The sequence below is a fragment of the Agrobacterium sp. GD03872 genome, assembly GCF_029840625.1.
Taxonomy (GTDB): Bacteria; Pseudomonadota; Alphaproteobacteria; order Rhizobiales; family Rhizobiaceae; genus Agrobacterium; species Agrobacterium fabrum_A.
Genome location: NZ_JAOCCY010000010.1, coordinates 1 through 57039 on the forward strand (window position 1 = coordinate 1; position 57039 = coordinate 57039).

The following is a 57039-nucleotide window of genomic DNA, read 5'->3' on the forward strand; positions in this document are numbered from 1 at the left end:
TGGACAGCAGAAGGCTGGCTGTATGTCGCGGCCGTCATTGACCTGTTCTCACGCCGTGTCGTCGGCTGGTCGATGAATGCCAACATGACGGCCCAGCTTGTCACAGATGCGCTGATCATGGCGATCTGGCGTCGAGGAAAACCAGACGCGCTACTGCATCATTCTGATCAGGGAAGCCAATATACGAGCGAGCAGTTCCAGCGCCTCATGAGCGACCACGGCATCACCTGCTCCATGAGCCGCTCTGGAAATGTCTGGGACAACGCTGCAATGGAAAGCTTCTTCTCATCCCTGAAAACGGAGAGAACAGCACGCAGGGTTTATCGCACGAGGAATGACGCCAGAGCGGATGTGTTCGATTACATAGAGCGCTTCTACAATCCGAAGCGTCGCCACTCGACACTGGGCTATCTCAGCCCCAATGACTTTGAAACCAAGGTGGGATTAGCTTAACTCGGTGTCCGAAAACCGGCAGCAGGCCAAAGGCCGCAAATCTCAAAGGCTCGTCAATCACGTTCTAGTTGAGCTCCTCAAACAGCTGTTCTTCATCGATTTAAAGGATCAGCCCGGCTGCGCCCCCTTGGCAGCCTTGTCGCAATCCGTGCGCTAAAAGCCATTTAGCCGGCCGCCGAGACCGTGGCTTGGAATTGTAAGCCTGTAGTGGCCCGAATAAATGTCCCAGCCCGCCCGTACGGCGCCAACCCCAATTTGCACGGGTCCCCATCCGCCGGTCTCGATGTTATTCGGCTCAACGAGCGCGGCCAGCAGAGACTTTATAGACTGACTCCTCATTTATGGGCTCCGGGTGCGTTAGTTCATGCGTGTTTGTCGTTCCATGGAACGCCAACATTGGAAACAACTATCTCGTCCCTCACCGTTTAGAGAGAACGGCGCGGACACGAGGTCCGCGCCTGAACTTCACTCGACCGGAGGCGAGGCTTTGCCGAGCTTAAGAGCAGGTTCCCGGCCCCACACCCGCAACTTCCCAAGTTCGGATACAAAAGCGGCAACCCCCCCTTCACCGGGAAGTGCGATCGTGCCTTCGTCGAGATCGTCGGTGATTCCAGCCTTGACGAGAAGCGGGAAAGCGCTCTCGTCGTAGCCGATGAACTTGCAGTGCTGGAATGCGTCCGCCACGAAGTCCCGTGCTGTCGCCTCCTTCACCAAATCCTCAACTGCGCCCGGAGCCGCGAGGACGGCGACGGCGTCGAACAGCACCGAGGGGCCACCGTCGATCATGTGCTGCGCCTCTATCCAGGTCCCATCGGACGCGGTCACGCCTCCGATCTTCGGCGCAATCAGCTCAACCAAAGCCTTCTCCTTCTCGATCACCATCATCAGCTTCTTGAGGAGCTTTGCATCGACGCCATCCGTTACAAGCACGCCGAGTTTGCGGCCCTCAAACCGCTTCGGTCCGCCTTGCACGATGCTAAGCGCGGGAGACGGCTCCAGATCCTGACGTGTGGGCATGGCAGCGTCGGCGGGCTTAGGCATTGTCTGGATTCCGAGCTTCTGGGCAACGGTGGTGGCGAGCGTCTCGTCGATGTTCAGCAGGTGCGAGATCATCCGTTCGCGGATAGCGACGGTCTCGACCTTGCTTAGCTCGAACGTGAGTGCCATCGCGATGTGCCGCTGCTCGGGCGGCGTCTGACTGAGGAAAAACTGGCGGGCCTGGCTATAGTGGTCGCCGAAGCTTTCCGGACGCAGCCGCACTTTCTGGCCGTTCTCCTCGGCCAGAAAGTGGCGGTATCCTCGGGACGGGGCCTGCCGGGGACCTTCCCCGAACGAGTTCGGCTGGTAGTTTACCCTGCCGACCGGGTTGCGCATCGCCATGTGCCCGTCCTGCTGGAAGTTGTGGAAGGGACACTTTGGTGCGTTGATGGGAAGGTGCGTGAAATTCGGTCCGCCAAGCCGCTTGAGCTGCGTGTCGAGGTAGGAAAAGTTTCTGCCCTGAAGAAGAGGGTCGTTGCTGAAGTCGATCCCCGGCGGAACGTTGTGCGTCATGAACGCGACCTGCTCGGTCTCCGCGAAGAAGTTGTCCGGCATGCGGTCGAGCACGAGACGGCCGATTGGTTTTACCGGCAACAACTCTTCCGGAATAATCTTCGTCGGATCGAGGACGTCGAAGTCCCAGTTGTCGGCAAACTCTTGATCAAAGAGCTGCACAGAGAGTTCCCATTCCGGAAAGTTGCCGGATTGGATCGCCTGCCAGAGATCGCGACGATGGAAGTCGGGGTCGGCGCCGTTGATCTTGACTGCCTCGTTCCACGCAACCGACTGGAGGCCGAGCTTTGGCTTCCAGTGGAACTTGACGAACGTGGACTCGTCTTTGTCATTGACGAAACGGAAGGTGTGTACACCGAACCCCTCCATGAAACGGAAGGATCGTGGGATGGTGCGGTCGGACATGATCCACATGACCATGTGCATGCTTTCCGGCGTAAGGCTGATGAAATCCCAGAAGTTGTCGTGGGCGGTCTGCGCCTGGGGGAAGGCCCGGTCCGGCTCCTGCTTTGCGGCATGTACTAAGTCCGGAAACTTGATTGCGTCCTGAATGAAGAAGACAGGGATGTTGTTGCCGACGAGATCCCAGTTGCCTTCCTGCGTATAGAACTTCACGGCGAAACCGCGGACATCGCGGGCGAGGTCGGCAGAACCTTTGTTGCCGGCGACAGTAGAAAAGCGGACAAAGACAGGCGTTTTCTCGCCTGCGCGCTGAAAGATGTCGGCGCGGGTGACGTCGGACAAGGATTCATAGGTTTCGAAGAAGCCGTGGGCGCCATAGCCACGTGCGTGAACCACGCGTTCCGGAATTCGCTCGTGGTCGAAGTGGAAGATTTTCTCGCGGAAATGGAAGTCGTCCATCAGCAGCGGACCGCGGGCGCCGATCCGAAGAGAGTTCTGGTCGTCGGCGATTGGTCCGCCTTGCGACGTGGTCAACACGTCGGCACCGTCCTCAGCGATCTGGTGGAGTTCGCCGCCCGCGCCTCGGTGAAGCTGCTGATCATGGATGGTGACAGTGTCCGTGGAAGAGGTCGAGCGGGTCGCCCGTTTTGTACGCTTTGCCATGGTTATCCCCTTTGGTGATGGCTGGATACAAAAAGGCCGCCCCTGTGGGACGGCCTTGAATAATGCACTGGGACCTCAGGAAGCATTGCTTTTGCCCTTGGCGTTCGCAGAGGCCTTTGTGAGCTGCGTGAGCTTCTCGTCTGTCGCTTTCTCCTCGGCGAGGTTCGCCTCCAGCAGGGGTACGGCGTCCTTCAGACCAAGCTGTTTGGCCCACTCGATCAACGTGCCGTAACGGGCGATCTCGTAGTGCTCGACTGCCTGGGCGGATGAGATGAGCCCTGCATCCAGAGCCGGAGACTCCTTGAACTCTTCGATGATCTCTTCGCCTTCGGCAATAATGCCCTGTATGGCTTCGCAGGTCTTGCCGCGCGCCGCCTTTCCGAGCAGTTCGAAGACCTCTTCCAAGCGTTCGATCTGGCCCTGGGTCTCGTCGCGGTGCTGCAGGAAGCTTGCCTTCCCTTCTTCCGAATTGGCGGCGCGGGCCATCTTCGGAAGGGCCTTCAGGATCTTTTTCTCTGCGAAGTAGATGTCTTTGAGAGTGTCGAGGAACAAGTCGTCGAGTGTCTTGGTGGCTGCCATTTCAATTCTCCCTTGTGGTTCAAGATCAGGTCTAAGAGTTTGGTTCAGTCAAGCAGGTCGGCGGGGACTTTTCCTCCGTTTTCCGACAGCTTCTTCATGAGAGCCTTGTGAAGAAACGTGTTCATTTTCGCGCTGCCATCGGCGTCGCCGGTGTAGCCTAGTTCCTGCGCCAACTCCTTGCGCTCCTCAAGGCTGGCGTCCATGCCGAGAGCCTTCATCAGGTCAACAATTGAGCGCCGCCAGTCGAGCTTTTGGCCAGACTTCTTCGCCGCTTCGTTGAGTATGGATTCGACGTCGATTGGAGCCCGAGAATTTGAGCCGGAAGAAACGCCTCCGTCTAATTGCGGCGCAGGGTTCGCAGTCTGTGCTGCGGGCGGGGCGGGCTGGCTTATAGCCGGGTTGGCCGCAGTCTCTGACAGTGCGGGTGGTTGAGTGGTAGGCGCGGCTGAAGATGACGGTGCCAAAGAGGCCGTGCTTGACGCTTGCGGGGCGGGCGCGGCATTTGCTTCGCCAAAAATTGCGTCCTTGATGCGGTCGAAGATGCTCATTCATTCCTCCTGCTATGAGCTGGTCAGGGCGCTCGATCCACTCGTAAGCTGCAGCACGCATATGTACCCGGCCGTCGCGAAAAGTTGATGTGCTGTCGCCCCGCCGATTAACGCAGCGAACAAATCGCAGTTCCTTGTGCCCCAGGCTTGGGAGCAAATATTCTTTCGCGTTGGTCGCCCAGCGCGAGGCGGCCCGGTTCGAAGGGCGAGGTGGGCAGCCGCGGTGCACGCTGCTTAGTGCGCGGTGGTCCGCTTGTTCTTTCACGGATTCTTTTTCCGGGATAAGCAACCTTTGTATCGGTGTGATGCCTAATAGAATGCGTGGATCCATGAGCAATTCGGGTCCCGCCGCGTTGGCGTCATTAAGTGGGGCTCTGTGGTCATTTCTACATTAATACACGCTAAGGGCATTTTGCAGGTGACGGGAAACACATGATTTCCGCTCACCGTGATCGCGGGGCAAACTGGCCACGCAATAGGGCCATTTTTTGCGCGACAAACCCTGTCGGAATGTTAGGCTGTGCGGCAACACCTGATTTGAGGTTTGTCGCACATGTTGATCGGTTACATGCGGGTATCGAGTAGTGACGAGCGCCAGTCGGTTGCCTTGCAGCGCGATGCCCTGCTCGCGGCCGGGGTCGATGAGCGCCATCTCCATCAGGATCGCGCTTCCGGAGCGCGTGATGACCGGCCGGGTCTGAAGGCATGCCTCGGCGAATTGCGCGAAGGCGATGTCCTGGTCGTCTGGAAGATAGATCGGTTAGGCCGGTCACTCTCCCACTTGATCCGCATCGTCGAGGATTTGAAGGAACGTGGTGTCGCCTTCCGATCTCTCACGGAGGCGATCGACACCACGAATTCGCACGGCGCGTTTCTGTTCAACCTGTTCGGCTCGCTTGCAGAATACGAGAGAGTGCTGATCACCGAGCGGGTCAATGCCGGCCTGGCGGCGGCTCGCCGACGTGGCCGTAAGGGCGGGAGACCTCCAACGATCGATGCGGAAAAGGTCGAGCAGGTTCTAGCTGCTTTGGAAGCTGGCGCCAGCAAGGCGTCCGTGTGCCGGACGTTCAAGGTGGCGCGCTCGACCTTGATCGACACGTTGAAGCGGACTGGATGGACAGGCCCCGGCAAGACCGGCACGCCCGAAACCGTAGTTTGACGAGTGACCGTGGCTGATGGCGTTTCTCGATGAGCAATCGCGTGCCGTTTTATTCGAACCACCCGAAGCTTATGAAGATGCGCAAGCGCGCTATGCACTGACTTCCGAGGATATTGTCTTCGTCAAGGAACATCGCCGGTCGCATAATCGGCTTGGCTTTGCGATCCAACTCGCACTGGTGCGTGATCTGGGCCGTCTGCTGCGAATAGGCGAAGTTCCACCTCAGGCGGTTGTCTCTGTTGTCGCCGACCAGCTGGGCATCGACCCTGCAGTGTTCGAGTTCTACGCCCAGCGCGACGAAACGCGCCGGGAACACGCGCGCGAGATCGTCTCTGCACTGGAGCTTCAGCCTGTCCGGACGAGTGACTATCGCGAGTTGATAACGGCGGCGGCACGCGAGGCGGCGGCCACTGAACAAGGTGCGCCGATCGCCAAGGCCGTGATCGAAGCCTTGAAGGAACGAAAGTTGCTCGTTCCTATGCCGGAGCTGCTGATCCGTCTGGCACTGGCCGGCCGGGCGGCGGCGCGTCGACAAGCCTATCGCGAATTGATCCGGGATCTGGAGCAGCCTTCGATCGAGGCGCTTGATCAGCTCCTCGCTGAGCGGGCCGGCGATCGGAGCCACCTTGGCTGGATTGCGGAAGCACCTGAAGGGGCGAAGCTGAAGAACCTCAAAGACTTGATCGCCCGCCTCGAGGTATTGCGCTCAGCCGCCATTCCCGACGACCGTCGCAAGACGATCCATGCCAATCGCTACGGCATCATCGCCAGGGATGCACGCATTCTGCATGCCCGGGAGATACGACGCCTGACATCCGAACGTCGCTACGCCACGCTGGCCGCCTTCGTCATCGAGAGACAGGCGTCGATCACCGACCTGACGATCGACATGTTCTGCAAAATGATTGGGAGCAACCGCCGCAAGGCCGAGATCAGCCGCACGGAACGCCGGCTAAAAGAGGCCGAGGTTCTTGATGGGGTGGCGCTTGAGCATCTCAAGCTCGGCGAGGCGCTTCTGGCCGCTCGTGCGAGCAAAACCGATCTTGCATCGGCGATCGCAGCCTCCCTCGGCTGGGACGGATTGGTCGCCAGCATGGCGGCAGCCAGATCTGTCGTCCACCCTGATCGCAGTAACGAATTCGACGAGCTCATCAAGCGGCACAAATCGTTGCGCAAGCTGGGCAGACTGATGTTCCGCACGTTCTCGTTCCGGTCGTTTCGTGCTGATGATCCGATCCTTGTAGCAGTGGACCATCTGCGCGCGCTCTATGGCGGCCGGAAATTGCCGGCGCAGGTGCCGCTCGCCTTTCTGACCCGCAAATGGCGACGCTGCGTGCGCCCGAACAGTGCCGATATCGACCTGCGCGCCTGGGAAGTGGCGGTCCTCGTTCACCTGCGAGAGCGTCTGAGGGCCGGTGACATCTGGGTCGAAGGCAGCCGGGCATGGCGCAGTTTCGAGGATTATCTTCTGCCTCGGCCGATCTTCGAGCTGATGCGCGCCGAGGGGCGGCTCGGGCTCGCACTCCCCGACAGCTTTGCCGAATGGCGAGCAGAACGGACCGCCACGCTCGATGAGAAGCTGAAAGAGCTGGCAAAGGCGGCGGCTGCCAATGCTATTCCGGATGCAGCGATTTCCGACAAGGGCCTGTCGATCTCGCCGATCCGCGAGGAGGAGCGCGACAGCATCGTCGCGCTCAGCCGCCGACTATATGTTCTGGTGCCACGGATCAGGATCACCAGCCTGCTTGCCGAGGTGCAAAGCTGGACCAAATTCCTCGACAGCTTCACGCATTATCGTACCGGTGAGACGGCAAACGACGAGGCAGCGCTGATGGCAGCGATCCTTGCCGACGCCACCAATGCCGGAGCCGAACGTATGGCGGAAAGCTCACGCGGCGTCACGATCCACCAGATGATGCTGATGGTGGACAGGCATATGCGATCGGAAACCTACGCCACGGCGACCGCCGTGCTGGTCGATGCGCAGCAGGCCCATCCCTTTGCCGCGATCTGGGGTGACGGCCATATCTCCTCCTCGGACGGACAGTTCTTTCCGGCTGGCGGGCGTGGCGAAGCCAGCCTCGACTACAATGCAAAATACGGCAAGCGACCGGGGGCGTCGATCTATGGCTTCCTGTCCAACCGTTTTGCTTCCTTCTTCTCCCGCATGATCCAGGCATCCGAGGGCGAAGCCCCCTACGTTCTCGACGGCCTCCTTCACAACGAAAGCTCCGTCGAAATCTATGAGCACGCAACCGATACCGCTGGCGCCACCGAAACGACGTTCTCCATGTTCCACGCCTTTGGCTACAGGCTCATTCCCCGTATCCGCAATCTCGGCAATCGCAGGCTCTTTGTCATTGATCGCGATCCGGCTTACGAACCGCTCGACGCGCTGATCGCTGGAACCGTTAACATGGATGTCGTCGAGCACCACTGGGATGAGGTCTTGCGGCTGAAGGCTTCGATCGCTGCAGGTTTGGTGCCGCCTTCCGTCATCCTCAAGAAGCTGGCAGCGTCGCCGCGACAAAACCGGCTGAACCAGGCCCTGCGCGAAATGGGCCGGATAGAACGCTCGATCTTCATCTGCGACTGGCTGCTCGATACGAAACTGCGCCGCAGATCGCATGCGATCCTCAACAAGGGTGAAAGCCGTCATGCTCTCGCACGCGCCATCTTCCTCCACCAGCTCGGCGAATTGCGCAACCGCGTCGCCGAAACCATGGCTTACCGCGCGTCCGGTCTTAACCTCGTCGTCAACGCCATCATCCTGTGGAACACTGTCTATCTCAGCCGTGCTGTCGATTATATCAGCAGTCAGGGTATTATCATTCCGGACGAGCTGCTCTCCCAGGTCGCACCACTACCATGGGCGCATATCGCGCTCACCGGCGACTACCTCTGGAACGAAATTGACCGACCCCTCGAACGCTTCAGGCCAATCCGGGCTAACCGCTTCAATCCAAACAACTTCAAATTCCCTTAGCGTGTATTAATGTAGAAATGCCCACGGAGCCCCTATCATGCGGTTCGCTCGCGTCCTTCGCAGGGACATCGATGCCGTCAACAACGCCATCGAGCTGCCCTGGAGCAACGGGCAGGCCGAAGGCCAGATCAACCGCCTCAAGACCCTCAAGCGAGCAATGTACGGTCGGGCAGGCCCTGAATTGCTGAAGGCACGAATGCTGCCGCGGCTCCACACAAAGTGAGGAAGAACCTAATTAAATGGAAAGCGACACGAGGATCGGCCTCGAGCCACGATGGTATATCGGTGGTTACGCCGTAGTTCTCGATCATCTGATCCAAACGACGATCCTGGAGAAACAAACGCGCCATTTTTTCAAAGGCAAGGAACGGACACGCGATCTTGCCAAGGCACTTGGCAGCCTCGTGAAGGCGGTGCTTCTCGATATGGACCTCGCCATATCCGTCTACATCGAGGAAGCAGAACGGGCGAAACAGATCGCTCAGGCTGAAGCGATAGCGGCGGAGCGCACGCTCGTCACGCGCCTCTTCGGAGAAGCCATGGCGCGCGTAGCGCAAAAGGATCTCTCAGTGGCCATTACGGGAGAGCTGCCGGAAGCATACGAGGCTTTGCGCAACAACTTCAACAATGCACTGTCCCAACTGGCCGGAACCCTCAATTCGATCAGCGCGGCGGCTGATCAAATTCAGGCCAGCGCACAAGAGCTCCAAACTTCGTCTGAAGACCTGGCCCGACGCACAGAAAGGCAAGCGGCTTCCGTGGAAGAAACCGCCGCTGCGTTGGAGGAGATTACAACGACTGTTTCGGAGAGCAGTCGTCGAACGCGGGAAGCAGGCGAACTGATTCGAAAGACGAAGGCCCGTGCGGAACGTTCAGGGGAGGTCGTCAGTGAGACCGTCAATGCGATGACTGCTATTGAAAACTCATCCTCCGAGATCAGCAACATCATTGGCGTCATTGACGAGATCGCGTTCCAGACCAATCTGCTGGCTCTTAACGCCGGTGTGGAAGCAGCGCGCGCCGGCGAGGCCGGAAAGGGTTTTGCGGTCGTCGCCCAGGAAGTCCGTGAACTTGCGCAACGATCCGCACGCGCCGCCAAAGAGATCAAGCAATTGATCGGAAGTTCCGCAGAGCACGTGAAGGCGGGCGTAAATCTTGTGACCGAAACCGGTGGCATCCTCACGGAGATTTCTCAGGAAGTCCCGGAAATAGACCAGCATGTCGTCGCAATTGCCGACTCGTCTCGGGAACAGGCCATTGCCCTTCGCGAGATCAGCGCCGCAGTCAACGCATCGGATCAAAACACACAGCAGAATGCGGCCATGGTTGAGGAAACAACCGCGGCCACGCATGCCCTCGTTGGAGAGGTCAGCAGAATTTCGCAGATGCTTGCGGAATTTAAGACCGCAAGTCGTATCTCGGCAGCTGACGAGGATCAGCCTCCGTTTTCCGGCAATGTGCACGTTTTCCGACGCGCTTAGTTTTCCGCGACGGTTTTTGCAGTGTCTTTGTCCAAGGGCTGTTTTCGGCGGGGGACCATCCGGCAAAACCAGACGAGAGGCGCCCTCGCCCCGCCTCTCGTGCTCACCATCCCTCCCGCTATACTCCTCCAATGCTCTCGTACAGCTGGCTGAACTGCTGGAATCTTGCTACAAAGTCTGCAATAAGCCGCATTTTTCGAAGAAAATGCGTTTGGGGTAGGTGAAACTATTACCCTACGGTGGGCTATCGATCCGACCCAGGTGGGGATCAAAACATGACCACTAAGTAGCGTAATGAAGCAGCGCTATGGGCCAGGTAGACGAAACATGAGTAGGCAGGTGCGGTAGAATTCTGGCCTACCTGCTTCAGGACTGCCTATTGAAGCCGCGGCCGTCTTCCCTCACATTCTCGCTACATTCACCGTTTGCGAGAATTCCAATGACCAATCAAGACAGTACTGTCGTCGCCTTTCCGACGAAATCCGCCGAGCCTGCTCCCAGTAGTTTCGACAAGATCTGGGGCAAGAAGGTGAAGAGCCATGGCTATGCCGCCATCCCCACGATCCTCATCCGCTCCCAGCATCGGCTTGGCATCAACAGCACGCAGTTCTGTCTGCTGATGCACCTGCTCGATCTCTTCTGGTCGCCGGATCGCCCTCCTTTCCCGACCAAGCAGCAGCTCGCCGACCGGATCGGTATCAAGCCTTCCTCCATCAAGCCCAACATGAAGGCCCTGGAGAAGGCAGGTCTGATCCAGAGGGTGCAGCACAAGACCTCGGCAGGCGACTGGGGTGCCAACACCTATCACCTCGATGGGCTCATCCAGCGTATAAAGGACCTGGAGCCAGACTTCGATATGGAGAAGAAGAAGAGGCTGGCAGAGAGAAAGCGGGTGGAGACACCCAAGGGGAAGCGGCCCAAGGACCAGTAGGCCAGGTCCTAGATACAGATTACCCCGGCCGCATGCCTAGGGCAGAGACGGTACCGGGGTTTACGCAGACAGATATACATAGAGGTGGGGCATAAATCAACCCCATAACCACCATGAGCATAGACGAGACCATACCCTACCCAGGCATCGAGGACACCCTGTCGGCTGACAGGTTCGGCACCTACCTGGCATGGGCAGACGCCGACCGCAACAAGGCTTTAGCCCTCTATACCCTCAATGCCCTGCTGTGCGAGAGCCTGCAGATCCCCCTTCACATGCTAGAGGTGGCTTTGAGGAACCGTATCCACCAGGTCATGAGCGCTGCCCATGGAGACAACTGGTTCGACATGCCCGAACATCAGGTCAATCCCACCCAGGCCGACATGCTCGTCAGAGCCCGCCAGGACCTCGCCGAGAAGGGTAAGGCTGACACCCCTGCCCGGATCGTCGCTGCCCTTACCTTCGGTTTCTGGACCGCCATGCTCGGCAGGGAATACGAGAACCTTTGGCAGAAGACCCTGAAGGACATCGCCCGGCGTGAGGACGGCAAGGGCCTTCGCCGCAAGGATTTCACGAAATCACTCGGCGCCATCCGCACGCTCCGAAATCGCCTCGCTCATCATGAGACCGTGCTCTATTGGGATCTGCGCAAGCACTACGCCAATATCTTGCAACTGATCATCTGGCTTTCTCCGGTCGCGGCCGATTGGTGCCGTGCCTATTGCAGATTCGAAAGCCTGTATCCCGTCGAAGGCATATTTCTCGCCACTATCGAGAAACAGGAGGCGCACCAAGGGTAGCTGTTTTTGCCTCCGGGGATATCCTGCCCTAAACTTGGATGGTAGCCTGGTCTCAAAGCGCCGCCACTCGCGTCTCCTCTCGAATGCCGGATCGTGCTTTTCGAGTACGAGAGTGAGTCGATCCTTTCAATATGGGCTGTACGAACATGGGCACGCTAATCTCTCAGGCCGCGTAGGCACTGACACTGTCGCTCCGGAACATCCGCGCCAGATTCAAGAAGCAGATCATCCCGCTTTCATGCGTGATGATGCCATCCGAAAAACTGCCATTGAAGGTGGAGGCCACATCCGGGATTGGCTGAATCTGTGAGCCCTTGATTGTCAGGATGTCGGAAACCTGGTCCACCAGCAGGCCGACCACCATGGTGTGGATCTCCGTGACCACGATCGCGCTACGCTCGCTCGGCGTGGTCGGCGCCATTCCAAGCTTGCTGGCAAGATCGATGATCGGGATGACGATGCCACGCAGGTTCATCACGCCCAGCACCTCATACGGCGATTGCGGGACCGGCGTGCAGGGCGACCAGCCGCGGATCTCGCGAATGGTCTTGGTCATGACGCAGAATTCCTGCCCCTGCAGGCGAAACGCGATGATCTCGATCTGATCGTTTTCAAGTCCGATGAAAGGTTCTTCTCGTGACATCAGAATTCCTCCCATGCGTCACCGCTCTTGAGGGTAGCATTGCCATTGAAAGCTTGCGCGACCTTTGCCGTCATCTGACGCGCCGGCGATGGCACCGGCCGAGACGCAGAATGAGAGGCAGCGGGTGCCGAACGCTGGCTTACCGTGCCGGTTCCGACATTGAATTGCCCGAGCAATTCGAAGAGTTTTTCCGCCTCACGCGCCAGACTGTGAGCTGCCGCACTGGTTTCCTCGACCATCGCCGCGTTCTGCTGCGTGCCTTGGTCCATCGTGTTGACCGCCGTATTGATTTCCTTCAGCCCGGTCGATTGCTCCTTGGAGGCTTCGACGATCGCGCCAACGTTGCTGTCCACCTGGACGACCTGGCTCACGATCTCCTGAAGCGCCTTGCCGGTATTGCCGACGAGATCGACGCCGCTCTTCACGTGTCCGTTGGAGGTGTTGATCAGGTCCTTGATTTCCTTCGCGGCCTTGGCCGAACGCTGCGCCAGCTCTCGAACCTCCTGGGCGACGACGGCAAAGCCTTTGCCGGCTTCGCCCGCCCGGGCGGCCTCCACGCCGGCGTTGAGCGCCAGCAGGTTTGTCTGGAACGCAATCTCGTCGATGACGCCGATGACACCGTTGCACAATTTCAGATTGTTTGGTTGGTTGCTGCCTGGACGTGGCATACCGCGGTTGCGCTGAGCAGCAAAACCCTATTCAGTTCCGTCCTTGACCAGTAAAGCCGCCCGTTGTGGAAATTGCTCAGTGCAACGGGCGCCACAAGCCGTTTTCGACATGTTCGACTTTCATTCTCGCTATGATCAAAACATGTCATTCATAGTCAAGTTTTATAAACCGCTTATCACATTGCCTGCGCCAACCAGTCGACTACTATTGCGGCGCAGACCGAAAGGCTCTTTCGAAGCCGATTGGCAATGAAAGCGTTGCGTCCGACCTCAATCTCGAAGCAGCTCAATCCCGCTTTTTTGATGGCGTCCTGAACCGGGTCCGGATCTCCGACGATCAACCCATTGAGGGTCCGCTAGCAAGCTGCGGCCGCTTGGCTTCGCCTGCGCGGTGACCGCGACCGTTCCCGGTTCCTTGAGGACCCATCAGCGGGAATTGACCCGCTTCCAGATGGAGGTTCTCAAATGGCACACGATCTTTCACTCGCTCAATCGCACGCTTACGCGCTCTCTCGCACTCTTATGGTGCCGGTCACTCTTTTCAAATCCGGCGACGAGTTCGGCGTCCTTCCGAGCGACGAACTCGATGATGACGACGATCTTGAGATCGTCAACGAATATGAGCCCTTCTAGATTATGCTCAGGCCGCAACCAGCCACCCGAACAAGCGGGTGGCTGCCGGCTCACAAGCTGCACATAATCAAAGCGATTGCAGGAAGTGCATCAGCTTATCGGGCGGCCGGTACCTAACACCTACGGCGTTGACCGGCTGAAGCCGGCTGAGCGCGTCTTCCTTCATCGCAAGATCGGCCTCCATGTACACATGGGTCGTGCTTATATCCTCGTGTCCGAGCCAAAGCGCGATCACCGTTAGATCGACGCCGGACTGCAGCAGGTGCATCGCCGTCGAGTGCCGGAAGGTATGCGGCGATATCGACTTTGACCTGATTGATGCAACGACGACGCCGGCAACATCGACGGCGAGGTCGAGGCGTTGCCTGACACTGGATCGGGATAGGCGCCCACCCGAACTGTTGGGAAAGAGGTAAGCATCCGCGCTACGATCATTAAGATCCTGCATCCATTGCTTCAGCGTTCGTGCTGTTTCCTTCCAGAGCGGCACGCTCCGGCGCTTTCGCCCCTTCCCATGCAGGTGGACCACCGGTGCTGTCTCCAAAATGACGCTCCCGACCTGAAGATCGATAGCTTCTGACACACGCGCGCCGGTATTGTAGAGGAACGCAAACAGGGCTCGGTCACGCCTGCCGGCCCAGGTTTTCGGATCGGGCGCATTGATGACCGCTTCCACTTCGGGCCGGGTCAGGTATCCGAGCACTTGCTTGTCATGCCGTTTCTGCGGGACAGCGAGGCTGCGTTCAATGACCGCGAGTGCAGACAGATCCTCATGCGCGGCATATTTAAGGAACACCCGGATTGCCGAAAGCCGTGCGTTTCGGCTCCTGACGCTATTGGCGCGATCACGCTCGAGGTGATCGAGGAAAGCCAGAATCAGGTCGGCGTTGAGGTCGAGCAAGGTCAGGTTCGTAGGGGATTTGCCGATCCGCTTCTCCGTGAACCCAAGCAGGAGTTTGAACGTGTCCCGATAGGCCGCGACTGTGCAAGGGCTCACCGCCCTTTGGTGGCGCAGATGATCAACGAAGAATCGTTGCAGCAGTGTTGGAAAGGAAGGTGTGGTATCAGTCATCGAAGTCGCCTCCAACGAGAGCGGCACCTTCGAAGCGACTGCCGGCAATTGCCATGAGTTCGGGCACGCTCTCGATATACCAGTAGGTATCGAGCAGATTGGCGTGGCCGACATAGGTAGACAGCATCATCATCGCCGCGTCGATCTCCGTTCCGCTTTGCTGCCAGAGGATCAGGCGGCGGCATATGAAGCTGTGTCGAAGATCATGGATGCGCACGAAAGGGTGGCCCCCGCGCGGCTGGATACCTAGCCTCTGGGTTATCCGGAACCAGGCGTGCCAAGCATTCGAGTAGTTGAGCTTTTCGCCGGACAGCTCGCTCATGAAGACGAAGGCGGCGGGCGTCGATGGGAATAATACGTCTCGTCGCTCGAGGAAGGTCCCGATCGCAGCAACGGTCGTCGGATGGAGGGCAACAAGGCGCTGGCGGCCATATTTGGCTTCCCGCACCAGGATCTGCGCGGCCTCGAGGTCCAGATCCCGGATCTGTAGACCCAGCGCTTCAGATATCCGCATTCCGGTGGAGGCCAGCAGGCCGATTAGGGCGGGCATCATAAGCGTTCCAGCAGCCTGAACTCGACGAATATGGTGCGCCTCTTCGACGATCGCCTTGATCTCCTCCATCGTGAAGATGTGCGGTGCGAGCCGACGCTTTGTGCGACCGAACGGATTGGTAGCCGGGAACGTGGTTCCGCCGTCCTCTGCCGCGAGAAAGGCCGCGAATGGCCTCAACACCTCTAGGCGTTTTGCCCAGGTGAAGGGGTCGGCAACTGTCGCACCGGCCTTCGCCCAGCGAAGCGCGATATCAGACGAGAGCGCCCCTTCGTGTCCTATGTCGTCGGCATATCGGGCAAAGGAGGTGATCTGTCTCCCCGAGATTCTGAGCTTGAAGCCAAGGCTTCGGCGATAGGCGAGGTAGGCCTCGGCGCGAGACAACATCGTAGCGGACCAGGTCATGCGCTCGCTCCCGGCCAAGGCAGAGCCACGGCCGCCAGCCTGTTTTGATCGACGCGGGCGTAGCCCGCAGTCGTCACCACACTCCTGTGCCGCATGATGTCCGCAACCTGCTTCAGGGGCACAGCGCCGTTAACAAGTCGGCTCGCAATCGTATGGCGAAAGATATGGATCCGGGTGCATTCCCAGCCCAATCGGTCATAGACCGCATACACTGATCGCTGCACAGCGCGCGGCGTGATTGGCTCTCCCAGCGGCGCCACATGCCGGACGAAGACCTCTCGGCGCTGGGTGGCCTGTCGCTCGTGAACAATATAGTCGGCGATTGCTTCACCGGTCGCAAATGGAAGCGGCATGGGATCTGATCGGCGTGACTTGGAGCGGACCCAGATCAGGCCGTTCTCCCAGTCGATGTCATCGAGCGTCAGCCGGGTTACCTCGATCGACCGCATCCCTAGGTCCGCGAGGCATCTAACGATGGCATGAACTCTCTTCCGGGTTCGGCCGATTTCTGCCGAGACCTCCAGCAATCGCTCCAGTTCCGCCGAGCTGAAGCCCATTTGCAGCTTCGCCGCCGTTTTCATCGCCGGTGCTGGGATGGCTTTTTTCAGCTGACGGACATCGTCGCCCAAGAGTGTTCTATATCGAAGATAGCACCTGATAGACACCGCATAGCTGCGAATGGTGGCAGGCTTCCATCCGCGACCGGCGAGCACGAATTGGCGAATATGCAGAGGGGTGAGGTCGGCCATATCAACACGCCCATCTTTCACGCAGCCGACCAGCAGCCGCCGTGCGAGATCGCGATGTTTGCGGCGTGAACCCGCGGACATGCCCCAGACCTCTTCCAGCATCTTGTCGAACGCCTGGACTTCACGATCGATCGCTGTGAGGTTTATCGGCGGGATGAAACGCAGCGCCCTCATTTTGACGGCGAGGTTCAAGGCGCGACGCATGGCCTCCACCTCCGTGCGCATTTTCCATATGCATGAGCAGGAACATCCAGTTGCGTGATCCGCCAGGAAGCTTTCGACGTGGTCAGTGGTAAAGCTGTCCATGGCGACACCACGGTCGGCGAGCCAATAGCCAAAGTGCAGGACGACAGCGGTATATTGGCGCCTGCGCCTGATGTCCAAATTCCGGCGCTCGCATTGGTCGTGGACCATTCGGGCGAGCGGCGAAAGAATATTGTCCGGGTCTTCGGTTCGAAGACGGAGGTGGAGTGGGGTCGGCAATCGCGTTCTCCTTTTTCGCAGAGTTGCGATTGCGAGGTTGCCTTCCCTTCGATGCCCGACGCTGAGGGTCCGAGGCTCAGCGAACCGATTATGTGCAGCTGAAAGTCGAGGATGCCCTGCCGAGCAGGGCAATCGAGCCTGAGGTGACCATAAGTCACCACGGCTCATATTCATGCTTATGCTCATCTCCGCATAAGCATGAATACGTTCCCGGAGGATCTCATTGAGATCCTCGCCCCAGGCTCTCGTGCCGCTTGCGAGCTGCAGGCGGCAAGGGATGCTCCGCCGCGGACGCAATCGAAGGCGGAGCAAGGTGCAAATTAGCAGATTGCCATCCGCGCCCTTGCCCCCTTTGCTCTTCGCGGCAGCCGAGAGGAGACCCGCAAACTGCGGGAAAAAGGAAATTCTATGAAAGAAAGGCGGATGCAAGACATCCGGCAAGGGAATGCACAAACATGATCTTGATGACCTGCGGGCTCGAGTGCCCTGCGCCGCCGTGCTCGAGCAGGCCGGTTTTGCTATCGATGCGAAGGAAAGCACACGCAGGGCCGTCAAATTCCGGCGGGGTTCGGACATCATCATCGTCATTCATGAAGGCAGAGGGTGGTTCGATCCGCTTTCGGAGGCCAAGGGGGATGTCTTCAGGCTCGCTGAACATCTGGACGGTTCGTCGTTTGGACAAAGTCTGAAGCAAGTCGCAGCGCTGGTCGGCTATCCGCTGGAGGAACCGGCCTGGACAAGAGTTGCTCGCGATATGACCGATCGCGCCTCGATCGAAGAACGTTGGGAGAACCGTCGCAAGCCATGGCCAAGGTCGATGACCTGGAGCTACTTGCGCGCCGACCGTTGCTTGCCAGACTTTGTCATAAAGAGCGCCATCGGCTCGGGCATGTTGAAGGAGGGGCCCTACGGCAGCATGTGGGCCTCCCATATCGACGACGATGGCGTGATCACCGGCTGGGAGGAACGCGGCCCGAACTGGCGCGGCTTCTCGACCGGAGGCTCGAAAGTGCTGTTCAGGCTTGGCTATGAGGACGCGCTGCGCCTTTGCGTCACGGAGGCGGCTATCGACGCGATGAGCCTCGCCGCTTTCGAAGGGTTTCGGGAAGGCAGTCTTTATCTCAGTACCGGCGGAGGATGGTCGCCCACAACGGAAACCGCATTACGCAGACTCGCGTCTCGTCCCGGCGCCCGGTTGATCGCTGCGACGGACGCCAACAGTCAGGGGGAGAGTTTTGCGATCCGTTTGCGCGAGATCGCTGACGCAACCGGCAGCGATTGGCTTCGCCTCAAACCTCTTGCAGAAGATTGGAATGATGCTCTTCGGGCAAGGGAGGAGGAAAAGAATGGAGGAAGGAAAGGGAGACAAGACCTGCCGCATGCCCGCCGGCCGCGTCAAGGGTGAAGCTTCGCCCGGCTGCGCCGGCCCTTGACCCGACCGGACGGAGAGGCGGCCGGTAAGAGGCTGTCACGAAGGCTGAAGAGACGATGGCGACCATAAGGATGCGCCGCGCTTCAGCCCGGACGAGGCCGAAGGAGCCCGATCATGATCCCCTCTCCCATCCGCAAAGTCTACCAGGGCATCGCCGACCGCAGGCAGATGTTTCGTTTGTTCGATCGACACGCGCTGCGCCCAAATCGCTGGGAAGGCGATAACGGTCTTTTCTATCGCGGTGAGTGGTTCGAAATTCTCGAAGCGTCCCACGACTATATGTTCGAGATTCTGCCACCGCTCTGGATACGGGGCGAGATGTTTGCCATGCGCGAATTTCTGACGGGCTCGATCACCAGCATTTTCTTCACTTTGCCGATCGACGGGAACGTTCGTTATTTCCACGGATATTGCGATCTGTCCGACACCCGTTCGCCAAGCGGCATGCGCGACGCCATCCTTGAGCGGGAGACACGACCGGTTCGGGCGATGACCCGCGAGGAACGCCTGGAGCATATCTGGTCGAGCACGGAAGACACCTATCGTGGCTATGCCGGGGATCATTGGCCGGAGCCACAACGTGGCAAGCGGATGGTCGTTCTTTACGCCGGTTCGGGGAGCGTCGCCCCGAAATTGCTGGACGATCTCACAGAGAAAGAGATTGCCGCAAAACTGCCCGTGCAACTCCGCTACCTTCCCAATGCGATGGCAGCATGAAGGAGGCCGACATGTTCACGTTTTCCTTGAAAGAGGTCGATGCCGTTCTCGCCCGTGGGCGCTCTGACGCCGCAGCAAACGGCGGGTACCGTGTGCCCTATCCGGACATAGCCCCTAACGCCGACGCCCGAGCCGGTCTGTGGCTGGTAGGGGACGAAGGCGTTTACATCATGTCATCCGGCAAACTCGGAGAAGGACAGCGACCCCTCGTCGTCTATGCCCGAGAATGCGATCCGAAAACCAATGTGGATCATTGGCACTACAAGCGACGGTATTTTGGAGGTGACGATGGTGTCGACGTCATCGAAGCCTCCGAGATCGAGCGGCTCATCGCGGCCGCGCCACACGCAAACCACCTGCGGATCTTGATGGACGAAAACACCATGTCCATCGAACCGATCCGACTCTGACCAGGGCGTTCACCCCTATTCCTCAACCGACCAGCGTCTCCGGCTATGGCCCGCCACTGCCGGACGAGGCCGCTCGCTCTTTTCCAAGGAGATTTTCTGATGAACAACAATACCTTCACTCTTGATATGTATGGCAATACCGCCCTTTCGACCGGACTGGGCATCGGCGTCACAGCCTTCGCGCACGCCAACCCAATCGCGTCAAACGACGACGAGCCGGACCCGACGCCGCCGACACCTGCCCGGGCCATGCCGATTCCGTCGGCGGCCACGCCGACACCCAAGCAGGGTGAGCGCAGCAATTTTTATCTCGACCTAGATGGCCGTCGCCTTGCCGCCGGCTGGAAGGAGCGCGCGAAGGCCAACGTAGCCGCCATCCTCGTCGCCGGCGAAATCGAGAAGCAGGATCGGCCGGCGATGCGGGAGGAGCAGGAGAAACTTATCCGCTTCACCGGCTTTGGCGCAAGCGAACTTGCCAATGGCATGTTCCGCCGGCCGGGTGAGATCGAGTTTCGCGACGGCTGGGAAGATCTCGGCGGCCTGCTAGAGGCGGCAGTCGACGAGGCCGACTATGCCTCGCTTGCCCGCTGCACCCAATATGCGCACTTCACACCTGAATTCATCGTCCGGGCAATCTGGGCGGGTCTTCAGCGCCTCGGCTGGCGCGGCGGCCGTGTGCTGGAACCGGGCATCGGCACGGGATTGTTTCCCGCCCTGATGCCGGAGGCTTACCGCGCCACCAGCCACGTCACCGGCATCGAACTCGATCCGGTCACGGCGCGCATCGTTCGGCTGCTTCAGCCGAAGGCGCGCATCGTCAACGCCGACTTCTCCCGTACCGATCTCGGCGTCGTCTATGACCTTGCCATCGGCAATCCGCCATTCTCCGACCGGACGGTGCGCTCGGACCACCACTATCGTCCGCTTGGCCTGCGGCTGCACGATTACTTCATCGCCCGTGCGATCGACCTCCTGAAGCCCGGCGGTCTGGCCGCCTTCGTCACGAGCAGCGGCACGATGGACAAGGCAGATGCCACGGCGCGTGAACACATCGCCAAGTCCGCCAACCTTGTCGCGGCCATCCGCCTGCCCGAGGGCAGCTTCAGGCGAGATGCCGGCACGGACACCGTCGTCGACATTCTCTTCTTCCGCAAGCGCAAGATCGCCGAGGCCTCGGACGATGCTTCCTGGCTCGACATCGAGGAAGTCCGCCCGGCCACCGAGGATGAGGGTGCCATCCGCGTGAACCGCTGGTTCGCCAACAATCCCGACCTCGTTCTCGGCGAGCACGCGGTGACCTCCGGCCCGTTCGGCGAGACCTATACGTGCCGGCCGCGCGCCGGCGAGGATCTGCAGACCGTGCTGAAGGCTGCGGTCAGGCTGCTTCCGGAAGACCTCTATGACGGCGAGCCGACCGAGATCGATCTCGCTCTCGAGGAGCACCTGGCCGAAATCGTCGACCTGCGCCCCGGCAATGCCAATGTCCGTGAAGGCAGCTACTTCGTCGACAACAGGCAGGGTCTGATGCAGATCGTCGACAGCCAGCCGGTGGCGATCAAGGTCCGGAAGGGCCGCACCGGCGATGGGCTGTCCGAAAAGCACGTTCGCATCATCCAGAAGCTGATTCCGGTCCGCGATGCGGTGCGCCAGGTGCTGAAGGCTCAGGAGACCGGTCGGCCGTGGCGCGACCTTCAGGTGCGCCTGCGCATCGCCTGGTCGACCTTCGTCCGCGATTTTGGGCCAATCAACCACACGACCGTGAGCATCACCGAGGATGCGGAGAGCGGCGAGACCCGCGAGACGCACCGCCAGCCGAACCTTCAGCCCTTCAGGGACGATCCCGATTGCTGGCTGGTCGCCTCCATCGAGGACTACGACCTAGACACCGACACGGCTAGGCCCGGCCCGATCTTCACTGAGCGGGTCATCGCGCCCCCTGCCCCGCCGGTCGTGACCAATGCAGGCGACGCACTCGCCGTCGTGCTCAACGAGCGTGGCCGCGTCGATCTCGATCATATCGCCGAGTTGCTGCATTGCGACCGCGAGCAGGTGCTCGACCAGCTCGGTGACACTGTCTTCCAGGACCCGGCCGATGGATCATGGCAGACGGCCGACGCCTATCTTTCCGGTCCGGTCCGCACCAAGCTTGTCGTCGCCGAGGCCGCCGCCGCGCTCGATCCGATCTATGGCCGCAATGTCCGCGCGCTGCAGGACGTCCAGCCGGCGCCGCTGCGTCCGTCCGACATCACCGCGCGTCTCGGTGCGCCGTGGATTCCGGCCGCGGATGTGGTCGCCTTCGTCAAACAGAAGATGGACGCGGACATCAAGATCCACCATATGCCGGAACTGGGCTCCTGGACCGTCGACGCCAGACAGCTCGCCTACCGCGCCGCCGGTACGTCGGAATGGGGCACCAGCCGCCGGCATGCTGGTGAGCTCCTCGCGGATGCCCTCAACAGCCGGGTGCCGCAGATCTTTGACACCTTCAAGGATGTCGGCGGCGAGCGGCGCGTCCTGAACGTCGTCGATACCGAAGCGGCCCGCGAGAAGCTGCAGAAGATCAAAAACGAGTTCGAGCGTTGGGTCTGGACCGATCCCGATCGCACCGACCGGCTGGCCGGCGTCTATAATGAGCGCTTCAACAACCTCGCGCCGCGCAAGTTCGACGGTTCCCATCTCCAGCTTCCCGGCGCTTCCGCAGCCTTCACGCTCTATAGCCACCAGAAGCGCGGCATCTGGCGCATCATCGCCGATGGTGCGACCTATCTCGCCCATGCCGTCGGCGCCGGCAAGACGATGACCATGGCCGCGGTCATCATGGAACAGCGTCGTCTCGGCCTGATAGCCAAGGCGATGCTCGTCGTTCCCGGCCATTGCCTGGCGCAGGCCGCGCGCGAATTCCTCGCCCTCTATCCCAATGCCCGCATCCTCGTCGCCGACGAGACCAACTTCACCAAGGACAAGCGGGCGCGCTTCCTGTCGCGGGCGGCCACCGCCACCTGGGATGCGATTATTATCACCCATTCCGCCTTCAAGTTCATCGGCGTGCCCTCCGCCTTCGAGAGCCAAATGATTCAGGATGAGCTGCAGTTGTTCGAGGACCTGCTGACCAGGGTGGAGCCGGAGGACCGGGTGTCGCGCAAGCGGCTGGAGCGTTTGAAGGAGGGTCTGGAAGAGCGGCTTCAGGCGCTTGCCACCCGAAAGGACGATCTCCTGACCATCTCGGAACTCGGTGTCGACCAGGTTGTCGTCGACGAGGCGCAGGAATTCCGCAAGCTGTCCTTCGCCACCAATATGAGCACCTTGAAGGGCATCGATCCGAACGGCTCGCAACGCGCCTGGGACTTGTACGTCAAATCGCGGTTCATCGAGACGAAGAATCCCGGCCGTGCGCTGGTTCTGGCCTCCGGCACGCCGATCACCAACACTCTCGGCGAGATGTTCTCCGTCCAGCGCCTGCTCGGCCACGAGGCACTGCACGAACGCGGCCTGCACGAATTCGATGCCTGGGCGTCGTGCTTTGGCGAGACGGTGACGGAACTGGAGATCCAGCCGTCCGGCAAATACAAGCCGGTCAGCCGCTTTGCGAGTTTTGTCAACGTCCCCGAATTGATCGCGATGTTCCGGGCCTTCGCCGACGTGGTGATGCCGGCAGACCTTCGCGAATATGTCCGCGTTCCGGCGATCTCCACCGGCGGGCGGCAGATCGTCACCGCCAAGCCGACCGCCGCGTTCAAGATGTACCAGCAGATCCTCGATACCCGCATCAAGGAAATCGAGATGCGCGAGGGGCCGGCGCAGCCCGGCGACGACATCCTGCTGTCGGTCATCACCGATGGCCGCCATGCGGCGATCGACCTGCGGCTGGTTATGCCCGCCAACGACAACGAGCCGGACAACAAGCTCAATATGCTGGTCCGGAATGCCTTCCGCATCTGGCAGGAGACCTCGGAGCAGGTGTTCCTGCGCCCGGATGGCAAGCCTTATGACCTTCCGGGCGCCGCGCAGATGATCTTTTCGGATCTCGGCACCATCAATGTCGAAAAGACGCGAGGCTTCTCAGCCTATCGCTGGATCCGCGACGAGCTGATCCGGCTCGGCGTTCCCGCTGGCGAAATCGCCTATATGCAGGACTACAAGAAGTCCGAGGCGAAACAGCGCCTGTTCGGTGACGTGCGCGCCGGTCGTGTCCGCTTCCTGATCGGCTCCTCCGAGACGATGGGAACCGGGGTCAACGCCCAGCTTCGCCTGAAAGCGCTGCATCACCTCGACGTGCCGTGGTTGCCATCGCAGATCGAGCAGCGCGAAGGCCGTATCGTACGGCAGGGTAACCAGCATGATGTCGTCGATATCTTCGCCTATGCCACGCAGGGCTCGCTCGATGCTTCCATGTGGCAGAACAACGAGCGCAAGGCTCGCTTCATCGCCGCCGCACTTTCCGGCGACACGTCGATCCGCCGGCTTGAAGATCTGGGTGAGGGCCAAGCCAACCAGTTCGCCATGGCCAAAGCCATCGCTTCGGGCGATGAGCGCCTGATGAAGAAGGCGGGCCTCGAAGCCGATATCGCCCGTCTCGAGCGTCTGCGCGCCGCCCATGACGACGACCTGTTCTCGGTTCGCCGTCGGCTGCGGGAAGCCGAACGAGATATCGAGCTTGCGACGCGCCGGATCGACGAGATCGGCAAGGACATCGTCCGGCTGGTACCAACCTCCGGCAGGGACTTTACCATGACCGTTCTTGGTGAACGCTATGACGAGCGCAAGGATGCCGGGCGCGCGGTGATGAAGGAGATCCTCACCATGGTCCAGCTTCAGCAGGACGGCGAGGCGCAGCTCGGATCGATCGGCGGCTTCGATATAGTCTACGAGGGTGAGCGCTTCGGCAAGGATCGCTACCACTATCGCACTGTCCTGCAGCGCACCGGTGCCGATTATGAGATCGACCTGCCGGTCACGGTGACGCCGCTCGGCGCAATCTCCCGTCTCGAGCGCGCGCTCGACGATTTCGAGGGAGAGCGATATCGCCACCGCCAGCATCTCGAAGATGCAAAGCGGCGGCTTGCCTCCTATCGCGCGCACGAGACCGGGACGTTCTCCTTCGCCGACGAGCTCGCCGCAAAACGTCGAGAGCTGGAGGAGGTCGAAGAGGCATTGGCGGCTGAAGCGCGCGCCGCTATAGAACCCGCCTCGCAAACGGCGTGACGAAGCTGATTGTTCTAAAAGAAGCAAAATAGCGATTGCATGGCTGCGTTGCACAATAGTTGTTTTCAACCGGCTAAAAAACAGTCATTATACTTGAAGTTGATGCTTACGGCGATCTTTCTCCCAGTATCGCCGCTTCAGCTGTTCCCCTCTGGAGGTTTTGACCTTCATGCTTTAATGGGTCGCGGTTTCGCTGGCCCATTTTTTTCTGCCTTCCCTTTGGTTGCACTCCTACCTTCTGCAGCCGGATAAACTCGGCCCTCGTACCGCAATGAAATGGTGCTCACGTCATCGGCGCCCTCCAACCGGTAGAAGGGCGCATCAAGAGCGGGATCTGGCAAAAAAGGAAAAAGGGAATGATGAAATGAGGGAGAAGAAAACTCCTCGCAGATCGGCCCTGCCGGCGCCGCTCGCGCTCAACCGCCCCCTCCTCAACCCTGCCCATCGTTCTCGCACGGCTTTGCCCCGCTCGCCCCGACGGACAGGGCCGCTCGGGCGCAGTTGCACCGGCCTGTCCGCTCCGCGCTCCGGGAAGTGTCTTCGGAAAGAACTGAAGACAGTCAAGAGCTGGCATAGGGCCGGCTCGGCAATCCCCGGAAGGAGCCAATCTCATGCAGATCCTCAAACTCGATCCCCGAGCGCTCAAGGACAATCCCGACGATACGCGCCGCTCGAAGTCATCTCCGCAGTCCGATGCACTGCTGCTGGCGACAGTGAAGGCGGTCGGCATTATCCAGCCACCGGTCATTTCGCCGGAAGTCGATGGCGGTAACGGCTATATCATCCAGGCCGGCCACCGCCGCGTGAAGCAGGCGATCGCCGCGGGACTGGAGGAAATCACCGTGCTCGTCGTTGAGGCGGCCAACGACAACGGCGCCATGCGTTCCATGGTGGAGAACATTGCGCGTGAACCGCTCAATCCCGTCGACCAATGGCGCGGAATCGAACGCCTCGTCGCAATCGGCTGGACCGAGGAAGCAATCGGTGTGGCGCTGGCACTCCCGGTCCGGCAGATCAGGAAGCTCCGGCTACTGGCCAACGTGTTGCCCGCCATGCTTGATCACATGGCACTCGGCGACATGCCGAACGAGCAGCAGCTTCGCACCGTCGCCGCTGCCTCGCTCGACGAGCAGAAAGAGGTCTGGAAGGCGCACAAGCCGAAGAAGAACGAGCGGGCCGACTGGTACAATATTTCGCGCGCCCTCTCCAAGACCCGTATGTTCGCCAAGGATGCGAGTTTTGGTGACGATCTCGCGACGGCCTATGGTATCGAATGGGTCGAGGACCTGTTTGCGCCGGCCGATCAGGACAGCCGCTACACAACCAATGTCGAAGCGTTCCTTGGCGCCCAGCAGGAATGGATGACCAACAACCTTCCCAAGAAGGGCGCCATCATCGAGGTCAACAATTGGGGTCAGCCGGAACTGCCGAAGAAGGCGGAACGTGTTTACGGCAAGCCGTCGAAGTCGGACCACGTCGGCATGTATCTCGACCGTGACGGCAAGGTGCAGTCCGTCGCCTATCGCATGCCCGAGGACAAGAATAAGTCCAAGGGCGGTTCGTCCACAACGGGCGGAGCCGAGGACACCGACAATGGCGCTATCGTCGATGCACCGAAGTCCCGCCCCGACGTGACCCAGAAGGGCCAGGACATGATAGGCGACTTCCGCACCGATGCCCTGCACGAGGCGCTGGGCCGTGCCCCAATCGAGGACGAGACGCTGATGGCATTGCTCGTGCTCGCTTTCGCCGGCCTGAACGTCCGCGTCGATTCCGGCGCCAACGATACCGTGCTCGGATCGAAGCGCTTCAAGCGCCATGCCGCCCGCCTCATCGCAGAAGACGGCAAACTCGCCTTTGACGGAGAGACGTTGCGAGTGGCCGCGCGTTCGATGCTCATCGACGTGCTGTCGTGCCGCCGGGGCATGTCGAACAGTGGCGTTGTTTCCAGGATCGCCGGTGATGCCATCGGCGCGGACAACTTCCTGCCCAACATGGGTTCGGAAGACTTCCTGTTGTGCCTGTCTCGTCAGGCGATGGAGGCGGCGGCTAAGGAAGCGAACGTCCTGCCGCGTCAGAAGGTACGCGATACGCGTGCGGCTCTCGTCGATCATTTCATGCAGGAAGGGTTCGTGCATGCGTCTGCACTCTTTGTGCCTGATCGCCAGGACATTGCCGATCTCCTCAAGAATGGCGAGGTCCTCGATCAAGATGCCACCGTTGATGACGACGCCGACCTCGATACCGCGGTAGAGGCAACCGTCGGCAAGGCCGATCCTGATGAGGAAGGCCTGATCGCCTTTGAGGACGAAGTCGAGCTCCCGGGCACTTACGATGAAGGTGCCGAGAAGTTCGAGATTGATGAAGAGCAAGACGCATACGCAATCGCCGCGGAGTAGCCACGCCGTCTCTCACCTTTCGAATGATCAGCCGCCGCCGGTGAAGAGCACTGGCGCCGGCTTTGTTTTCCAACCCATCCAAATCAAGGAGAGCAGCATGTCCGCTCATCTCGCATTTATCGCCCCGATCGGTTCCGTTCTGGCATGGTCCGATGGCAGCCCACGTCCACCCGAACGTCATCGAAAGAAGCTGTCCGCCTGGCAGACCAACAACAGTCGTGGTCGGCTGATCCGCAAGCAGGATGAACGTAGCGCCGGTAACATCATCCTGCCACCCAGCTTCACGCTACACGAAAGCGATTATGGCGGCGGCAGTGTCATCGCCATCCGCGTCCATCGCACGTTTTCGCTGGAGACGAGCCTGGTATTCACCATCATCGAGCGTCCGGCCGCCGGCAGTTGCCGTGTCTTCGATCGGCCTGGCGACAATGCCGAGCTTGTTCACTTCGCCCCGAGCCGACAGGCCGCGGAACATTGGCTGACCACTCACGGCTATCCGTCGGCTGTGCTCGAAGATGTCACGGCCGATGAGATCGCCGCTGACGCTGTGGAAGGGAGAGCCGCCGCATGAGCGATCTTCCCACGCCGAATACACAAGACCCTACCCCCGAATTTCCGGGGGTTTCATTTGGTCGATCCAGTGAAGGGTTTCCCGTCGCGCGTGTCGGTGATGGCGCCTTCGCCATGCTGCCCGGCCATGCCGGACGGTATTATCTGGCCACCGGCTGGAAGATCGGCCGTCCGCTTTACGAGTGGCGACGCGCAGACTTCTACGGCCATTCCGGCGAGCTCGCCGATGAGGCCGCCTTTACCGCTCATGTTATCGAGCAGGCGGAGCATCAGCGCGAGAAGGAGGCGCTCGGACGTCGGGACATTCCTGGCCATGCGCAAACGCCTTGGGGATCGTCCCAGAACACAACCGTCTATGATGAAGGGATCGAGTTCCATTCGACTTCCAGCCACGGCGGCTTCAAACTCTCGCCCGAGCGCAACATCAAGGTCCACCGCTCGCTTCGGGCGGCTGATGGGTTCTACGAGGAAGATTGCGCCTGGGCGATCGTCGCAATCACGTTTGTCCATCTCTTTACCGGCTTTGAGAGACGTTGTGCGGCTTCGACCCTGAAGGATTGGGAACCCGATGCATGGGAGGCCATGACGCTGACGTCTCTGGCTCCGGGCCAGTCCCATGTCAAGGATCGCCGCGCCTTTGAACAGGCCCATGCAAATGATTGGGTGGTGATCTCGGCCCTGCGATCGGATCATCATCCTGGTATGACCGAGGTCATCGCCACGCGCGGCGGCAAACGCGATCTTCATGCTGGCGAACGGCGCTTCCTCGTGCCGAGCACGGAATACGTGGTGGGCCGGTTCGGATTTGTCATCGATGAGGCGCAACATGCCGCCTACGACGGCCCGTCGAGCTTTGCTTCATGGTCAGGGAGGAACGCGGCATGATTCCCCCCATCGATCGACAGGCCGCGTTGCGCCGCATGCAAGCGGCGAGCCGACAGACACGGCATCAGCTCGATGTGGTCGAGCGGCAGATCATCCGCAGCATGACCGCGTTGGTTCCATTGCTTGGGCGACAGAAAACCGCCTATCGCCGTGGTCGGCCGCCTGAACCCGACGCCTTTCTCGCCCGCTACCGCTCCAATCTTGCGGCGATCACCGCGGAGCGCCAGCCCGAGATCGATGCCCTCTCGCGCAAACTTGCCCGTCAGGAGGCGGCGATTGATGCGTTGCAGGCACGTCGTTGCCTGCCAAATAGCGAAAGGCGTGTAGCATGAGCCGTTTTGTCATAGAAACGACCTATCATCTCCCGGTCTATCGCCAGCGGGTCTATGAGGCTGCATCTGTCGGAGACGCCTGCCAGCTTGCAATCGCCGACGAGGGCTGGGAGGACGAAGATGAGGATGTCGATACGTCCGGCGAGACTTTCGTCACCGGAATCTGGGAGAATGCCGATCGTGCGTATCAGGGAACGGCACGGATGATCCCAGACGCGTTCCGCGAGACAATCCGGCGCAAGGCGGATCTGTTCGACAGGCTCGTGGTCTTGCTCCGTGAGCTGGCGCAGCCCCTGGGTCTGTCGGAGGTCGCTTTCCGGCGCTGGCTACCAAGCGTTCTGGCTGCATTGGCCGAAGCGGACGCCATCCAAGGCCGCAGCTCAATGCTTCCCGGCGAGCCGACGGAGGACATGCCATGAGACGGCACGAGCCGCTTCCGCCGCTCACGGACAGGCAAGTCAACGCGCTGCGGGATTACGCGGTGCGACATGGTCGCTCATGGAAACGTATCCTCAACGACGCCTGGATGGGCGAAGCCCCACATGACGACGGTCCCATCCTGCGTCGGTTACGCAATACCCACGGCCCGACCTGGCTCGATCGCTACCGTCTGCCGAAACCATAGGCAAGACTGGCGTCCCATGCTCGGCGCTTGCGCACAAACTCGGTGCGCAGGACCGGGCGTTTGATGGCGTTTTACCAGCAGTGGATGCGCCGGGTGCAACGAACCATCCTCCCCTGCTTCGAGGTCAGGCCGCCGGCCCTTCGTCTTCATCTCCGTGTGCATCTCGGCGGAGCTGCCATCGGCCAGCACATGTCCTGCTGCATGGCGCATATCTGACGCTTCGGCTTCCCGGCGGCAATCCTGGACATAGGGGCGCAACTCTCCGATTGATCAGAGACATGGTTGCGTGACGGGTCTGGCGCGGACTTTGCATGGCTTTTTTTCCGGCTCCGATATCCGGGATTGCCCTCCCGGCCGTCCTGCCCTTCGGTTTTGTGGCGGTCTGAACCATCGCCCATTCGTTTCAAGGCCGCGTTCCGCGCCGCGGGACGGCCGGTCATGCCGCTTGTCGCAAAGCAGGCACGCGCGCTTCTCAGGACCTGCGGTCCCGCTTGCGCGCGCCCCGGCTTTTCTCGATCTGGCCTGCCCGGACCCTGAAACGCCCGGTCTGCGCCGGTTCCTTTCGACCGCACCGAAGGACAGAACGGCCAGGAGGCCGAACGCTTCGGAAAACCGAAAAGGATTTCACCATGGCAAAGCCCGCAACCCCTTCACGTCAATCCACACTCTCGGCCGCTCGCCCTTCTGCCCGCGTCGTCCAGCTCCGCAAGGGCGCCACGATCGAGATGGTGCGCCTGACATGCCCCGACGAGGCCCAGGCGCTCAGAATCGCCGAGAGCTTTGGCACCGCTATTCTCGACAGCGACGGCATCCGCGACATGCACGAGCGCATGATCGTCGAGACCGCAGCCGGTCTCGCAGAAGGCCTCGGTGAACGCGCGATGCAGATCCATCTCCAGCGCATCGTCGGGGCCTATGTCGGATCGGCGCACGGAGCCGGCCAGTTCTACAGCAAAGCCGTAAGCGAAGCGCGCGACGCTACCGCCAAGGGTGCGGCTGACGACCGGGACGAGGACCTTGATGGCCCCGTCGGTTACGACAGTGCCGCCCAGCGCAAGCGCGAATTCGCGGCTGACATGGGCATTCAGGCGCACGCATTGCGCGTTGCAGCCGAAGGTGCGGTGTCTGCCTACGAGCAGATTGTCGGTGAGGTCTGGAAGCCCTTTGACCGACCGGTCGAAAATCCCGGCCAGACGCTCGACCGCAAGGCGGCCGCGGCACAGATGTCGGCCTTCGACTGAGGTCAGCGTGGCGGAGCTTCGGCTCCGCCATCTCGCGTGTCGGACTTTGAGGCACTGCAGGCGCCTTAAGAACGCAATTTAAGGAGATCGGCGGCCGTGGTGTCGAGAACGTCTGCGATCTTCTGGACCACGTCGATGGTGGGGCTGTAGATACAGCGTTCCAGAGAGCTGATATAGGTTCGGTCCAATCCAGCGCGATGGGCCAGCTCTTCCTGGGAAATATTTTGAGCGGTCCGGCGGTCCCGGAGATTGGCGGCGAATGTTTCTCGTATCATCATGGCACGAGATTGATCGCCTTGTAGAGAATACAGCCACGGAGTAAACTCTACATACCGGTCGTTGTATTGTTCCGGCGTGACGAGGGGGAAATCATTGCAGATGAACACAAAGAAACCGCATCCCGTAGACGTTGAGGTCGGAAAGCGCATCCTGCTGCGCAGAAAGATGATCGGCATGAGCCAGGGCACACTCGGAACGGCTCTCGGCATCACGTTTCAGCAAGTGCAGAAGTATGAAAAGGGCACCAATCGTGTTGGCTCCAGCCGGCTCAGCCATATTGCTCAGATTCTCGGCGTCCCGGTTTCCTATTTCTTCGGCGAACTGAGCGCTGCGGATAACAAAGACGATTCCATCGCGTTGAATGATCCCGTCATGGCATTTCTGGCGACCGATGAAGGACGGCAATTGAATATTGCCTTTGGGAAAATTTCCTCGCCCGCGATCCGAAAGAGAGTGGTCGGACTCGTCGCGGCGATCTCGAAAGGGGTCGACGAGGCATAAGTTGGTCGTCCGCTTCGCGGTCATATTTTATCTCGATGCGTCCGATGCCCGATCCCGCATGAACATTCCCGTTCACCTCTTCTCGACAATGCCGATGCGTCTGCGGTTCAGGTAGACGCGACACAGGTCGCGACCCCGTCCCTTCCGTCGGTTCTGCAGGCGCCAGCGGCAAGTCGCAACGGCTGCGCCGTCCTCCACTTTGTTGCGGCCGTTCCGGTGCGCCTCCCCGCCTGACGGCCCCTGCTTACGCCCTCCGTGACGGGGCCGCGACTGGCGCGGCCTCCTGAGATGGAGGTTAAGAAAATGAGCAGGAAATCAGAAGGCGAACGGATCGACGTCTATACGAAGATCACAGACAGGATCATCGCCGATCTTGAACAGGGCGTGTGCCCATGGATGAAGCCATGGAATGTAGCCAATGCAACGGGACGGATCACCCGCCCGCTTCGCCATAATGGTCTCCCCTACTCCGGCATGAATGTGCTGTTGCTCTGGTCGGAAGGCCTGGAACGAGGCTTTGCGTCATCGGTGTGGATGACGTTCAAGCAAGCCCTTGAACTGGGAGCTGCGGTCCGGAAAGGCGAGACCGGCTCAACCGTGGTATTTGCCAGTCGCTTCACAAAATCCGCAACCGATGGCAATGGCGGTGAGGTCGATCGGGAAATCCCGTTCCTGAAAGCGTATTCGGTGTTCAACGTCGAACAAATCGACGGACTTCCGGATCAATACTACCAACCCGCCGCCACGGTCGCGGATCCGATCGAACGGATTGCCCATGCCGACGATTTCTTTCGCAATACCGGTGCGATCATCCGTCGCGGCGGCAACCAGGCATTCTTCAGCCCCGTCACTGACCATATCCAGATGCCGCCGTTCGAAAGCTTCAGGGATGCGGAAAGCTACTATGCGACGCTTTCTCATGAATCGACCCATTGGGTCGGGGCAAAGCATCGCCTGAACCGCGATCTTAGCCGCTATCACAAGGACCGATCCGAGCGAAGCCGCGAAGAGCTCATTGCGGAACTTGGGAGCGTTTTTTTGTGCGCCGATCTCGGAATTTCTCCCGAACTTGAGCCGCGACCGGATCACGCGTCCTACCTGCAATCATGGCTGACGGTTCTGTCAGGCGACAAGCGCGCGATTTTTCAGGCAGCTGCGCACGCCCAGCGCGCCGTCAATTATCTCCATGACCTGCAGCCGGCGCTCTCGAACGCGAAGGAGGCAGCCTAATGGTTTCGTCAAGCTGCATTTTTGAAGTTAGCGGTGAATGGGTTTCTTGTTTGGAGAATTGCCCATACGACGTTTACGCGTCGTCTCGCGAGGGCGATGACGGCTTGATTGTGACGTTTCCCCTCGGCGCGTTTTCGGTCGTAAAAGGCTCGGCTTTCCGGATCTGCGAGCGCGTTGAAGGCGGACTGGAAGAAGACGCGCTTGAGGTTCTTATTGCCGCCTGTGGAGCGTCGGATGGCTCTGGATTTGCCGGACTGACGCAGGACGGGCGTGAGACCGGCTGCGGCGGCCAACGCATCGGCCGATTGGAAGCGGTGGCCGGAACCGACACAAGCGATGAAGTCTGCCGTCAGCACGGCCCCCATCCCCGGCAGGCTTCGGATGAGGGCCGCATCAGGGTGGCTTTCGAGAAGGGTTTCGAGATCGGCGTCGATGCGGTCGCGCTGGGCCCGGGCGGCCAGAGCTTCGGCGGCGAGGTCCTTGACCAGCCTGGCTCGGGTCTGCGCGCCGGGCACGTCGATGGCTTGAGCCTTGGCCAGAGCAACGGCATCCTGGGCCATGGTCTGGGCATCCCGCATGCGGGGATAGGCCTTCGTCAGCGAGCGGACGAGATGATGCGGCTTGGCGCTGCGCAACTCGTGCGGAGCGGCGAACAGGCTCAGGAAGACGAGGCCGGCCTTGGTCTTCACGTCGATGCGCCTTTCCAGCGCCGGAAAGAGCGAGGACAACAGATCGCGCAGGCGCGCAAGGCGTCGGGTCTGATCAACGACGACTTCGCGGCGTCGACCGACGAGCAGGCGGATGTCTACATCGATCTCGGTCTCAGTCTCGACCGGCCGCAGATCGGCGCGGGTTCGTGCGAGATCGGCGATTGTCGCGGCATCGCGAGGATCGGATTTGTTCTCTCCGCCGCGCATACCCTGCCGCGCACGGTTGACCGCAAGGCCAGGCGTGTGAACGATACGCATGCCGTCGTCGGCCAGCATCGCGCAGAGCAGCGTGGCACAACCGCCCAGCAAGTCGAGGGCGACGGTTATGCTTTCGGCTTCCAGCACCGACAGTTCGCCGATCAGTGCAGCGATCCCTTCCGGATCGTTTCTGACGGCATGGCTGAAGATGGGCTTTGCGTCCGCGCTGATCACGCAGGCCCAATGAATGTCCTTGGCGGCATCGATGCCGACGTAGAAGTGCATGGCTTCCTCCCTGAAGTGTCCTCCTTTAAGCGGCAACCTTCCCACGCCGTCCTCGCCCTACACAGCGATGATCCGCAGAGCCTAATCAGCGGTCGGGTCAGGTGTGGAGACCAGGCGGATCTGCCTCCCGAGCCATCGAGGGCGGCCAGCATGATAGCCATACCCGGTCTCCTGCCTTCCAACATACTCGGCCTTAAAAGCCGTGCCGGAAAGGCAGATGTTGAAACGCACTTCATTGGTAGGGCCGCGTGATGGCTATCCTGGCCTCCGAACGCCTGCTCATCCTCGCTTGCTCAGCGACAAAACGAGGGGAGCAGAAATATCTTCGAGCAATCGAGCGCTACGACGGACCTCTATGGCGCACTCTTCGCGCGGTCGATCCCGATGGAGAGAAAGCCAAAGTCGCCTTTCTTTCCGCGCATCTCGGCTTCCGCGCGGCCGACACACCGATCGAGATCTACGATGCCCGCATGACGGCTGAGATGGCAGACGCCATGATGGCCGGCGATCTGGGCACGCGCTGGCCACGAGCGAAAACCCAACGACGACGCATGCCATCGGGCGAGCATCCCGGCATGCATATCTATTCGCTGCGTGACGGGCCACACGGTCCGGCGTTTTCCGATGTCGCTCTCGTGGCGGACATCTTTAACTCGATGTCATGCGGCATCTTGTGGGCCTGTTCCAGGACGCTGGTCATGTGTCCTCGGACGCTCGCGTCAGTGAGATCAACGGGCCCATCGGATTTATGCGCCGCGAGTTGAGATTGTGGCTCGAAGGCACGGACCGGGAGAAAAGCTGATGCTCTTCTCCCCGGTTGAACAAAGGGAGAGCGGTGAGCGCTCTTCCATTCGTCTTCGAACGCTGTCGCTCGGCGCCGGCGTCCAGTCCACGACCCTCGCGCTCATGGCCGCCCATGGCGAGATTGGCCCAATGCCCGACTGCGCCATCTTCGCCGACACAGGTTGGGAGCCTGGCGCCGTCTATGAACATCTGCGATGGCTGATGTCGCCGAACGTATTGCCGTTCCCAGTGCATGTCGTCTCGGCCGGTAATATCCGCGACGAAATCCTGGCCGCTGGTCAAGGAAAACGTTGGGCGTCCATTCCGGGCTTTACGAAGACCGTGACCCCCGCTGGTGCCGAGATCCCGGTATTGGACGAAGACGACGATGGTGAACTGATCGAAGTGGGTTCTCGATCCACGGCGACGGAGACCGTGTCGATCGGCATGATCCGTCGTCAATGCACGACCAGCTTCAAGATCGAGCCGATCCGGCGGAAAATCCGCGAACTCGTAGGTCTGAGGCGCAAGCGGTCTCCGGATTATCCCGTGGTCGAAACCTGGATCGGGATTAGTTGCGACGAATTGATCAGGGCCAAACCAAGTTTCGAGCCCTGCAGGTGAAGCGATTTCCCCTGATCGAGAAGCGGATGAACCGTCAGGATTGCCTTCACTGGCTCCGCCGTCACGGCTACCCCGAACCGCCGCGTAGCGCGTGCATCGGCTGCCCCTTCCACGAAAATGCCAGGTGGCGGCATATGCACGACCACGATCGCGAGAGCTGGCATGACGCGGTCGAGGTCGACAACGCATTGCGTAACGGCATTCGCGGCATTCGTGGCATTCGGGGCGAGGTCTATCTCCATCGATCGTGCGTTGCGCTCAAACAGGCGGATCTTTCGACGCTTGCTGACCACGGCCAACTCGATCTGTTCGGCAACGAGTGCGAGGGCATGTGCGGCGTATAATGTCTGACCCGGCTCAAAACATGCCGAGTGAGCCCGTCTCTTCGTTCGGCCGTTAAGACTCGCGTATTCACGGCCCGCTCCACTGCCAGGACCCCGCCTGTATGTGGGCCAGCACGGCATGAGTGCTTGGTGTGGGCGCATTGCAGCATATCCCGGATAACATGCCATCAAGGAAGGCGCATTCTCGCAAGCGGCCAAATGTCACGATAGCATGGTGATGCGCACGGACGGACAGCGGCAAAGCGATCAATGGCAGGAACGCACCCGCAGCGTGGTCCGTGTGCACTCTTGCGGCGATCGCAGGCAGCCGTCGCCGAACAATCGTCGATGTCCCCGGCAAACACGTTCATTCGACGGTCGCCGGCCACACCCACGCAGAACTCGATGGATTTGGTGTGACCGAAGGACGCCTTCGTCTCGATCGTCTTGACCGCAACGGCCGTCCGCAACTTTCTTCCCCTGCGAACAGGTTCGCATTCCTCGCGGAAGCCAAGAAAGTGGCTACCGGCCGCCCTCCACTTCGTTGCGGCCCAAAGCCACCCCACCCGCGCAGGCGCAGCGGGGACCCCGGCGGGTGCGGCGTCGATCGCCATCGGTCCTTACACCGCCATCGAGGCCGCGGCGGGCGCGGCACGAGAAACCGAAAAGGAACACGACAATGGCAGTCATCGGCGAATTCGCAACCAACGGCAACAACTCCATCACCGGCAACGTGCGCACCCTCACCGTCAGCATGCGGGCTCGTCTCAACCCCGTCGAACGCGTCTCGCGCGACGCCCCCGACTTCCGCATCACCGCCGGCAACGGCGTCGAAGTCGGCGCAGGCTGGAAGGCGATCTCCAACGACGGCGAGGAATACATCTCGGTCAAGCTCGACGACCCGAGCTTCAACGCCCCGATCACCGCGGCCCTGTGGCCGGGCGAAAAAGACGGCGAGTACGCTCTCATCTGGAACCGCCCCAAGCGCGAGGCATGATCCGCATCGCCCCGCCGAAAGGCGGGGCCCACCCGCATCCAACTGAAGCCGAGGCCGGGCGTCGAACCCGGCTTCGGTTTGCCTGCAATCGAGAGGCGATCCCGCGCAGAATAGTCAAATAATTCGTATAATTCGATTAAGTTGAAGGAGCGCGCCCATGCAGAGATTTACCACCGTCGAACTTCTCAGAGACATCAAGACGGTGACGATGGCGGTCGACCGCCAACCTGTCGCCATCACCCAGCATCGCAAGCCGCGCTATGTCTTGATGACTTATGACGAATTCGAGGCCATGAAAACCAGGGGCGATCCTCGACGCGTCTATGGCGCCAATGAAGCGCCACAAGAACTCGTCGACATCATCATGCCCGAACGTGATCGGCTGATTGCGGAAGGGCGAGAGACCGATGGCTGATATTCCTGTCAGCGGCTCGATCCTGCGATACCCGTATCTTTGGGCGTGGCAGCGTGACAAGGGCGAACCCGAGGGCCGGAAATCCCGTCCCGTCTGCCTGGTTCTCGCCCTGCCGAAGGGTAAGCAGACACATCTCATCATCCTGGCAATCTCCGGGACGCCGCCACGTCCGGATCAATCCACCCCGGAAATTCCGCAGCTGGAATGTCGGCGAGCGGGAGTCCGAGACTGGAAGGAAGCCTGGATTACCGTCTCGGAGTTCAATCACGACATTGCGGAAGCGTCGTTCTGTATGATCCGAACGCCGAGATGCTGGGCAGCTTCAGCAAGGGCTTTCTGGCCAAGGTCGCCTCAGCCTTCAAGCCATTTCTTTCTCGTATGGATGCACAGGTCGACCGCGCAGACTGACAATTGGCCGAGCACCGCTTCCGGGTCTATGACATCGTAAGGAGCGGGCGAGCCGCCTTCGGCGACCGTGTGCTATTCGCTGCGCTCACGAAGCCCGCGCAGCGGTCTTGCGCCCACTCGGGTGACGCGCACATCTCGCGATACCAGAAGCAAGCTTCGCATCTTCTTTGCACCGACCCCTTCTTCGTCCGGATGCATCCAGGCGGAGCGCATGAGTGGCGGCAGTCGGTCCCGGCTCACCCTTCGGGTCGCTATGCTGAGCCTCCTGCGGCTGCCTTTCTTTCCGCTCAATGCGCGACGAGAATTCCCGAAATCCCGCCCATGGCGGCGCGATGCTGATTTCTCCGATACTCTTCATTTATACCAGAGCGCTCCTCGAAAATCACTCGTGCTCGAGGCGAAGTCGAACGTTCCCGGCACGAGGTAGGATCGATGCGTACTTTCCTTCCCGGCAAATCACCCCCGTAATTTTTGTGGCAACCCAACGCATGACCGTAAAATTGACGATTTACAATTCAAGCTGCATTCCACATTCTCTGTATGAGCAGGCTGCCGCGGAGGAGCGTTGTGAATGCCGATAGAAGGAAAACCGTAGCTGGCTACGATCCCAGAGATGACGATCGTGGAGGTACGCTGCCGGTCGCATGCACATCCTGTCAGATCGGCACAGGCGGAATATGTAAAGTGCTGGCGCCTGCGCAATTGAGAGAGCTGGGCAAAGCCGTCAAGCATAGACGCCTTGATGCGGGTTCCCGTTTGGTAGGGCAAGGCGAGCCGGTTGCAAGCTATGTCAACGTCCTGAGAGGCGTTGTGAAGCTCTCGAAGCTTTTATCCGATGGCCGTCAACAGATTGTCGGCCTCCAATTCTCCTCGGATTTTGTCGGCCGTCCTTTTTCAGCTGAAAGCCCGGTCACAGCGGAAGCCGCGGTTGACCTTGAAGTCTGTGTCATCCCGAAAACGACAATGGACCGCCTGCTTGCCGAACAGCAGGAATTGCAACACAGGCTGCACGAGCAGACGTTGGCGGATCTGGATCTCGCACGGGATTGGATGCTGACGCTCGGTCGCAAAAAGGCGCTCGAGAAGGTTGCCACTTTTCTATATTTCATTGCGGACAAGAACAATGTCTTGAACGCCACCAACGTAGAATTCGAACTTCCGCTGACCCGCGAAGAAATGGCTGATTTTCTGGGGCTGACAATTGAAACGGTGAGCCGGCAGATGACCAATCTCCGCAAGACCGCAATCATATCCATCCAAAACAAGCGAATTGTGAATTGCCCTGATCTGGCCAGGCTCAAGCGAGCGGGCGGTATTGAATAGTGCAAGCCAACGCTGTGCTTTGTTGTCTCCGATTCCGCTTGCCACGGCGGGTCGGTCGTTGAAACGAAGACAATCACCGTCACAGCATTGTAAGATCGTCAGGGGCGACTAATCCCGCCGCGAGCTCGTCCGACTGCCGCAAGTGGGACTTCCCGATTCCACCGATGTCGGGCTGGATTCCAAATGCACTCGAATAAGTTTTTCGGGACGAGCATGATCGAAAGCTATAGCGTGGCGAGCACAGATATTGCGTCGCATCGTGAACTTCCGCAATCGTCGACGCCATAGTTGAAATCCAACCGGGTTAGCGACGTTGGGCGCGTCCAACTGCGTCCTCGATGTGGCATGTATGATCGAAGACCGGCAGCGCCTCAATCGTCCTCCCGCAACGGTCGGCCGTTGCCTTTTTCCGCCGCGCGCAGGCGCGCTTTGCATCGCGAAGCAAAAAGCCATCGCCCGGCCGTCCTCCACTTCGTTGCGGCCCCTGCGGGATGCGGTCCGATCGTCCCCGATCTTTTGACAGCCATCGAGGTCGCGGTGGTCGCGGCCCGAACAACCCGAAAGGATCACGACAATGGCAGTCATCGGCGAATTCACCACCAACGGCAACGCAATCACCGGCCAGGTCCGCACCCTCACCGTCTCCATGAAGGCCCGCCTCAACCCGATCGAGCGCACCTCCCGCGATGCCCCGGACTTCCGCATCACCGCAGGTGCCGCCGAAGTGGGCGCCGGCTGGAACAAGATCTCCGGCGACGGCGAGCCCTACATCTCGGTCACCCTTGACGATCCGAGCTTCAACGCCCCGATCAACGCGGCCCTGTGGCCGAGCCAGACCGAAGGCGACTACACGCTGGTCTGGAACCGCCCCAAGCGCGAAGCCTGATCGGGATTCGGCCCCGCCCACAAGGCGGGGCTCTTGCCTCGCTGATAGTAAGGAGGAGCCGGGCATCGAGCCCGGCTCCTCCTCTTTCGGTGGCATACGGAGAGATAAGGGGTCTGCTCAGATCCGCCGAGGATGCCGGGGAGCCGCGCCAGCCTCAAGGACGAGCGGCCTCCGCCAATTTTTATGCCCGACCCTCATGGGCCGGACAGAAAAATCGGTTCCTCCCCTCGCCGCCTCCGGCGGTCGCTATCGCGATCCTTGACCCTGCCCCGTCTCCCCGACTGCGGGCGTCATCTTTCTCAAACATCAGGAGATGACGATGACGATCGAATTGCACATCGAGGAACTGAAGGCCGAGTTGAACCATTGCGATCCGGCAGAGCGCCGCCAGATCGAAGCCGAACTCGAACTTGCCCAGGCCGAGTTGTCGGTGATCCTGGCCGAGCAGGACGGCGCCATCGACGCAGAGCCGCCCTTCTGAGGGCGGCCCATCATTGCCCACCGGCGGCGGCCGTGGCGGTGCCGCGCGGGGTTCATTCCTGCTTGTCGAGGACGGTCGTCTATCCCGGGGATCGTGCATCCCGAGCGTCATGCCTCAACCGTAAGCCGCCAGAATTTTCTCCGCCTTCAGCTCCCCGCCCAACCCAAAATTCCGGCGCCTAACGGTCCTCCACTTCGTTGCGGTCGTGCCGATGCGGCATTCCTTTCCGGTCTGCAATCCGTCCCCGCGACAACCGCATCAACAAGGAGAAATCTCATGAACCGCCTCGCCCAGTTCCTCAACGCCACCGGCCGCCGTCTCGGCATCCTCGCTCAGGTGATCTGTCACTTCTTCCGTCGTGGGAAGCTTGGCCTGAAGGTCGCCATCAAGGTCCCGTTCTTCGTCGAGATCGAGATCAGCTACGAACGCGATAGCAATCGTTTGCGATGAAGAGATCGGGGCCGCTCAGGCGGCCCCGATTGCATGCGAACGAGGTTGGCGGCGCTGGCCCAAGCCTGCGCAGTTCACGGCCTGGATGGCTTGGGGCTGTAGCCGCGCGCCCGCTTCTGGCGCGTGAGATCGAGGAACAGGTGAACCGCTTCTTCTTCCCGTTCGAAATGATGGACCTTCTTCTGTCCTCGCTGGCCGATCCGTCCCCATTGCCGCGTGAGGCAGGTGTCACCGAATAGCGTCATGGAAATCTCCATGACATAGTAACGGGCCATATTCCGGGAGGCATCCGTGCGTTCGACATAAAGATGGTAGGGTTGAGCCAGCATGCCGGCAGGATCGGCATTTCTGCTCTTTCGGTCCAACGAGACTTATGAATCGTTCAGGGGACACCGATTCATTTCCGTGATGCGTTTGTAGTCGCTCGAGATAGAGTTGGGCGAGACGGCTTCGCCGCACGGCTCTATGCGCAGGCGCACCGAACCCCCTTCGCGGTTTCGGCCCATGCGGGTTGCGATCCTCTCGCGCGCCGGCCGACGCCCGGGGGAAGGAGTCGTTCCGCTGACATACCAGGATGATATATCGCGCGCACCATGCTCGCCACTTGCCGCTTATCGGCACCAACTTACACGTGGGCTTTTCCAGTGTCGGGCGAGGCCCTCTCTGACCAGGGTTTCACCGAGAGAAGCGTTCTGCCGCAGGACGATGCGCAACTTCCGCCCATAACGATCCTGGTCGCGATCGCCAGCGACAAGCGAGAAAGGTCCGGCATTGAGCAATTGGAGCAACCGCTCCCGCGCGACTTCGCCCGCTCGGCGCTCGGCCTGACAGGCGGGCTCGGAGATCTCAGGCGCGTCGATATCGGCGATGCGGATCTTGGTTCCCTCGAGCCAGAACGTATCCCCATCGACGACGCAGGTGATCCGCTTGCCCGTCCCGCATAAAGCAAAGGAACCCTCGAGTGTATCGGTCGCCTGCGCGATTCCAATCATGGCAACGAAAGATGCAACGACTGGCATGCCTTTCCAAATCGACAGGGTGGTCAGATCGCGGCCCGAGAACATCACTGGCGTTCCCTCGCTGCGTTGTTGATGACGTCGCAATGTCATCGATCAGTATCCCAACCATCCAAGAATGTCGGCACCGAAATACTCTCCCGCTTCGTCAGCATAAGCGATGACGTCGTCCGTCTGCACATCAATCAAAGCGGAATCGGCGCCTCGGACCACGGCCTCGACCAGATGGATGCGGCATTCATCAATCGCTTCCTCACCGGTGACCTGCGCTTCACAGGCTTCCCAATATCTCATCGTTCAACCTCAGCGCTATTTGAGTAGGCATCCGGCGCAGGCATGCCTGCGGCGAACCTGTGAAATCTGTTTTCGGCGAGGCACGACTTCATGTCCTCGCGCCGGAACCAGATGGCGCGGCCGCATCGAAGCGGAGGATTGCCGGCAGTGAACACAACCTGTTCGTCCGCCCGCATGCGCAACACCTCGTGGGGCTGGATCAGCGGCCGCGCCGCCAATTGCTTGGAACGGGTTCTGGACGAGCCGCTCGCCTGAAACGATCGGCTGACCTGGTCGATCTCGACCGTGGTCGTGCCGCAACGGCGCGAGATATATTCAGCGGTCTCAGGGTCGTTGATCGCGGCAAACGAAATCCAGCTCGCGCTCTCGAACCACTTGCTGGCGGCGTCCCGCCCGCCGAAGGTTTCGCGCAGCTGACCGATCGACTGATAGATCATCGTCAGTGTAATGCCGTATTTTCGGCCGGCGTCGCGAGCAGTTTCCAGAATGCGCATGTAGCCGAGCCTGGCCACCTCATCCAAAAGAAAGAGCGCGCGGCCCTTCATCGCGCCGTCACGATTGTAGATCGCGTTCAGAAACGATCCGATGATGACGCGCGCGAGGCCGGAATGGGTTTCCAACGTCTTGAGATCGATATTGAGAAACACATCCACAGAACCGCCCGCTATGTCTTCAGTGGTAAAGCTTGATCCCGACACAAGTGCTGCATAGTTCGGATAGGAAAGCCAATGGGTCTCCTTGACCGCATTGGCATAGACGCCGGAGAAGGTTTCCGGTGTCATGTTGACGAAAGCCGCGACGTTCTCCTTCACGAAATCAGATTTGGAGTTGGCGTGAATGGTCTGCAGCCGTTCACGCAGCTTCGGCTCGGGCTCGGCAAGATTCTGACGCACTTGCCGGAGCGTCTGATGTTCCGGCCGGGTATGCCCGGAGAGACATACGTCCGCGATCATGGCGGTCAAAAGCTGTAGTCCCGACGAGCGAAAAAAGTCGTCGCGAACACCCGTCGCCCGTCCGCTGTCACTCATGATCCATGAGGCCACAGCCGCGATGTCTTCCTCTTTCGTATTGCCGTGACGGCCGATCCAGTCCAGGACGTTCAACCCGACCTCGGAGTTTCGGGGATCGAGTATGTGGATGTCGCGGCCGGCCCGGCCACGATGCGCGCTGACCATCGGCGCGACTTCGTTCGACGGATCGAGGACGATCAACGGACCGCCCCATTTCAGGGCCGTAGGGATCGTCACCGAAGTCGTTTTGAATCCGCCCGAACCGGCAAAGACGATACCATGCGAAGAACCGAACGAGCCGTCGAAACAAAGCAGCGGCGCCTTGCCGCCGGCGCCCCAGGTCTCGGGGCGGTCGGCGCGGAATGCGAGCGCCGCCGTGCTGTCGCGGTCGACGCGATATTTTTCGCCGATCACAATACCGCCAGCTTCGGAAAACAGCTTTTCCGCGTCCTGCAGCTTCATCCATTCGGCCTCGCCGTGCAGCGCACGCCTGCCGCGGATTCGCTTCGGCTCCGAGCGTGCGAAGGCCGCGTTGCCGAGCATCGCAACTCGGATCGCGAACAGACCCGCAAACATCGCGACCGCCCCGCCTGTCATCGTCGCAGGATCCGCATAGGAAAGGACGGAACGGCCGGCCGCGACCGCGTCGCTCAAGGCCCAGAGCCGGTATCCTTCTCTGATCACGGCGATGCCGATGATGGCGGTGCAGCCTGCGAACACACTCCATCCTGCCGTCTTGATATTCGCCGATCCGTTCGTGGCAAATAACGACATGAGACCTATGGCCGCCCCAGACACGTAAGGTAGGGCCAATCCGATCCGCGCGAGGGTCAGCTTGGCCTGCTCGGTCTTGCCGAATGCCGCCAGCCATTGTTCGATGCCCGGCAAAACCAGCGCCGTGACGATCATGATCAGCGGCGGGATCATTGCGAGCATGATCCTATTCGCGGTCATTACCGAACGCCTCCGCCCCTATCGCTATCAGCCTCGACCGTTCGGTCTCGTCTGCCTCGATCCTGCGGCCGGCATCGATCAGAAGTCCGAGCAGGAGCGCGCGCTTCTCATACCGCAACCCCGCCTTGACGATCAGGCCACCCAGCTCGATCTTCTCGCGGGCATCCTTCTTGCGGGCTTCTGCCACGGATAGCTTTTGCATCCGCTCAAGCCTCGCCAGGTTGGCCCGCAGTCGTGCCAAGGCCGACCGCCGATGGGGGAGCGCTGGCCGGCTCGCTTGTACCGGCTTTTGCCTTCCCGGACGATCCGGTTTTGCCTCCGCGAAACCGCTTCGCCAGTTCCTCGAACGCCGCCTGCAACTCCCCCTCCTCAATGTCGATATCGCCAAGGCCGGCCTTGAGCGCGACGCGTCCGATCCGCTCGGCCTCACGTGTTTCTGCGAGTTTCAGCTGCTCCTGAAGCTTGACGATTTCATCACGTATTTTCGAGGAGGGCTTCTTCATCGGCTTTCCTTTCCGGCGTCGGATGTGAATGTGATGCCGGAATCCTTTCCCAATTTTCTCCCGGACGCGAGGTGTCAATTAGCACCTCGCCAAAGCGCCAGCTTTTGGCGAATGATCCCGCCGTTTCGAAGAAGCGGATCCAAGGGCGCAATTATACGTCGCGGGTGCGACGTGTTGCTTTTGGCCCTGGCGGGGCCGCTTCTTGCGAACAAGCCGTTGTTTTTGTTCACATTCGGAAAAGAAGATCGCCGTGGCTGTCCCGCATTTCTCCGTCAGCATCGTCGCCCGCGGCTCCGGCCGCAGCGCCGTGCTGTCTGCGGCCTACCGGCACTGCGCAAAGATGGACTATGAGCGTGAAGCGCGAACCATCGACTACTCCCGAAAGCAGGGGCTGCTACACGAGGAGTTCGTGATCCCCTCCGACGCGCCCGAATGGCTCCGGACAATGGTCTCAGACCGGTCGGTCGCCGGAGCCTCGGAAGCCTTCTGGAACCAGGTCGAACTATCCGAGAAACGCAGTGATGCCCAACTCGCCAAGGATGTGACTATCGCGCTCCCGCTTGAACTCACAGCTGCGCAGAACATTGCGTTGATGCGGGATTTCGTGGCCACCAATATTACGGCAAAGGGCATGGTCGCCGACTGGGTCTATCACGATGCGCCCGGCAATCCGCATGTCCATCTGATGACCACCCTGCGGCCTCTCACCGAGGATGGATTCGGGCCCAAAAAGATTGCCCTGACGGGTCCGGATGGCGAGGCGCTGCGCAATGATGCCGGCAAGATTGTTTATGATCTCTGGGCCGGTGACGCTGCAGATTTCAACGCGTTCAGGGACGGCTGGTTTGCGATCCAGAACAGGCATCTCGCGCTCGCCGGGCTCGACGTCAGGGTCGATGGCCGCTCCTATGAAAGGCAGGGGATCGCGCTTGAACCGACCATCCATATCGGTGTTGGCGCTACCGCGATAGACAGGAAGGGCAGTCAGGCCAAGGCAGAGTCCTCCGCCTGGTTGCCGAAGCTCGAACGCATTGAGTTGCAGGAGGGCCGGCGGACAGAAAACGCGAAGCGGATCCGGCACAATCCGGCAGTCATTCTCGACCTGATCACGCGTGAGAAGAGTGTGTTCGACGAACGCGATATCGCCAAGGTCCTGCACCGATATGTCGATGACCCCGCCCTCTTCCGCAATCTCCTGTCGCGCGTGCTGCAGCACCCGGAGACACTGCGTCTCGATCGTGAGCGCATCGATTTTGTCACCGGAGTTCGCGCGCTGGCAAAATACACGACGCGTGACATGATCCGTCTGGAAGCCGAGATGGCGAACAGAGCGACTTGGCTATCCCAGCGATCATCGCATGGCGTCCGACAGGTTGTTCTGGAAGGCGTGTTTTCACGCCATCAGCGTCTCTCCGACGAACAGAAATTGGCCATTGCCCATGTCGCCGGGGGCGAGAGGATAACCGCGGTCATCGGTCGTGCGGGCGCGGGCAAGACCACAATGATGAAGGCGGCGCGTGAGGCATGGGAGGCCGCCGGCTATCGCGTCGTCGGCGCAGCGCTCGCCGGTAAGGCGGCCGAGGGTCTTGAAAAGGAAGCGGGGATCCTGTCGCGGACGCTTTCATCCTGGCAGCTGCGCTGGGAGAAGGATCGCGACCTGCTCGACGCCAAGACCGTGTTCGTCCTGGATGAAGCCGGCATGGTGTCCTCCCGGCAAATGGCACTGTTTGTCGAAGCCGTCACACTGGCAGGCGCAAAACTGGTCCTGGTCGGCGATCCCGAACAGCTTCAACCGATCGAAGCCGGCGCAGCCTTCCGCGCAATTTCCGACCGGATCGGCTATGCGGAACTTGAAACGATCTATCGCCAGCACCAGCAGTGGATGCGGGACGCATCGCTCGATCTTGCCCGCGGCAATGTCGCGCAAGCTGTCGCCGCTTATCAGGCCAATGGCTGCCTGAAGGGTTCGACATTGAAGGCGCAGGCCGTCGAAAACCTGATCAACGACTGGAACCGAGATTACGATCCGTCAAAGACATCGTTGATCCTCGCCCATCTTCGTCGCGACGTTCGCAGCCTGAATGCGCTGGCCCGTGCAAAGCTGGTCGAGCGCGGTCTGGTCGATGCCGGTCATCTCTTCAAGACGGAGGATGGCTCGCGGCACTTCTCCGCTGGCGATCAGATCGTGTTCCTGAAAAACGAGGGTTCGATCGGCGTCAAAAACGGCATGCTGGCGAAAGTCATCGAGGCCGCACCTGGACGCATCGTCGCCGCGGTTGGCGAAGGGGAACACCGGCGTCAGGTCACCGTCGAACAGCGCTTCTATAACAATCTCGATCACGGATACGCCACGACTGTTCACAAGTCCCAGGGTGCGACCGTTGACCAAGTCAAAGTGCTCGCATCGCTCTCGCTCGACCGCCATCTGACCTATGTCGCAATGACGCGCCACCGCGATGATCTGGCCGTTTATTACGGCACGCGATCTTTCGCCAAGGCTGGCGGTCTTGTCGAAATCCTGTCGCGCCGAAACGCCAAGGAAACGACGCTCGACTACGAAAGAGGCGCCTTCTATCGCGCGGCATTGCGATTTGCCGATGCCCGCGGCCTGCACCTCGTCAATGTCGCCAGGACTCTGGTGCGAGATCGTCTCGAATGGACGGTGCGACAGAAGCAGAAGCTCATCGACCTTGCTGAGCGTCTCCGCGTGCTTGGCACGCATCTCGGCCTGGTCAGTCCTGACAAAGTCACACGATCTCACGCCGTCATCAAGGAGGCTCGACCCATGGTATCCGGCATCACGTCTTTCGCGAAATCGCTTGAACAAACAGTGGAGGACCGCCTTGCCGCCGACCCAGGCTTGAAGAAGCAATGGCAGGACGTGACGACGCGCTTCAACCTCGTCTACGCAGATCCTCAATCGGCCTTCAAGGTGGTCAATGTCGACGCCATGCTGAAGGACAGGACGGTCGCCGCTGCGACCTTGGCAACCGTCGGGGCCAAACCAGAAACCTTTGGCGCGCTCAAGGGCAGAACCGGAGTTTTCGCAAGCCGCGCCGACAAGCAGGATCGCGATACCGCGCTGGTCAATACGCCGGCGCTTGCCCGCAACCTCGAGCGCTATATCGCGGCGCGTGCCGAGGCCGAACGCAAGCATGAGACCGAGGAGCGCGCCATCCGTCTCAAGGTCGCCGTCGATATTCCAGCACTCTCGCCGTCAGCCAAGCAGACGCTCGAGCGCGTGCGGGATGCGATTGATCGGAACGACCTGCCGGCCGGTCTCGAATATGCGTTGGCCGACAAAATGGTGAAGGCGGAACTCGATGGGTTTGCTCGCGCCGTCTCCGAGCGTTTCGGCGAACGAACATTGCTCGGTGTTGCCGCCAGGAACCCCGACGGTGACGTCTTCAAATCTCTCACTGCGGGTATGTCGGACTCACAAAAGGTAGACGTGAAGTCGGCCTGGAACGCGATGCGCGCGGTGCAGCAGCTGGCGGCTCATGAGCGTGCGGTCGAGGGGATCAAGCAGGCTGAAGCGCTCCGCCAGGCGCAGACCAAGGGACTGACCCTGAAATGACGATCGCCGCCCTGTCAAATCAACGCCCAATCATGAAACGGCGAGCGACGTTGCTTGTGACCGGGCCGGTTGCGCTCCTGTTGCTCGCCGCAGGCGTCACGGCCGGTATGATGGGCTTCCGTATCAATTTGACCCCGAGCGAGCCCTTGGGTCTGTGGCGGATCGCACCGATCGGCCGACCGGTCCGCAACGGCGACCTGGTGTTCATCTGCCCGCCGGGAACGGATGCGATGCGGCTGGCGAGAAATCGGGGCTACTTGCGCAGCGGCCTTTGTCCTGAAGGCATTGCGCCGCTGATCAAGACCGTTGTCGCGCTCGCCGGTCAAAGCGTCACCGTTGGCGAAGAGGTCCGCATCGATGGCCGGCGGCTGGACCATTCGCATGTGATGCGGAGGGACGGCAAAGGGCGGCCACTCATTGCCTATCGCGGTGGCGTCGTTCCAGCCGATGCGGTCTTCTTGCACTCGGATTTTCCGGGCTCGTTCGACTCGCGGTATTTCGGTCCCTTACCTGTTGCCGGCATTCTTGGTCTTGCGCGTGAGGTGTGGACCTATGCGCCCTGACTGGATGAAACCGGCTGTATTGATCGCCTCGGCAATCGCGTCGGGCTGGGTTGGATGGAGCGGCCACATGCTGCTTCTACCTGCGGCGGCGGTCTTCCCGGTTCTTTGGTCACATGCAGGCAATCGCGTCACCGCGACAGGGATTGCCGCGGCCTATTTTCTGGCGGCGTCCCGCGGCTTGCCGCAAGGTGTGGCGACCTTCTATGCATCGGATCTCTGGCCGGGCTTGCTGCTCTGGATAGGCGCCTGCCTGAGTTTCGTTGCCGTGCATGCGGCACTATGGACCTCGAATGAAAAGACCCGGCCGCTTCGCTATCTGATAGCGATGGTGCTGCTTGCCTTGCCTCCCTTCGGCATCACCGGATGGGCTCATCCCCTGACGGCCGCCGGCGTGCTGTTTGCGGGCTGGGGATGGTGGGGGCTTGGCGCCATGACGGCCGGGCTGATGGGCCTCGTATCCCGCATCAGCCCGGCTGTTGCCATCGCCTTGTCAGCTTTATGGCTGTGGTCCGCCGCATCGGTCACGCCACGAATCGTAATCGATGGCTGGCATGGTGTCGATCTGAACATGGGAGCGAGCCTGGGCCGGGATACATCACTATCGCGCCAGCGTGACCTCATCGCCACAGCAAAGTCCGCCGCCGGAGGCGAGGCGGATATTGTTGTCTTGCCGGAAAGCACGCTCGGCTTCTGGACACCGACTGTCGCGCGGCTCTGGCGCGGTGGGCTCGAAGGGATGACGCTGACGGTGATCGCGGGCGCGGCCAGCATCACGCGTGACGGCTACGAAAATGTGATGGTAGCAGTGAGCGCAAGAGAGGCACGTATTGTCTATCGGGAGCGTATGCCGGTGCCGGTGTCGATGTGGCGCCCGTGGGACCGATGGCGCGGACAACCAGGCGGTGCCCATGCCAGTTTCTTCGCCAACCCGGTTGTCGAGGTCGCCGGCAAGAAGATCGCGCCGATCATTTGCTACGAGCAACTCGTCGTCTGGCCTCTGCTGCAATCCATTCTCCACAGGCCGGACGCGGTCGTTCTCATCGGTAACGGCTGGTGGACCGCCGGCACGAGCATCGTCGCCATCCAGCGGATGAGTGCGCAGGCCTGGGCGCAGCTCTTCGGCATTCCGCTCGTGATGTCCTTTAACACCTGAACGGGAGACTGTCTCTTATGGATGCTGCCTTGATACAGCAATGTGCCGATCCGTCCCTCAAACCGGCTATCGTGGAGCAATTTATTGAGGCTGCCGGAGCGCCGGATCCTCTGATGGTCAACGTCAGAATGGGCAACAGGGTCATTCTCGTTCCGAAGGCCAGGACCCCCGACGAAGTGCTCGCCATCGTTCGCGATAATGTCGGCCGCGCCATCGTGCGCGTGGGACTGACACAGTTTCCTGCCGGCGTCGGCCTCAAGGACGTGTCGGAAGTCAAAGACGATCTTGTCGATCCATGCGAAAACCTGCGCAAGGGTACTTCGATGTTTGCCAAGATCTTGCGGATCGTGGCCAAATGGTATGGCAATCCGAAAAGCGACGAGGTTTTTCCGCAGATTTTCGAGGACGCGGTCTACGCATGGAAAACCGGCGAATTCGAGGGGCAGAGCGTGTTTCAGGCAGCGGATCCGGGCGGTCGGTTGCCAGACCAGACCAGGGTCCCGGAAAATACTCAGGAGAATAATGACGTATCCGATGCTGAACCCTCTTCAGCGGAAGGTCAGCCGGAGGCGGACGAGGCCGGAATTCGCATCGACCTCTCACGCATAAATGGGAAGTGAAAAGGGTCACTAATGTTCACATACGCGCACTAAAAAGCAAATTATGACCGTGTATGTGCGCACTAAGAAGAAGCTGAATAGGGCCGGTCAAAAAATACCGTTCATCTTCGCGTACATTATGTGGTATAGCGTGTGTTTATGTGAACAGGATATGGCATCATGCAACCCATTTCGTCCTTGCCGCTTCCGGCGAAGCGCGCCTTGCGCAAGCTCGGCTCCGATATCAGGGATGCCCGCAAGCGCCGCCGCATTCCCATGGAACTGATGGCCGAACGCGCAAGGATCAGCCGCACGACCCTGACGAAGGTGGAAAAGGGTGACGAATCCGTCGCTCTCGGTATCTACGCCGCCGTCCTGCATGCTCTGGGACTTGTCGATGGTCTTGCGAAGCTCGCCGATCCGATGATTGATGATATCGGGCGTTCTCTCGAAGAGCGCCATTTGCCGGAGCGCATTCGGCTCCCACGGCCGAAGTCGGTCGCCCGCGACAAGGCTGGTGGAGCGGGTCATGGTTGACCGTCTTGCCTTTGTTCACGCCGATCTCTACGGAACAGCGCATCCGGTCGGTCGCCTTTACAGCCACAATAATAAGGGCAAGGAGACAGCCTCATTCGAATACGAGCGCGAATGGCTCGAAAATCCCCTGCGCTACTCGCTTGAGCCGGCGCTGGCGTTGACGACCGGCCAGTTTTATACGGCCAAGAGTCTCTTTGGTTCGCTTGGCGATTCTGCACCTGACCGATGGGGGCGGACGCTGATGAAACGGGCGGAGGCGCGCCGGGCCGAGGCCGCCAAAGAGCGCGCCCGAACCCTGTTCGAGATCGATTATCTTCTCCAGGTCAATGATGAGACCCGACAGGGGGCCTTACGTTTCTCGAGTGATCCTGCTGGTCCGTTCCTTGCGAGCGGCGGGCCGCCGGTACCGCCCCTCATCAATCTTCCGAAGCTGCTTTCGGCCGCTGAGGCACTTCTGGAGGACGCCGAGACGGCGGCAGAATTGAAGTTGCTGCTTGCGCCCGGTTCGTCGCTCGGCGGAGCTCGCCCAAAGGCTTCTGTTCGCGATCAGGACGGTCAGCTCGCCATCGCCAAATTTCCCAAAAAGGATGATGAGTATGCGACTGTCGAATGGGAGTGCGTGGCCCTGGAACTGGCACGACGATCAGGCCTGACCGTCCCGGAGTTTCGTCTCGAGCAGATCGCGGGGCGTTCCGTGATCCTGCTGCGCCGTTTTGACCGGGCAGGCGTCAACCGTATCCCGTTTTTATCGGCGATGAGCATGATCGGCGCCAGCGACAACGAGCAGCACAGCTATCTGGAACTGGTCGACGCGCTCAGGCAATTTGGCGCAGCGCCGAAGGAAGACAGCCATGAGCTATGGCGCCGGATCGTGTTCAGCATCCTGATTTCCAACACCGACGATCATTTGCGCAATCATGGATTTCTCTATGATGGCGCGAGAGGCTGGCGCCTGTCTCCGGTGTATGACGTCAATCCTGTGCCGGCCGATATCAAGGAACGGATTCTGACGACCGCGATCAGCGAGGATGATGCGACTGCGTCACTCGATCTTGCCTTCTCCGTCGCCGGGGATTTTGACCTCAAATTGGATGAGGCCAAGGCCATTGCCGCCGAGGTGGGCGCCGGCGTCATAACGTGGCGCGACGTCGCTGCCGACATCAGGATAAGAGAAGCAGAAATCGATCGAATGGCATCGGCGTTCGAGCACCGGGATCTCGAGTTGTCCCTGGCCTGATCGAAGGGCAGGCACACGTTCTCTTCGGGATTGCAGACTAAGAATCGGGATCGACAATAGCGACGTTCAGGTCATTAAGAGTGTTCGCAAGTCCGGGCGCCCGGATCAGTTTACAAGTGCCGTTTGCCCGAAGCTTGCCAATTGCGCGGTCAAACACGGCAAGATTCGTGTGACCATTGAGCCGGGACGGATAAATGATACCGTCAACCCTCTCGCTATGTTCGTGGAAGGCTAGCGACCATTGCCGCGCCAACTTCTGGTCAGACGCCTTGGCGACGTCGGTTGGTACACCCATCCTGATCGGTCCGTCATCCCGGAGATCGATCATCTTCAACGGTGCAGCGACCTCTATATCGGCGTATTGGCGATCGTAGAGCTCGGCGGTGGCGATCGGGAGGTCGCCGATGACACCTTCACGCTGGTCACGCAACACGGCCTCAAGGAAGCACACTTTCACGGTATCGCCGAGATAGAGCACGCCAAAGCGGTTTTCGGGCTTGCGTCGGCGTGGGTCGCTGAATCTGCTTGGGCTTTTGCCGAATCCGAGAGGATCGGGATATTTGTCGAGATAGATGCGTCCAAAACGACGTCCGGGATCGACAATATACAATTGCAGCTTCGCATCCGCAAAACCCACCGGCGGCAAAACGTGCGGCATTTATCCGAAATCTCTTCCAAGACTCTCGGCTGCGTCCAGCGCGGCCTCGATCTTGCCCTGTTCGAGCGCTTGCCGTCCCGTCAACCCGTTCAATTCGCCATGTGGCTGTATCAGGAAACGATAGACCGCCCAGGGGCCGCCGAGCTTTGCCTGCAGAGGCGCTAGCGCCGCGTAGGGTTTGCCCTCTGCATCCAGTTGCCATTCAGGAAATCGAAATCCTCGCTTGGCGCCGTCGAGACCCAGAATCTGGCCGCTTTGCCGTTTGGCATTTACCGTCACTCTGGATATGCCGAGCAGCCTGGCAAAGTCGTCGGCGTTGAGCATATCCGCGCCGCCGAGTATTTCGGCAGCCTTCAACTTGCCGCGCGCGCGAGCCGCCGATAAAGCCTCGCTGAGCTCGGGATCGTGCGTATCATCATCCTCGACGACAACCGTCTGAACAAGGGCCGTGTCATCCACCGGCGTGACGACAGTTTCGCCTTCAGGATCAACATCGACCCTGAAGCTGACCTGCCGTCCCGCTGTACGGCTCTTGACGATTGCATCATCATATCCCTGCAGCAGTGCTTTGACCCGGCTTGGCTTGCTGGTCAAAACCTTGGAGACATTGTCCGTGACCTTGAGTTTGAACCCTGCGGCTCCCTTCGGCAGGGTAGGATCCGGCCCGACAAAAAACGCTGTGGTGATCGTGGCCTTGGCAAGCGCGCGCGCGTTGCGCGATGTCCGGCTTCGAGTTCCGATTTTAGATTTTGGAGACGCCATGTTTCTAACTCCGTCGGAAGAAATATGGCAAATCTCGATAAGTTCGTCAAGTTCGTAAAGGCAGGTGTCACCATTGGCAAAAGCTGGAATCAATTCCGCTTTTTTGCAATTTTTCCGAGAATTGTTGAGACTGATATTTCCATTGCCGCGCAAAGCGATTAGAAAGCCATTCCTCGACAATCAAACAGGTGATTGGATATGTCTCAGGCCTCTCAATGTCGCTGTCCGACCATGCCGCGGCCTCCGGCTGCCGGTATCTTTTCGGACAAGACTTTGGAAGTTCAGGGAGAACAGAGATGAACAACTGGCTCGAGAAGCTTCTCGATGTGACCGCTGTCGGCAACAACGAAGCCACACTGAAATCCGCGCTGGCCAATCTCGCAGAGCGATTTGATTTTGTCGGCTACGCCTTTGTCAATTTGCGGCCCGGGCAAACCTATGCAGTGTCAAACTACGATACTGAATGGCAGGGAATCTACCACAAGTTGGGATATCGGTTTATCGATCCGGTGATGCAGCAAGCCCAGCGGATCAAAAAGGCTTTTGCCTGGTCGGGGGAAGTCGCGAAAACCGCATTCTCAAGCGAAGAGCGCACCTTCTTTTTACAAGCCGCAGACTTCAACATCCGTTCAGGCGTATCAATCCCTGTCCGCACCGCCAATGGAGCGATGTCGATGTTGACCTTCGCATCTCAGCGTCCATCGGTCGCGACCGACGTGGAAATTGATGCCATCACCGCCGCCTCGGCCGTCTCTCAGCTGCACATCCGTTTTGAGGAGATGCGCGTGACACCGTCGATAGAGCAGAAGGTATTCTTCACCCCGAAACAGATCACCTACACGCGCTGGCTGTCTCTGGGAAAGACGGTAGAGGTGACCGCGGAGCTGGAGAACGTCAAATACAACGCGGTTCGCTCCGCCATCTCCGACGCCAAGGAGAAGAATAACATCTCGACGCATGCCGAGCTTGTGGCGCTCGCTATTCGCCGCGGCCTTATTTAACTGCGGGTTCCACCTTGGGAATATAGCCGAGAATATGCAGCATCGTCGTCAGGGCGGACATCTGCGCATGCATTGCAATCATTGACTGGACATAGGAATGATGGGCCTCGCCCCCGACGCGGTTTCCGTGACGGATCTCATCAGGAAGAGCCTGATAGCGGCTTTCCGCCTTCTCCACGAGGTCACGGTGAATATGGATCGCCTCAACGGTGAGCTGTTCAATCATCGCGGTGGGGAGATCGTGTAGCAAGCCGACCAAAGGCTTGAGTTCAACCGCCTCGCCATTCAGGTGTTCGTTGCGGTTCATGCATTCTCCAAAAAAGAATTGGCGGTTCGCCCCCGCATTGATCCTGACCCCTGGTGACCGGGGAGTTTGTAACCGAGCATACTCAGCCCATGGACCTTTAGTTCCGAGGAACCTGGACATGCGTCCACAGCTCCTATGGTGTAGCCGCGCTTGCCTCACCGCCCAAGTTGAATAGCGCTTATCATCTCTGACGTCATGCACCAAACGGAAGAGAACGCCATGAGTAGTAAATCATACGATTATTTTGTTGGCCTCGATGTTTCGCAGCGAATGACATCCATTTGTGTCATCGATACCGACGGCAGGAAATTCTGCGAGGGAAAATGCAATACCCGGCCCGAAGACATTCGCGGCTGGCTGACCAATAGGGTTGACGCAGACAAGGCGATGAAGATCGGGCTCGAGGCCGGCAACATGAGCAGCTGGCTTTATAGCGGGCTGGTGAAAAGCGGCTTTGATGTCGTCTGTATGGAGACGTTTCAGGCCCACCGGTTTCTGGCCACCTATCGTAACAAGACCGATAAAAACGATGCCCGTGGTCTGGCACAGCTCGTTCGCATGGGTGGTGAAGACTTCCTTAGGGTTGTCAGCATCAGGTCTCAGGCATCGCAGGAGACCCGGGTACTTCTGGCGATGCGAGATCACCTGGTCAGCCAGAAGGTCGGTCTAGAAAATCATATCGCCGGCGTTCTCAAGCCATTCGGCGTTATCGTCGAGCGCGGGAACGTGACAGCGGACACCTTCTACAGGCGAACCCTCGAAGGCTTGGCCGAGGCCGAGAGGAACGGCGTCCAAGTCAGATCCTATGTGCTGCCTTCCCTCAATCTTTACATGGAGGCGGTCGAGAAGATCGCACCGCTGACCGAAAAAATACACGCGATCGCCAACAGCATCGAGATGGTCAAGCGCTTTATGGACATTCCCGGAATCGGGCCGGTCACTGCGCTGTCGTTCTATGCTGCAGTGGATAATCCGCAGCGCTTCCAGAAGTCCTCGGACGTGGCCGCATACTTCGGGCTGACGCCTCGGCAATTCCAGTCGGGAGAAACGAACTTCATGGGCGGCATATCCCGGCGTGGCGATCCAGCGACCCGCCGTGTTCTTGTGATCGCCGCAACGGTCCTGCTTTCCGGCAGTCAGGAATGGAACAGCCTCAAAGCATGGGGCGTGCGCCTGGCGAAACGCATCGGCTTCTCAAAGGCGCGCATCGCGGTAGCGAGGAAGCTGGCGATGATCATGCACAAGATATGGCTCAACAACGACCGGTTTCGGCCGAAGACGCTGAGCCCTCAGGAACGCGTCAAGCTCAAGCAGGAGCTGATCGTCGTTGCCTCGAAATCCGGACGGGTTGCGTCAGCGCTCGTTTGACGAAAACCCCGGGGAGTCTGAAGCCGGGGGTCTTGCAGCAAGACGGCAGATGGGTGAGCGACGTTTGGTCGGGTGGCTAGTCAACCGGGATCTTCCCGGCGGGCGTTGAAGCCGAGGCTCCTATTGGTCCCGCCTGTTTGTTCTTATTGAACATCATAATGTAGCCGTTGCCATCGGGAGAAGGCGACGTGACTACGGAGAGACTGATGATCTTGCGGGCAGGACGACAGACCTGAACTTGCCATGTCGGCGCAATCCGGCAGCGGTGATCTGTTGTTTTGCGAATACTGCCCAGAATCAGAAATACGTGCAGAAACTGAAGCTTAGCAAAAAAGAAGAGGGTGATTGACACCCGCGCGGCTAGAGACCCGACCATAGGTCGAGGAATCTGGCGCCCTGTCGGCGGACGCCAAACCGGTATGCTTCGGGTTACAAAGCCCGGAGACAGCGCGTACTGCCTCGCCTGTGCTTATAGCGAGCAAGTCGGAAACGCGCCACTGCAGATTTGCACCTGCACCTTGCGTCGGGCATAAGCGCTGTTCTGCCACACATCGATCGCCAGGAAGTCCCTGAATGCCCCAACACGGCTCTTTCGAAGACCTCTCCTTGCCGCGAAAGCCCCAGGCCACGTCCATAGTGCAGGCTCGGAGGCGTGACGAGGGGGCATCAAATGGACTACGATTGGCAAGGCATCAGATCAAGGCGAACAAGAATCGTCAAAGGCTCTATTCTCTGTATCGCCTTGGCGGTCATTTGTCTGCTTCCATGGTTGGCATTGCCATGGTAACTCGCCAGATATTTTAAACTCAAAGAAATTTAATGGCGGAAACGTAGTCCGGGAAATCAAAATTAACCTATTCGGCAATTTTGATGCGAACTGTTCGTTGAGTTTTCTTGAAGTTCGAGAGATGTCTGGGTAAGTGAGCTATCGCTGAATTTCGTTACGTCTTCCGAAGTGGCAGGTAAATCTGTCATATCTGTCGAGTAGCGACGATCGGAATTGCTCCATACTTCTGGAATTGGACTCTTGTCAAAATC

53 protein-coding genes and 3 pseudogenes (1 of these 56 only partly in view) are annotated in these 57039 nt (G+C 59.9%); 37 read left to right on the forward strand and 19 right to left on the reverse strand.

What is annotated here, in order from left to right; translation table 11 throughout:
• Positions 1-453: IS3 family transposase (locus N5D22_RS19085; RefSeq protein ID WP_143150021.1), on the forward strand; the 453-nt coding region annotated here is incomplete at its 5' end.
• A gap of 465 nt (positions 454-918) precedes the next feature.
• Here N5D22_RS19085 and catE read toward each other — a convergent pair.
• From catE to N5D22_RS19100, 3 genes are all read right to left on the reverse strand, one after another.
• Positions 919-3069, reverse strand: coding sequence for a catalase C (catE, locus tag N5D22_RS19090; RefSeq protein ID WP_072492890.1), 2151 nt, complete (start codon positions 3067-3069; stop codon positions 919-921).
• Positions 3070-3144: 75 nt separating this feature from the next.
• Entirely contained in the window at positions 3145-3648 is a 504-nt protein-coding gene (locus tag N5D22_RS19095; RefSeq protein ID WP_072492889.1) for a ferritin-like domain-containing protein, read from the reverse strand.
• A gap of 44 nt (positions 3649-3692) precedes the next feature.
• Positions 3693-4196: a DUF3597 domain-containing protein gene (locus tag N5D22_RS19100; protein WP_072492888.1), complete on the reverse strand. Its 504-nt coding sequence runs from the start codon at positions 4194-4196 to the stop codon at positions 3693-3695.
• 553 nt (positions 4197-4749) lie between these two features.
• Between N5D22_RS19100 and N5D22_RS19105 the strand changes: the two genes are divergently transcribed.
• The 6 genes and pseudogenes from N5D22_RS19105 (at position 4750) to N5D22_RS19130 (ending at position 11553) form a co-directional block, all read left to right on the forward strand.
• A complete protein-coding gene (locus N5D22_RS19105; protein ID WP_003501158.1) occupies positions 4750-5355 on the forward strand; it encodes a recombinase family protein in 606 nt (201 codons plus the stop codon).
• Between the two features lie 16 nt (positions 5356-5371).
• Positions 5372-8341 carry a Tn3 family transposase gene (locus N5D22_RS19110; protein WP_100559806.1) on the forward strand — a complete coding sequence of 990 codons (2970 nt, stop codon included), beginning with the start codon at positions 5372-5374 and terminating at the stop codon, positions 8339-8341.
• 31 nt (positions 8342-8372) lie between these two features.
• A pseudogene (locus tag N5D22_RS19115) lies at positions 8373-8564 on the forward strand (transposase); the annotation flags it as partial.
• A gap of 16 nt (positions 8565-8580) precedes the next feature.
• Entirely contained in the window at positions 8581-9822 is a 1242-nt protein-coding gene (locus tag N5D22_RS19120) for a globin-coupled sensor protein (protein ID WP_279657315.1), read from the forward strand.
• Positions 9823-10261: 439 nt separating this feature from the next.
• Positions 10262-10753 (forward strand): helix-turn-helix domain-containing protein, encoded by a 492-nt coding sequence (locus tag N5D22_RS19125; RefSeq protein ID WP_279657316.1) that lies wholly within the window; start codon positions 10262-10264, stop codon positions 10751-10753.
• A 113-nt stretch (positions 10754-10866) separates the two neighbouring features.
• Positions 10867-11553, forward strand: a complete 687-nt coding sequence (locus N5D22_RS19130) for an Abi family protein (protein ID WP_279657317.1) — start codon at positions 10867-10869, stop codon at positions 11551-11553.
• 163 nt (positions 11554-11716) lie between these two features.
• Here N5D22_RS19130 and N5D22_RS19135 read toward each other — a convergent pair whose 3' ends face one another.
• Both N5D22_RS19135 and N5D22_RS19140 read right to left on the reverse strand, forming a co-directional pair.
• A complete protein-coding gene (locus tag N5D22_RS19135; RefSeq protein ID WP_279657422.1) occupies positions 11717-12196 on the reverse strand; it encodes a chemotaxis protein CheW in 480 nt (159 codons plus the stop codon).
• Positions 12196-12813 (reverse strand): annotated as a pseudogene (locus N5D22_RS19140) (methyl-accepting chemotaxis protein); the annotation flags it as partial. The gene N5D22_RS19135 and the pseudogene N5D22_RS19140, both read right to left, overlap by 1 nt.
• A gap of 516 nt (positions 12814-13329) precedes the next feature.
• On the opposite strand from N5D22_RS19140, the gene N5D22_RS19145 reads away from it, so the two are divergent.
• Positions 13330-13497, forward strand: a complete 168-nt coding sequence (locus tag N5D22_RS19145) for a hypothetical protein (RefSeq protein ID WP_279657318.1) — start codon at positions 13330-13332, stop codon at positions 13495-13497.
• A 67-nt stretch (positions 13498-13564) separates the two neighbouring features.
• Here N5D22_RS19145 and N5D22_RS19150 read toward each other — a convergent pair whose 3' ends face one another.
• The 3 genes from N5D22_RS19150 to N5D22_RS19160 are packed head-to-tail and all read right to left on the reverse strand — an operon-like array spanning position 13565 to position 16756.
• The gene (locus tag N5D22_RS19150; protein WP_279657319.1) at positions 13565-14569 is read right to left on the reverse strand and encodes a tyrosine-type recombinase/integrase; all 1005 of its coding nucleotides are present in this window, start codon (positions 14567-14569) and stop codon (positions 13565-13567) included.
• Positions 14562-15524: a tyrosine-type recombinase/integrase gene (locus tag N5D22_RS19155; protein WP_279657320.1), complete on the reverse strand. Its 963-nt coding sequence runs from the start codon at positions 15522-15524 to the stop codon at positions 14562-14564. The genes N5D22_RS19150 and N5D22_RS19155 overlap by 8 nt, the downstream gene beginning before the upstream one ends.
• A complete protein-coding gene (locus tag N5D22_RS19160) occupies positions 15521-16756 on the reverse strand; it encodes a tyrosine-type recombinase/integrase (RefSeq protein WP_279657321.1) in 1236 nt (411 codons plus the stop codon). The genes N5D22_RS19155 and N5D22_RS19160 overlap by 4 nt, the downstream gene beginning before the upstream one ends.
• Before the next feature lie 445 nt (positions 16757-17201).
• Here N5D22_RS19160 and N5D22_RS19165 point away from each other — a divergent pair, with 445 nt between their 5' ends.
• The 10 genes from N5D22_RS19165 to N5D22_RS19210 all read left to right on the forward strand — a co-directional run bounded on the left by N5D22_RS19165 (position 17202) and on the right by N5D22_RS19210 (position 30569).
• Complete coding sequence (locus N5D22_RS19165) at positions 17202-18161, forward strand: DUF3991 and toprim domain-containing protein (protein ID WP_279657322.1); 960 nt, start codon at positions 17202-17204, stop codon at positions 18159-18161.
• A gap of 141 nt (positions 18162-18302) precedes the next feature.
• Entirely contained in the window at positions 18303-18905 is a 603-nt protein-coding gene (locus tag N5D22_RS19170; protein WP_279657323.1) for a DUF1419 domain-containing protein, read from the forward strand.
• 11 nt (positions 18906-18916) lie between these two features.
• Positions 18917-19315, forward strand: a complete 399-nt coding sequence (locus N5D22_RS19175) for a DUF3085 domain-containing protein (protein WP_279657324.1) — start codon at positions 18917-18919, stop codon at positions 19313-19315.
• Between the two features lie 99 nt (positions 19316-19414).
• Positions 19415-24517, forward strand: a complete 5103-nt coding sequence (locus tag N5D22_RS19180) for a DEAD/DEAH box helicase family protein (RefSeq protein WP_279657325.1) — start codon at positions 19415-19417, stop codon at positions 24515-24517.
• 611 nt (positions 24518-25128) lie between these two features.
• Positions 25129-26916 (forward strand): ParB N-terminal domain-containing protein, encoded by a 1788-nt coding sequence (locus tag N5D22_RS19185; RefSeq protein ID WP_279657326.1) that lies wholly within the window; start codon positions 25129-25131, stop codon positions 26914-26916.
• Positions 26917-27013: 97 nt separating this feature from the next.
• The gene (locus N5D22_RS19190; protein WP_279657327.1) at positions 27014-27487 is read left to right on the forward strand and encodes a hypothetical protein; all 474 of its coding nucleotides are present in this window, start codon (positions 27014-27016) and stop codon (positions 27485-27487) included.
• Positions 27484-28371: a hypothetical protein gene (locus N5D22_RS19195; RefSeq protein ID WP_279657328.1), complete on the forward strand. Its 888-nt coding sequence runs from the start codon at positions 27484-27486 to the stop codon at positions 28369-28371. The genes N5D22_RS19190 and N5D22_RS19195 overlap by 4 nt, the downstream gene beginning before the upstream one ends.
• A complete protein-coding gene (locus tag N5D22_RS19200; RefSeq protein WP_279657329.1) occupies positions 28368-28703 on the forward strand; it encodes a hypothetical protein in 336 nt (111 codons plus the stop codon). Before N5D22_RS19195 ends, N5D22_RS19200 begins: the two co-directional genes overlap by 4 nt.
• Complete coding sequence (locus tag N5D22_RS19205; protein WP_279657330.1) at positions 28700-29122, forward strand: hypothetical protein; 423 nt, start codon at positions 28700-28702, stop codon at positions 29120-29122. The genes N5D22_RS19200 and N5D22_RS19205 overlap by 4 nt, the downstream gene beginning before the upstream one ends.
• A gap of 835 nt (positions 29123-29957) precedes the next feature.
• Entirely contained in the window at positions 29958-30569 is a 612-nt protein-coding gene (locus N5D22_RS19210) for a hypothetical protein (protein WP_279657331.1), read from the forward strand.
• A gap of 65 nt (positions 30570-30634) precedes the next feature.
• Here the strand turns inward: N5D22_RS19210 and N5D22_RS19215 are convergent, their stop codons facing one another.
• Positions 30635-30955, reverse strand: a complete 321-nt coding sequence (locus N5D22_RS19215; protein ID WP_347881161.1) for a helix-turn-helix transcriptional regulator — start codon at positions 30953-30955, stop codon at positions 30635-30637.
• On the opposite strand from N5D22_RS19215, the gene N5D22_RS19220 reads away from it, so the two are divergent.
• Together N5D22_RS19220 and N5D22_RS19225 are read left to right on the forward strand one after the other, a co-directional pair.
• Positions 30942-31349 carry a helix-turn-helix transcriptional regulator gene (locus N5D22_RS19220; protein ID WP_279657332.1) on the forward strand — a complete coding sequence of 136 codons (408 nt, stop codon included), beginning with the start codon at positions 30942-30944 and terminating at the stop codon, positions 31347-31349. The genes N5D22_RS19215 and N5D22_RS19220 overlap by 14 nt on opposite strands.
• Before the next feature lie 303 nt (positions 31350-31652).
• Positions 31653-32579, forward strand: coding sequence for a zincin-like metallopeptidase domain-containing protein (locus N5D22_RS19225; protein WP_279657333.1), 927 nt, complete (start codon positions 31653-31655; stop codon positions 32577-32579).
• A gap of 8 nt (positions 32580-32587) precedes the next feature.
• Here N5D22_RS19225 and N5D22_RS19230 read toward each other — a convergent pair whose 3' ends face one another.
• A complete protein-coding gene (locus tag N5D22_RS19230) occupies positions 32588-33772 on the reverse strand; it encodes an IS110 family transposase (protein ID WP_279657334.1) in 1185 nt (394 codons plus the stop codon).
• Between the two features lie 251 nt (positions 33773-34023).
• On the opposite strand from N5D22_RS19230, the gene N5D22_RS19235 reads away from it, so the two are divergent.
• The 8 genes and pseudogenes from N5D22_RS19235 to N5D22_RS19270 all read left to right on the forward strand — a co-directional run bounded on the left by N5D22_RS19235 (position 34024) and on the right by N5D22_RS19270 (position 40462).
• Positions 34024-34536, forward strand: a complete 513-nt coding sequence (locus N5D22_RS19235; RefSeq protein WP_279657335.1) for a hypothetical protein — start codon at positions 34024-34026, stop codon at positions 34534-34536.
• Between the two features lie 37 nt (positions 34537-34573).
• Positions 34574-35523 (forward strand): annotated as a pseudogene (locus N5D22_RS19240) (hypothetical protein).
• 658 nt (positions 35524-36181) lie between these two features.
• Positions 36182-36499 carry a DUF736 domain-containing protein gene (locus tag N5D22_RS19245; RefSeq protein ID WP_279657336.1) on the forward strand — a complete coding sequence of 106 codons (318 nt, stop codon included), beginning with the start codon at positions 36182-36184 and terminating at the stop codon, positions 36497-36499.
• Between the two features lie 157 nt (positions 36500-36656).
• Positions 36657-36914 (forward strand): type II toxin-antitoxin system Phd/YefM family antitoxin, encoded by a 258-nt coding sequence (locus N5D22_RS19250; RefSeq protein ID WP_279657337.1) that lies wholly within the window; start codon positions 36657-36659, stop codon positions 36912-36914.
• 1041 nt (positions 36915-37955) lie between these two features.
• Positions 37956-38645, forward strand: a complete 690-nt coding sequence (locus N5D22_RS19255) for a Crp/Fnr family transcriptional regulator (protein ID WP_279657424.1) — start codon at positions 37956-37958, stop codon at positions 38643-38645.
• 574 nt (positions 38646-39219) lie between these two features.
• Complete coding sequence (locus N5D22_RS19260) at positions 39220-39531, forward strand: DUF736 domain-containing protein (RefSeq protein WP_279657338.1); 312 nt, start codon at positions 39220-39222, stop codon at positions 39529-39531.
• A 319-nt stretch (positions 39532-39850) separates the two neighbouring features.
• On the forward strand, positions 39851-40012 hold the full coding sequence (locus N5D22_RS19265; RefSeq protein WP_279657432.1) for a hypothetical protein: 162 nt from the start codon (positions 39851-39853) through the stop codon (positions 40010-40012).
• A gap of 276 nt (positions 40013-40288) precedes the next feature.
• Positions 40289-40462 carry a hypothetical protein gene (locus N5D22_RS19270; protein ID WP_279657339.1) on the forward strand — a complete coding sequence of 58 codons (174 nt, stop codon included), beginning with the start codon at positions 40289-40291 and terminating at the stop codon, positions 40460-40462.
• Between the two features lie 74 nt (positions 40463-40536).
• Here N5D22_RS19270 and N5D22_RS19275 read toward each other — a convergent pair whose 3' ends face one another.
• From N5D22_RS19275 to traC, 6 genes are all read right to left on the reverse strand, one after another.
• On the reverse strand, positions 40537-40791 hold the full coding sequence (locus tag N5D22_RS19275) for a WGR domain-containing protein (protein WP_347881162.1): 255 nt from the start codon (positions 40789-40791) through the stop codon (positions 40537-40539).
• 282 nt (positions 40792-41073) lie between these two features.
• Positions 41074-41481, reverse strand: coding sequence for a thermonuclease family protein (locus N5D22_RS19280; protein ID WP_279657427.1), 408 nt, complete (start codon positions 41479-41481; stop codon positions 41074-41076).
• Between the two features lie 93 nt (positions 41482-41574).
• Positions 41575-41772 carry a hypothetical protein gene (locus N5D22_RS19285; RefSeq protein ID WP_279657340.1) on the reverse strand — a complete coding sequence of 66 codons (198 nt, stop codon included), beginning with the start codon at positions 41770-41772 and terminating at the stop codon, positions 41575-41577.
• Positions 41769-43736 carry a Ti-type conjugative transfer system protein TraG gene (gene traG, locus N5D22_RS19290; RefSeq protein WP_279657341.1) on the reverse strand — a complete coding sequence of 656 codons (1968 nt, stop codon included), beginning with the start codon at positions 43734-43736 and terminating at the stop codon, positions 41769-41771. Before traG ends, N5D22_RS19285 begins: the two co-directional genes overlap by 4 nt.
• Positions 43723-43938 (reverse strand): type IV conjugative transfer system coupling protein TraD, encoded by a 216-nt coding sequence (locus N5D22_RS19295; protein ID WP_279657342.1) that lies wholly within the window; start codon positions 43936-43938, stop codon positions 43723-43725. Before N5D22_RS19295 ends, traG begins: the two co-directional genes overlap by 14 nt.
• 4 nt (positions 43939-43942) lie before the next feature.
• Entirely contained in the window at positions 43943-44239 is a 297-nt protein-coding gene (traC, locus tag N5D22_RS19300) for a conjugal transfer protein TraC (protein WP_279657343.1), read from the reverse strand.
• A gap of 250 nt (positions 44240-44489) precedes the next feature.
• On the opposite strand from traC, the gene traA reads away from it, so the two are divergent.
• From traA to N5D22_RS19330, 6 genes are all read left to right on the forward strand, one after another.
• On the forward strand, positions 44490-47816 hold the full coding sequence (traA, locus tag N5D22_RS19305) for a Ti-type conjugative transfer relaxase TraA (RefSeq protein WP_279657344.1): 3327 nt from the start codon (positions 44490-44492) through the stop codon (positions 47814-47816).
• Positions 47813-48379, forward strand: a complete 567-nt coding sequence (gene traF, locus N5D22_RS19310; protein WP_279657345.1) for a conjugative transfer signal peptidase TraF — start codon at positions 47813-47815, stop codon at positions 48377-48379. Before traA ends, traF begins: the two co-directional genes overlap by 4 nt.
• Positions 48369-49532: a conjugal transfer protein TraB gene (locus N5D22_RS19315; protein WP_279657346.1), complete on the forward strand. Its 1164-nt coding sequence runs from the start codon at positions 48369-48371 to the stop codon at positions 49530-49532. Before traF ends, N5D22_RS19315 begins: the two co-directional genes overlap by 11 nt.
• A gap of 17 nt (positions 49533-49549) precedes the next feature.
• Positions 49550-50152, forward strand: a complete 603-nt coding sequence (locus N5D22_RS19320; protein ID WP_279657347.1) for a TraH family protein — start codon at positions 49550-49552, stop codon at positions 50150-50152.
• Between the two features lie 159 nt (positions 50153-50311).
• Complete coding sequence (locus N5D22_RS19325) at positions 50312-50668, forward strand: helix-turn-helix domain-containing protein (protein ID WP_279657348.1); 357 nt, start codon at positions 50312-50314, stop codon at positions 50666-50668.
• Positions 50661-51905: a HipA domain-containing protein gene (locus tag N5D22_RS19330; RefSeq protein ID WP_279657349.1), complete on the forward strand. Its 1245-nt coding sequence runs from the start codon at positions 50661-50663 to the stop codon at positions 51903-51905. Before N5D22_RS19325 ends, N5D22_RS19330 begins: the two co-directional genes overlap by 8 nt.
• Before the next feature lie 37 nt (positions 51906-51942).
• On the opposite strand, the gene N5D22_RS19335 is transcribed toward N5D22_RS19330, so the two are convergent.
• Together N5D22_RS19335 and N5D22_RS19340 are read right to left on the reverse strand one after the other, a co-directional pair.
• Positions 51943-52563 carry an RES family NAD+ phosphorylase gene (locus N5D22_RS19335; RefSeq protein WP_279657350.1) on the reverse strand — a complete coding sequence of 207 codons (621 nt, stop codon included), beginning with the start codon at positions 52561-52563 and terminating at the stop codon, positions 51943-51945.
• Complete coding sequence (locus N5D22_RS19340; RefSeq protein ID WP_279657351.1) at positions 52564-53478, reverse strand: XRE family transcriptional regulator; 915 nt, start codon at positions 53476-53478, stop codon at positions 52564-52566.
• A 143-nt stretch (positions 53479-53621) separates the two neighbouring features.
• Here N5D22_RS19340 and traR point away from each other — a divergent pair, with 143 nt between their 5' ends.
• Complete coding sequence (gene traR / locus N5D22_RS19345; RefSeq protein WP_279657352.1) at positions 53622-54326, forward strand: transcriptional regulator TraR; 705 nt, start codon at positions 53622-53624, stop codon at positions 54324-54326.
• Here the strand turns inward: traR and N5D22_RS19350 are convergent.
• A complete protein-coding gene (locus N5D22_RS19350; protein WP_279657353.1) occupies positions 54319-54633 on the reverse strand; it encodes a transcriptional repressor TraM in 315 nt (104 codons plus the stop codon). The two genes, traR and N5D22_RS19350, sit on opposite strands and share 8 nt — an antisense overlap.
• Before the next feature lie 195 nt (positions 54634-54828).
• Between N5D22_RS19350 and N5D22_RS19355 the strand changes: the two genes are divergently transcribed.
• Positions 54829-56001, forward strand: a complete 1173-nt coding sequence (locus tag N5D22_RS19355) for an IS110 family transposase (RefSeq protein ID WP_279657354.1) — start codon at positions 54829-54831, stop codon at positions 55999-56001.
• A 1027-nt stretch (positions 56002-57028) separates the two neighbouring features.
• A protein-coding gene (locus tag N5D22_RS19360; RefSeq protein WP_279657428.1) for a LuxR family transcriptional regulator crosses the window boundary here: on the forward strand, positions 57029-57039 show its start. It continues 709 nt past the right edge of the window; the window shows 11 of its 720 coding nt (coding positions 1-11); its start codon is at positions 57029-57031; its stop codon lies beyond the right edge, outside the window.

Excerpts from the sequence above, each read along its gene's own strand:
- catE (WP_072492890.1), bottom strand. The coding sequence starts at position 3,069 with ATGGCAAAGCGTACAAAACGGGCGACCCGCTCGACCTCTTCCACGGAC.
- N5D22_RS19095 (WP_072492889.1), bottom strand. The coding sequence starts at position 3,648 with ATGGCAGCCACCAAGACACTCGACGACTTGTTCCTCGACACTCTCAAA.
- N5D22_RS19100 (WP_072492888.1), bottom strand. The coding sequence starts at position 4,196 with ATGAGCATCTTCGACCGCATCAAGGACGCAATTTTTGGCGAAGCAAAT.
- N5D22_RS19105 (WP_003501158.1), top strand. The coding sequence starts at position 4,750 with ATGTTGATCGGTTACATGCGGGTATCGAGTAGTGACGAGCGCCAGTCG.
- N5D22_RS19110 (WP_100559806.1), top strand. The coding sequence starts at position 5,372 with ATGGCGTTTCTCGATGAGCAATCGCGTGCCGTTTTATTCGAACCACCC.
- N5D22_RS19120 (WP_279657315.1), top strand. The coding sequence starts at position 8,581 with ATGGAAAGCGACACGAGGATCGGCCTCGAGCCACGATGGTATATCGGT.
- N5D22_RS19125 (WP_279657316.1), top strand. The coding sequence starts at position 10,262 with ATGACCAATCAAGACAGTACTGTCGTCGCCTTTCCGACGAAATCCGCC.
- N5D22_RS19130 (WP_279657317.1), top strand. The coding sequence starts at position 10,867 with ATGAGCATAGACGAGACCATACCCTACCCAGGCATCGAGGACACCCTG.
- N5D22_RS19135 (WP_279657422.1), bottom strand. The coding sequence starts at position 12,196 with ATGTCACGAGAAGAACCTTTCATCGGACTTGAAAACGATCAGATCGAG.
- N5D22_RS19145 (WP_279657318.1), top strand. The coding sequence starts at position 13,330 with ATGGCACACGATCTTTCACTCGCTCAATCGCACGCTTACGCGCTCTCT.
- N5D22_RS19150 (WP_279657319.1), bottom strand. The coding sequence starts at position 14,569 with ATGACTGATACCACACCTTCCTTTCCAACACTGCTGCAACGATTCTTC.
- N5D22_RS19155 (WP_279657320.1), bottom strand. The coding sequence starts at position 15,524 with ATGACCTGGTCCGCTACGATGTTGTCTCGCGCCGAGGCCTACCTCGCC.
- N5D22_RS19165 (WP_279657322.1), top strand. The coding sequence starts at position 17,202 with ATGCACAAACATGATCTTGATGACCTGCGGGCTCGAGTGCCCTGCGCC.
- N5D22_RS19170 (WP_279657323.1), top strand. The coding sequence starts at position 18,303 with ATGATCCCCTCTCCCATCCGCAAAGTCTACCAGGGCATCGCCGACCGC.
- N5D22_RS19175 (WP_279657324.1), top strand. The coding sequence starts at position 18,917 with ATGTTCACGTTTTCCTTGAAAGAGGTCGATGCCGTTCTCGCCCGTGGG.
- N5D22_RS19180 (WP_279657325.1), top strand. The coding sequence starts at position 19,415 with ATGAACAACAATACCTTCACTCTTGATATGTATGGCAATACCGCCCTT.
- N5D22_RS19185 (WP_279657326.1), top strand. The coding sequence starts at position 25,129 with ATGCAGATCCTCAAACTCGATCCCCGAGCGCTCAAGGACAATCCCGAC.
- N5D22_RS19190 (WP_279657327.1), top strand. The coding sequence starts at position 27,014 with ATGTCCGCTCATCTCGCATTTATCGCCCCGATCGGTTCCGTTCTGGCA.
- N5D22_RS19195 (WP_279657328.1), top strand. The coding sequence starts at position 27,484 with ATGAGCGATCTTCCCACGCCGAATACACAAGACCCTACCCCCGAATTT.
- N5D22_RS19200 (WP_279657329.1), top strand. The coding sequence starts at position 28,368 with ATGATTCCCCCCATCGATCGACAGGCCGCGTTGCGCCGCATGCAAGCG.
- N5D22_RS19205 (WP_279657330.1), top strand. The coding sequence starts at position 28,700 with ATGAGCCGTTTTGTCATAGAAACGACCTATCATCTCCCGGTCTATCGC.
- N5D22_RS19210 (WP_279657331.1), top strand. The coding sequence starts at position 29,958 with ATGGCAAAGCCCGCAACCCCTTCACGTCAATCCACACTCTCGGCCGCT.
- N5D22_RS19225 (WP_279657333.1), top strand. The coding sequence starts at position 31,653 with ATGAGCAGGAAATCAGAAGGCGAACGGATCGACGTCTATACGAAGATC.
- N5D22_RS19230 (WP_279657334.1), bottom strand. The coding sequence starts at position 33,772 with ATGCACTTCTACGTCGGCATCGATGCCGCCAAGGACATTCATTGGGCC.
- N5D22_RS19235 (WP_279657335.1), top strand. The coding sequence starts at position 34,024 with ATGGCTATCCTGGCCTCCGAACGCCTGCTCATCCTCGCTTGCTCAGCG.
- N5D22_RS19245 (WP_279657336.1), top strand. The coding sequence starts at position 36,182 with ATGGCAGTCATCGGCGAATTCGCAACCAACGGCAACAACTCCATCACC.
- N5D22_RS19250 (WP_279657337.1), top strand. The coding sequence starts at position 36,657 with ATGCAGAGATTTACCACCGTCGAACTTCTCAGAGACATCAAGACGGTG.
- N5D22_RS19260 (WP_279657338.1), top strand. The coding sequence starts at position 39,220 with ATGGCAGTCATCGGCGAATTCACCACCAACGGCAACGCAATCACCGGC.
- N5D22_RS19265 (WP_279657432.1), top strand. The coding sequence starts at position 39,851 with ATGACGATCGAATTGCACATCGAGGAACTGAAGGCCGAGTTGAACCAT.
- N5D22_RS19270 (WP_279657339.1), top strand. The coding sequence starts at position 40,289 with ATGAACCGCCTCGCCCAGTTCCTCAACGCCACCGGCCGCCGTCTCGGC.
- N5D22_RS19275 (WP_347881162.1), bottom strand. The coding sequence starts at position 40,791 with ATGCTGGCTCAACCCTACCATCTTTATGTCGAACGCACGGATGCCTCC.
- N5D22_RS19280 (WP_279657427.1), bottom strand. The coding sequence starts at position 41,481 with ATGCCAGTCGTTGCATCTTTCGTTGCCATGATTGGAATCGCGCAGGCG.
- N5D22_RS19285 (WP_279657340.1), bottom strand. The coding sequence starts at position 41,772 with ATGAGATATTGGGAAGCCTGTGAAGCGCAGGTCACCGGTGAGGAAGCG.
- traG (WP_279657341.1), bottom strand. The coding sequence starts at position 43,736 with ATGACCGCGAATAGGATCATGCTCGCAATGATCCCGCCGCTGATCATG.
- N5D22_RS19295 (WP_279657342.1), bottom strand. The coding sequence starts at position 43,938 with ATGCAAAAGCTATCCGTGGCAGAAGCCCGCAAGAAGGATGCCCGCGAG.
- traC (WP_279657343.1), bottom strand. The coding sequence starts at position 44,239 with ATGAAGAAGCCCTCCTCGAAAATACGTGATGAAATCGTCAAGCTTCAG.
- traF (WP_279657345.1), top strand. The coding sequence starts at position 47,813 with ATGACGATCGCCGCCCTGTCAAATCAACGCCCAATCATGAAACGGCGA.
- N5D22_RS19315 (WP_279657346.1), top strand. The coding sequence starts at position 48,369 with ATGCGCCCTGACTGGATGAAACCGGCTGTATTGATCGCCTCGGCAATC.
- N5D22_RS19320 (WP_279657347.1), top strand. The coding sequence starts at position 49,550 with ATGGATGCTGCCTTGATACAGCAATGTGCCGATCCGTCCCTCAAACCG.
- N5D22_RS19325 (WP_279657348.1), top strand. The coding sequence starts at position 50,312 with ATGCAACCCATTTCGTCCTTGCCGCTTCCGGCGAAGCGCGCCTTGCGC.
- N5D22_RS19330 (WP_279657349.1), top strand. The coding sequence starts at position 50,661 with ATGGTTGACCGTCTTGCCTTTGTTCACGCCGATCTCTACGGAACAGCG.
- N5D22_RS19335 (WP_279657350.1), bottom strand. The coding sequence starts at position 52,563 with ATGCCGCACGTTTTGCCGCCGGTGGGTTTTGCGGATGCGAAGCTGCAA.
- traR (WP_279657352.1), top strand. The coding sequence starts at position 53,622 with ATGAACAACTGGCTCGAGAAGCTTCTCGATGTGACCGCTGTCGGCAAC.
- N5D22_RS19350 (WP_279657353.1), bottom strand. The coding sequence starts at position 54,633 with ATGAACCGCAACGAACACCTGAATGGCGAGGCGGTTGAACTCAAGCCT.
- N5D22_RS19355 (WP_279657354.1), top strand. The coding sequence starts at position 54,829 with ATGCACCAAACGGAAGAGAACGCCATGAGTAGTAAATCATACGATTAT.